The organism is Roseibium sp., assembly GCF_965229775.1.
Classification (GTDB): Bacteria; Pseudomonadota; Alphaproteobacteria; order Rhizobiales; family Stappiaceae; genus Roseibium.
In genome coordinates, this window is sequence record NZ_OZ245929.1 from 2,209,055 (window position 1) to 2,266,725 (window position 57,671).

Annotated in this window: 50 protein-coding genes and 2 tRNA genes (2 of these 52 running past the window's edge); 33 read left to right on the plus strand and 19 right to left on the minus strand. The window is 55.3% G+C overall.

Annotated elements, in window-relative coordinates; all coding sequences use genetic code 11:
- The 3 genes from ACO07N_RS10080 to ACO07N_RS10090 form a co-directional block, all read left to right on the plus strand.
- Positions 1-615 carry the 3' portion of an NAD(P)H-dependent flavin oxidoreductase gene (locus ACO07N_RS10080; RefSeq protein ID WP_421980891.1) on the plus strand. It extends 369 nt beyond the left edge of the window, so the window shows 615 of its 984 coding nt (coding positions 370-984); its start codon lies beyond the left edge, outside the window; its stop codon occupies positions 613-615.
- Positions 616-624: 9 nt separating this feature from the next.
- The gene (locus ACO07N_RS10085; protein WP_421980892.1) at positions 625-1,860 is read left to right on the plus strand and encodes an acyl-CoA dehydrogenase family protein; all 1,236 of its coding nucleotides are present in this window, start codon (positions 625-627) and stop codon (positions 1,858-1,860) included.
- Between the two features lie 239 nt (positions 1,861-2,099).
- Positions 2,100-3,128: a phosphotransferase family protein gene (locus ACO07N_RS10090; protein ID WP_421980893.1), complete on the plus strand. Its 1,029-nt coding sequence runs from the start codon at positions 2,100-2,102 to the stop codon at positions 3,126-3,128.
- A gap of 650 nt (positions 3,129-3,778) precedes the next feature.
- Here ACO07N_RS10090 and ACO07N_RS10095 read toward each other — a convergent pair.
- The 5 genes from ACO07N_RS10095 to ACO07N_RS10115 all read right to left on the minus strand — a co-directional run bounded on the left by ACO07N_RS10095 (position 3,779) and on the right by ACO07N_RS10115 (position 9,405).
- Positions 3,779-5,341 (minus strand): hypothetical protein, encoded by a 1,563-nt coding sequence (locus ACO07N_RS10095; protein ID WP_421980894.1) that lies wholly within the window; start codon positions 5,339-5,341, stop codon positions 3,779-3,781.
- A 92-nt stretch (positions 5,342-5,433) separates the two neighbouring features.
- Positions 5,434-7,545, minus strand: coding sequence for a 3-hydroxyacyl-CoA dehydrogenase NAD-binding domain-containing protein (locus ACO07N_RS10100; RefSeq protein WP_421980895.1), 2,112 nt, complete (start codon positions 7,543-7,545; stop codon positions 5,434-5,436).
- Between the two features lie 125 nt (positions 7,546-7,670).
- A complete protein-coding gene (gene tsaA, locus ACO07N_RS10105) occupies positions 7,671-8,135 on the minus strand; it encodes a tRNA (N6-threonylcarbamoyladenosine(37)-N6)-methyltransferase TrmO (protein ID WP_421980896.1) in 465 nt (154 codons plus the stop codon).
- Between the two features lie 22 nt (positions 8,136-8,157).
- Positions 8,158-9,036, minus strand: a complete 879-nt coding sequence (locus ACO07N_RS10110) for a substrate-binding domain-containing protein (RefSeq protein WP_421980897.1) — start codon at positions 9,034-9,036, stop codon at positions 8,158-8,160.
- A 48-nt stretch (positions 9,037-9,084) separates the two neighbouring features.
- Positions 9,085-9,405 carry a hypothetical protein gene (locus ACO07N_RS10115; protein WP_421980898.1) on the minus strand — a complete coding sequence of 107 codons (321 nt, stop codon included), beginning with the start codon at positions 9,403-9,405 and terminating at the stop codon, positions 9,085-9,087.
- A 122-nt stretch (positions 9,406-9,527) separates the two neighbouring features.
- Here ACO07N_RS10115 and ACO07N_RS10120 point away from each other — a divergent pair, with 122 nt between their 5' ends.
- From ACO07N_RS10120 to ACO07N_RS10145, 6 genes are all read left to right on the plus strand, one after another.
- Entirely contained in the window at positions 9,528-10,622 is a 1,095-nt protein-coding gene (locus ACO07N_RS10120; RefSeq protein ID WP_421980899.1) for an ABC transporter ATP-binding protein, read from the plus strand.
- 80 nt (positions 10,623-10,702) lie between these two features.
- A complete protein-coding gene (locus ACO07N_RS10125; protein WP_421980900.1) occupies positions 10,703-11,803 on the plus strand; it encodes an extracellular solute-binding protein in 1,101 nt (366 codons plus the stop codon).
- 69 nt (positions 11,804-11,872) lie between these two features.
- Positions 11,873-13,138, plus strand: a complete 1,266-nt coding sequence (locus ACO07N_RS10130; protein ID WP_421980901.1) for an ABC transporter permease — start codon at positions 11,873-11,875, stop codon at positions 13,136-13,138.
- Positions 13,139-13,147: 9 nt separating this feature from the next.
- Positions 13,148-14,002, plus strand: a complete 855-nt coding sequence (locus tag ACO07N_RS10135) for an ABC transporter permease (protein WP_421980902.1) — start codon at positions 13,148-13,150, stop codon at positions 14,000-14,002.
- A gap of 199 nt (positions 14,003-14,201) precedes the next feature.
- Positions 14,202-15,431 (plus strand): M24 family metallopeptidase, encoded by a 1,230-nt coding sequence (locus ACO07N_RS10140; protein WP_421980903.1) that lies wholly within the window; start codon positions 14,202-14,204, stop codon positions 15,429-15,431.
- A gap of 573 nt (positions 15,432-16,004) precedes the next feature.
- Complete coding sequence (locus ACO07N_RS10145; protein WP_421980904.1) at positions 16,005-16,493, plus strand: universal stress protein; 489 nt, start codon at positions 16,005-16,007, stop codon at positions 16,491-16,493.
- 72 nt (positions 16,494-16,565) lie between these two features.
- On the opposite strand, the gene ACO07N_RS10150 is transcribed toward ACO07N_RS10145, so the two are convergent.
- Positions 16,566-18,494, minus strand: a complete 1,929-nt coding sequence (locus ACO07N_RS10150; protein ID WP_421980905.1) for an acyltransferase family protein — start codon at positions 18,492-18,494, stop codon at positions 16,566-16,568.
- Positions 18,495-18,682: 188 nt separating this feature from the next.
- On the opposite strand from ACO07N_RS10150, the gene ACO07N_RS10155 reads away from it, so the two are divergent.
- Together ACO07N_RS10155 and ACO07N_RS10160 are read left to right on the plus strand one after the other, a co-directional pair.
- A complete protein-coding gene (locus ACO07N_RS10155) occupies positions 18,683-19,384 on the plus strand; it encodes an SDR family NAD(P)-dependent oxidoreductase (RefSeq protein WP_421980906.1) in 702 nt (233 codons plus the stop codon).
- A gap of 35 nt (positions 19,385-19,419) precedes the next feature.
- On the plus strand, positions 19,420-19,947 hold the full coding sequence (locus ACO07N_RS10160) for a 2,4'-dihydroxyacetophenone dioxygenase family protein (RefSeq protein ID WP_421980907.1): 528 nt from the start codon (positions 19,420-19,422) through the stop codon (positions 19,945-19,947).
- Between the two features lie 69 nt (positions 19,948-20,016).
- On the opposite strand, the gene ACO07N_RS10165 is transcribed toward ACO07N_RS10160, so the two are convergent.
- Positions 20,017-20,129: transfer RNA gene (locus tag ACO07N_RS10165), tRNA-Arg, on the minus strand.
- A 111-nt stretch (positions 20,130-20,240) separates the two neighbouring features.
- On the opposite strand from ACO07N_RS10165, the gene ACO07N_RS10170 reads away from it, so the two are divergent.
- Together ACO07N_RS10170 and ACO07N_RS10175 are read left to right on the plus strand one after the other, a co-directional pair.
- A protein-coding gene (locus ACO07N_RS10170) for an IS3 family transposase (protein WP_421980908.1) occupies positions 20,241-21,367 on the plus strand; the annotation gives its coding sequence in 2 pieces (ribosomal slippage) (positions 20,241-20,505 and positions 20,505-21,367; 1,128 coding nt in all).
- Between the two features lie 534 nt (positions 21,368-21,901).
- Positions 21,902-24,439, plus strand: a complete 2,538-nt coding sequence (locus tag ACO07N_RS10175; protein ID WP_421980909.1) for a CHAT domain-containing protein — start codon at positions 21,902-21,904, stop codon at positions 24,437-24,439.
- Here ACO07N_RS10175 and ACO07N_RS10180 read toward each other — a convergent pair whose 3' ends face one another.
- Complete coding sequence (locus ACO07N_RS10180) at positions 24,440-25,087, minus strand: hypothetical protein (protein ID WP_421980910.1); 648 nt, start codon at positions 25,085-25,087, stop codon at positions 24,440-24,442. It abuts the gene before it with no gap.
- A 498-nt stretch (positions 25,088-25,585) separates the two neighbouring features.
- A protein-coding gene (locus tag ACO07N_RS10185) for an IS3 family transposase (protein ID WP_421980911.1) occupies positions 25,586-26,739 on the minus strand; the annotation gives its coding sequence in 2 pieces (ribosomal slippage) (positions 25,586-26,448 and positions 26,448-26,739; 1,155 coding nt in all).
- 618 nt (positions 26,740-27,357) lie between these two features.
- On the opposite strand from ACO07N_RS10185, the gene ACO07N_RS10190 reads away from it, so the two are divergent.
- Entirely contained in the window at positions 27,358-28,128 is a 771-nt protein-coding gene (locus tag ACO07N_RS10190) for a hypothetical protein (protein ID WP_421980912.1), read from the plus strand.
- Positions 28,129-28,439: 311 nt separating this feature from the next.
- Here the strand turns inward: ACO07N_RS10190 and ACO07N_RS10195 are convergent, their stop codons facing one another.
- Positions 28,440-28,958 (minus strand): type II toxin-antitoxin system Phd/YefM family antitoxin, encoded by a 519-nt coding sequence (locus ACO07N_RS10195; RefSeq protein ID WP_421980913.1) that lies wholly within the window; start codon positions 28,956-28,958, stop codon positions 28,440-28,442.
- Positions 28,959-29,335: 377 nt separating this feature from the next.
- On the opposite strand from ACO07N_RS10195, the gene ACO07N_RS10200 reads away from it, so the two are divergent.
- On the plus strand, positions 29,336-30,244 hold the full coding sequence (locus ACO07N_RS10200; protein WP_421980914.1) for a hypothetical protein: 909 nt from the start codon (positions 29,336-29,338) through the stop codon (positions 30,242-30,244).
- Between the two features lie 246 nt (positions 30,245-30,490).
- Here the strand turns inward: ACO07N_RS10200 and ACO07N_RS10205 are convergent, their stop codons facing one another.
- On the minus strand, positions 30,491-30,922 hold the full coding sequence (locus tag ACO07N_RS10205; protein ID WP_421980915.1) for a helix-turn-helix domain-containing protein: 432 nt from the start codon (positions 30,920-30,922) through the stop codon (positions 30,491-30,493).
- A gap of 117 nt (positions 30,923-31,039) precedes the next feature.
- Here ACO07N_RS10205 and ACO07N_RS10210 point away from each other — a divergent pair, with 117 nt between their 5' ends.
- The 4 genes from ACO07N_RS10210 to ACO07N_RS10225 all read left to right on the plus strand — a co-directional run bounded on the left by ACO07N_RS10210 (position 31,040) and on the right by ACO07N_RS10225 (position 34,650).
- Entirely contained in the window at positions 31,040-31,255 is a 216-nt protein-coding gene (locus tag ACO07N_RS10210; RefSeq protein WP_421980916.1) for a helix-turn-helix domain-containing protein, read from the plus strand.
- Positions 31,256-31,347: 92 nt separating this feature from the next.
- The gene (locus ACO07N_RS10215; RefSeq protein ID WP_421980917.1) at positions 31,348-32,280 is read left to right on the plus strand and encodes a hypothetical protein; all 933 of its coding nucleotides are present in this window, start codon (positions 31,348-31,350) and stop codon (positions 32,278-32,280) included.
- Positions 32,281-33,138: 858 nt separating this feature from the next.
- Positions 33,139-34,017 (plus strand): hypothetical protein, encoded by an 879-nt coding sequence (locus ACO07N_RS10220; RefSeq protein WP_421980918.1) that lies wholly within the window; start codon positions 33,139-33,141, stop codon positions 34,015-34,017.
- A 9-nt stretch (positions 34,018-34,026) separates the two neighbouring features.
- Positions 34,027-34,650, plus strand: coding sequence for a hypothetical protein (locus ACO07N_RS10225; protein WP_421980919.1), 624 nt, complete (start codon positions 34,027-34,029; stop codon positions 34,648-34,650).
- A gap of 869 nt (positions 34,651-35,519) precedes the next feature.
- Here ACO07N_RS10225 and ACO07N_RS10230 read toward each other — a convergent pair.
- The 3 genes from ACO07N_RS10230 to ACO07N_RS10240 all read right to left on the minus strand — a co-directional run bounded on the left by ACO07N_RS10230 (position 35,520) and on the right by ACO07N_RS10240 (position 38,538).
- Entirely contained in the window at positions 35,520-37,199 is a 1,680-nt protein-coding gene (locus ACO07N_RS10230) for a primase-helicase family protein (protein WP_421980920.1), read from the minus strand.
- A 10-nt stretch (positions 37,200-37,209) separates the two neighbouring features.
- Positions 37,210-38,124 (minus strand): hypothetical protein, encoded by a 915-nt coding sequence (locus ACO07N_RS10235; RefSeq protein ID WP_421980921.1) that lies wholly within the window; start codon positions 38,122-38,124, stop codon positions 37,210-37,212.
- Between the two features lie 228 nt (positions 38,125-38,352).
- The gene (locus ACO07N_RS10240) at positions 38,353-38,538 is read right to left on the minus strand and encodes a hypothetical protein (protein ID WP_421980922.1); all 186 of its coding nucleotides are present in this window, start codon (positions 38,536-38,538) and stop codon (positions 38,353-38,355) included.
- Positions 38,539-38,877: 339 nt separating this feature from the next.
- On the opposite strand from ACO07N_RS10240, the gene ACO07N_RS10245 reads away from it, so the two are divergent.
- Both ACO07N_RS10245 and ACO07N_RS10250 read left to right on the plus strand, forming a co-directional pair.
- A complete protein-coding gene (locus ACO07N_RS10245; protein WP_421980923.1) occupies positions 38,878-39,387 on the plus strand; it encodes a hypothetical protein in 510 nt (169 codons plus the stop codon).
- Between the two features lie 266 nt (positions 39,388-39,653).
- Positions 39,654-40,286 carry a recombinase family protein gene (locus ACO07N_RS10250; protein WP_421984410.1) on the plus strand — a complete coding sequence of 211 codons (633 nt, stop codon included), beginning with the start codon at positions 39,654-39,656 and terminating at the stop codon, positions 40,284-40,286.
- A 61-nt stretch (positions 40,287-40,347) separates the two neighbouring features.
- Here the strand turns inward: ACO07N_RS10250 and ACO07N_RS10255 are convergent, their stop codons facing one another.
- Genes ACO07N_RS10255 through ACO07N_RS10265 form a run of 3 tightly spaced genes read right to left on the minus strand, consistent with a single transcriptional unit; the run spans position 40,348 to position 43,098 of the window.
- Entirely contained in the window at positions 40,348-41,409 is a 1,062-nt protein-coding gene (locus tag ACO07N_RS10255) for a CBASS cGAMP-activated phospholipase (RefSeq protein WP_421980924.1), read from the minus strand.
- Positions 41,375-41,851, minus strand: coding sequence for a hypothetical protein (locus ACO07N_RS10260; protein WP_421980925.1), 477 nt, complete (start codon positions 41,849-41,851; stop codon positions 41,375-41,377). Before ACO07N_RS10260 ends, ACO07N_RS10255 begins: the two co-directional genes overlap by 35 nt.
- Entirely contained in the window at positions 41,848-43,098 is a 1,251-nt protein-coding gene (locus tag ACO07N_RS10265; RefSeq protein ID WP_421980926.1) for a nucleotidyltransferase domain-containing protein, read from the minus strand. The genes ACO07N_RS10260 and ACO07N_RS10265 overlap by 4 nt, the downstream gene beginning before the upstream one ends.
- A gap of 192 nt (positions 43,099-43,290) precedes the next feature.
- On the opposite strand from ACO07N_RS10265, the gene ACO07N_RS10270 reads away from it, so the two are divergent.
- The 4 genes from ACO07N_RS10270 to ACO07N_RS10285 all read left to right on the plus strand — a co-directional run bounded on the left by ACO07N_RS10270 (position 43,291) and on the right by ACO07N_RS10285 (position 46,408).
- Positions 43,291-43,614 carry a helix-turn-helix domain-containing protein gene (locus ACO07N_RS10270; RefSeq protein WP_421980927.1) on the plus strand — a complete coding sequence of 108 codons (324 nt, stop codon included), beginning with the start codon at positions 43,291-43,293 and terminating at the stop codon, positions 43,612-43,614.
- Positions 43,611-44,510 carry an ImmA/IrrE family metallo-endopeptidase gene (locus ACO07N_RS10275; RefSeq protein WP_421980928.1) on the plus strand — a complete coding sequence of 300 codons (900 nt, stop codon included), beginning with the start codon at positions 43,611-43,613 and terminating at the stop codon, positions 44,508-44,510. The genes ACO07N_RS10270 and ACO07N_RS10275 overlap by 4 nt, the downstream gene beginning before the upstream one ends.
- A 561-nt stretch (positions 44,511-45,071) precedes the next feature.
- Complete coding sequence (locus ACO07N_RS10280) at positions 45,072-45,503, plus strand: helix-turn-helix domain-containing protein (RefSeq protein ID WP_421980929.1); 432 nt, start codon at positions 45,072-45,074, stop codon at positions 45,501-45,503.
- Positions 45,500-46,408: a site-specific integrase gene (locus ACO07N_RS10285; protein WP_421980930.1), complete on the plus strand. Its 909-nt coding sequence runs from the start codon at positions 45,500-45,502 to the stop codon at positions 46,406-46,408. The genes ACO07N_RS10280 and ACO07N_RS10285 overlap by 4 nt, the downstream gene beginning before the upstream one ends.
- Positions 46,409-46,452: 44 nt before the next feature.
- Here the strand turns inward: ACO07N_RS10285 and ACO07N_RS10290 are convergent.
- Positions 46,453-46,529 (minus strand) — tRNA-Arg (locus tag ACO07N_RS10290).
- A gap of 379 nt (positions 46,530-46,908) precedes the next feature.
- Between ACO07N_RS10290 and ACO07N_RS10295 the strand changes: the two genes are divergently transcribed.
- Positions 46,909-48,465, plus strand: coding sequence for a cryptochrome/photolyase family protein (locus tag ACO07N_RS10295; RefSeq protein ID WP_421980931.1), 1,557 nt, complete (start codon positions 46,909-46,911; stop codon positions 48,463-48,465).
- Positions 48,466-48,824: 359 nt separating this feature from the next.
- Here the strand turns inward: ACO07N_RS10295 and ACO07N_RS10300 are convergent, their stop codons facing one another.
- Positions 48,825-49,181 (minus strand): septal ring lytic transglycosylase RlpA family protein, encoded by a 357-nt coding sequence (locus ACO07N_RS10300; RefSeq protein ID WP_421984411.1) that lies wholly within the window; start codon positions 49,179-49,181, stop codon positions 48,825-48,827.
- Positions 49,182-49,633: 452 nt separating this feature from the next.
- Between ACO07N_RS10300 and ACO07N_RS10305 the strand changes: the two genes are divergently transcribed.
- From ACO07N_RS10305 to ACO07N_RS10335, 7 genes are all read left to right on the plus strand, one after another.
- Positions 49,634-51,682 carry an EAL domain-containing protein gene (locus ACO07N_RS10305; RefSeq protein WP_421980932.1) on the plus strand — a complete coding sequence of 683 codons (2,049 nt, stop codon included), beginning with the start codon at positions 49,634-49,636 and terminating at the stop codon, positions 51,680-51,682.
- Positions 51,683-51,918: 236 nt separating this feature from the next.
- Positions 51,919-52,713 carry an autoinducer binding domain-containing protein gene (locus ACO07N_RS10310; protein WP_421980933.1) on the plus strand — a complete coding sequence of 265 codons (795 nt, stop codon included), beginning with the start codon at positions 51,919-51,921 and terminating at the stop codon, positions 52,711-52,713.
- Positions 52,714-53,047: 334 nt separating this feature from the next.
- A complete protein-coding gene (locus tag ACO07N_RS10315; protein WP_421980934.1) occupies positions 53,048-53,776 on the plus strand; it encodes a FadR/GntR family transcriptional regulator in 729 nt (242 codons plus the stop codon).
- Positions 53,769-54,938 carry an aminotransferase class I/II-fold pyridoxal phosphate-dependent enzyme gene (locus ACO07N_RS10320; protein ID WP_421980935.1) on the plus strand — a complete coding sequence of 390 codons (1,170 nt, stop codon included), beginning with the start codon at positions 53,769-53,771 and terminating at the stop codon, positions 54,936-54,938. The genes ACO07N_RS10315 and ACO07N_RS10320 overlap by 8 nt, the downstream gene beginning before the upstream one ends.
- Positions 54,939-54,975: 37 nt before the next feature.
- A complete protein-coding gene (locus tag ACO07N_RS10325; protein WP_421980936.1) occupies positions 54,976-56,232 on the plus strand; it encodes an ABC transporter substrate-binding protein in 1,257 nt (418 codons plus the stop codon).
- Positions 56,229-57,158 carry a carbohydrate ABC transporter permease gene (locus ACO07N_RS10330; RefSeq protein ID WP_421980937.1) on the plus strand — a complete coding sequence of 310 codons (930 nt, stop codon included), beginning with the start codon at positions 56,229-56,231 and terminating at the stop codon, positions 57,156-57,158. Before ACO07N_RS10325 ends, ACO07N_RS10330 begins: the two co-directional genes overlap by 4 nt.
- A gap of 8 nt (positions 57,159-57,166) precedes the next feature.
- Positions 57,167-57,671: the 5' portion of a carbohydrate ABC transporter permease gene (locus ACO07N_RS10335; RefSeq protein WP_319385305.1), read on the plus strand. Its footprint extends 338 nt past the window's final position; 505 of the gene's 843 nt are visible here — the first part of the coding sequence; the start codon lies at positions 57,167-57,169; its stop codon lies beyond the right edge, outside the window.

The following is a 57,671-nucleotide window of genomic DNA, read 5'->3' on the forward strand; positions in this document are numbered from 1 at the left end:
AACGAGGCGGCGCATTCCTGCGGCGGCATCGCGCTGCACGACGTCATCAACAACACCTACGCGAAAAAGGCGGTCGAAAAGGGCGCTGACGGACTGATCGCCGTTGCGGCCGGGGCCGGCGGCCATGGTGGTCCGCAATCGCCCTTTGCGCTCGTTCGCGAGATCCGCGAATGGTTCGACGGTCCGTTGCTGCTGGCCGGAGCCGTGTCGACCGGAGAGGCGCTGCTCGCCGCCCGCGTGCTTGGTGCCGATTTCGGCTATGTCGGCTCGCCCTTCGTGGCGACGGACGAAGCCAATGCGGAGCGGGTCTACAAGGACATGATGGTGGCCGGTGCGGCGGAGGATGTCGTGACCTCGTCGCTCTTCACCGGGCATCCAGCTAACTACCTGAAAGGCTCCCTGACGCGCGCCGGGCTCGATCCGGATAATCTGCCGGAGGAATGGGACGTCAGCGTCATGCCGGACGACAGCCCGCTGCCAAAGGCCTGGCGGGAACTCTGGGGTGCGGGGCAGGGCATTGGTGCGATCACGTCGGTCGGGCCTGCGTCGGCGGTGGTCGATCGCCTGGAACGGGAATTTCTGGCCGCGTGCGAAAACGCTAAACACATCATTTAGGGAGACGTCATGGATCTGGGCATAACGGAGCGGGTGCGGCCGCTGATCGAGCAGGTCCGGCTGATGGTCGAAACCGAGATCGCGCCGCTGGACACCGAGTTTCATCATGAAGTCGGCAGGCATCCTTCCGGTGACCGCTTTCAGCACACGCCGCGCCAGCTCGAAATTCTCGAAGGCCTGAAAGCAAAGGCGAAGGAACGCGGCCTCTGGAATTTCTGGCTGACGGACAGCGAAAGGGGCTTCGGCCTCACCACGGTCGAATATGCCTATCTCGCCGAGGAAATGGGCAAGGTCGGCATCGCGGCCGAGGTGTTCAACTGCAATGCGCCCGATACCGGCAACATGGAAGTGCTGGAGCGTTACGGCACCCCTGCTCACAAGGAGCGCTGGCTGCAACCGCTCCTCGAGGGAACGATCCGCTCCGCCTATCTCATGAGCGAACCGGATGTCGCCTCGTCCGATGCCACCAATATTTCGCTGAATGCCGTCAGGGACGGCGACGCGTGGGTGCTCAACGGCGAAAAGTGGTGGGCGACCGGTGCGGGCGATCCGCGCTGCCGGCTTTACATCGTCATGGCCTGCTCTGATCCGTCGGCGCACAGGCACAGCCGCCATTCCATGTTTCTGATCCCGAGCGATGCCGACGGCATTGAAGTGCTGCGGCCGATGCAGGTTTTCGGCGCCGATGACGCCCCGCACGGGCACATGCATATCCGCTTCACCAATGTCCGGGTGCCTTCGGAAGATCTCGTGCTCGGCGAGGGCCGCGGCTTCGCAGTGGCGCAAGGGCGTCTCGGTCCGGGACGGATTCACCATTGCATGCGGGCGATCGGCCAGGCGGAAATGGCCCTGGAATTCCTGTGCAAGCGGGCGATGCAGCGCGAGGCCTTCGGCAAGAAGCTCACGGATCTCGGCGCCAACTACGACATCATCGCGGATGCCCGCATGGAAATCGAGATGGCGCGTCTGCTGTGCCTCAAAGCGGCCTGGATGATGGACACGCAGGGAACGCGCGCGGCCCAGCCCTGGATCAGCAAGATCAAGGTGGTGGCACCGCTGACGGCGCTGAAGGTGGTCGACGAGGCCATGCAGGTTCACGGGGCGGCGGGCATCAGCCAGGACTTCCCGCTTGCCGCCATGTGGACGCATCTGAGGACGCTCCGCTTTGCCGATGGCCCGGACGCCGTCCACCGCCGCCAGGTCGCCCGAACGGAGCTCAGGAAATACACCAACGACAAGGTCTGACGATGACCGGTTTGAATTGCGTGTTTCAAAACTGGAAGGAAAACCTTAGCCGCATCCACACCAACCTCATCCTGAGGAAGCGCACGGCGCTGTCTCGAAGGATGGGTGGCACACGCATGAGCGAGCGGCCCATCCTTCGAGACGCTCGCCTTTGGCAAGCTCCTCAGGATGAGGTCGTGGTTCGGGTTGGCGCTATTTCGAAAACACTGCTGAGGCGAAAGGGTCATGGGTGAGAACAGATGACCGGCACCGCTGACCTCGATCTGGAGCGCTTGGGTCGCTGGCTGGAGGGGAACCTCGCCGGGTTCGCCGGTCCGGTCCGGGCGGAAAAGTTCAATCGCGGTCAGTCCAACCCGACCTTCCGTTTGCGCGCCACCTCCGGAGACTACGTCCTGCGCCGCAAGCCGCCCGGTGTCCTGTTGAAATCCGCGCATGCGGTCGACCGCGAGTTCCGTGTCCAGAAAGCACTGGCCGGATCGGACGTACCCGTCGCGAAGATGCATGTCATGTGCGAGGACGAAGACGTCATCGGGTCCGCCTTCTATGTCATGGAATTGGTGCGCGGCCGGAATTTCGACGATCCGCGATTGCCGGGTCTCGACAAGGGTCTGCGCACCGGGATCTACGACCGGATGAACCGGGTTCTCGCGGCGATCCACGCGATCGATCTGGACGCGCGCGGCCTGTCGGATTTCGGGCCGGAGGGCAATTACTACAGGCGTCAGATCGACCGGTGGACCAAGCAGTACCGGGCGAGCGAAACCGAACAAATCACGGCGATGGACGAACTGATCGGCTGGCTCGACCGGAACGTGCCGGAGGACGATGGCCGCCGTACGCTGGTTCACGGCGACTACCGTATCGACAACATGCTGTTTGCCGAAGACGGTCCGGACTGTGTGGCGGTGCTGGACTGGGAGCTCTCGACAATCGGCCATCCCTTCGCCGATCTCGCCGCGCTCGTCATGCAATGGCAGCGCCCCCCGGGGGCGGAAGGCAGGGGCCTCGCCGGGGTCGATCGGGCTCCGCTCGGAATCCCCGGGGACCAGGCATTTATCGACGCCTATTGCGGCCGCGCAGGACTGCCCGGAATTCCGGCTTTCGGCTTCTACCTCGCCTTTGCCTTCTTCCGCATGGGCGCCATCCTGCAGGGCGTCAAGAAACGCGCCCTCGACGGCAATGCGTCCAATCCGGAACTGGGCTTGAAGCTTGGCGCAAGTGTGCCCGAATATGCGGCAGGCGGATTGAAGGCGGTGAATTCGGTGTGAAGCGCTTGGTTGCTGGCAGCTGACAGCAAATCCATCCGGGTCATTGCCAGACTTGATCTGGCAATCCATGCCGTGCCGTTTCACCTTGGGGTCCCTCAAATGCCGATAAACGGAGACGCAATTCCCTTGCGTTTGCGCATCAACAGACACGTCATTCCGGACAAGCGAGGCAGCGCCTAACGCTGATCCGGAATCCAGATATCAGCGTGAGCGCAACGCACCCGGAGCATGTTGTTACTGTCGAACGCCAAGATTCATGTCTCCGCTGCCAAGTCAGGATGCGAAGCTGGTTCCCGAATTTGTCATCCCGGTTTGCTGCGCAAGCGGCAAGACCGGGAACCAGTACCCCTTATTGCCCGAGCTTGAGAAGACCAAGAGGCTTTTGCCTGGGGTCGAGGGGGTCAATTGGTAGCCGGACATCGGTTACCTCTCCCATGGGGAGAGGTCGGCGCGACTGCGCCGGGTGAGGGGACAAACCACGGCGAGATAGGCAGCCCTCTGATCCCTCACCCTAACCCTCTCCCAGCGGGAGAGGGGACTTTGGCTTTGGTCCGTGTTCAATTGCTCTCCACGATACCTCAGGACTTGGCCTTTGCCTTTCGCCCAATTCCCCAAAAGCCAAGGCATGACGGGGACCGCGACACAAATCGCTAACGCCCTCCGTCGACATATTCGCCGTCATATCGGAACACCGCGTGCCCGCTGTTGCTGTGCTGCGGCGGAACGCCGACACGCATTTGCAGGAACAGGGCCCCGTTCGGATCCTTGTAGAACGGCGCGCCGTTCCACAGCTTGATCATGAACACTTCGGCATTCTCGACCTTGAAGGCCTTGATCAGCATCTCGGGAACATCCGTGACCAGCTGCGGGTGAAATCCGGCGGCTTGCGTGAAGGTGATCAGGTCCGCGTCGTTTTCCATGATCCGCGGCCGCGAAAAACCGCGCGACACACCGCTGCTGCCGAGCGTGTATTCGACCACGTTGCCGCTGGCCTCGGGATCGGGCAGCACGATGCTGGCCCGATCCTCCCGGAACGTCATTTCAAAGAATTTGACGTCCGTGCCGAGAGTCCCCTGAAACTGCACGAAGGCCTCCGACATGCCCTTGATCGAGAGATAGCTGTCAAATGCGCGCAGGCTTTCCGGAAGCGCGACCGAATAGATGCTGGCATCGGGGCGCACGCGCACCACGACCTCTTCGCGCCCGCCGGATGCATTCTGGAAACTGATTTCCCAGAGGACGCCCGCTTCCTTGCCTGCCGGGGGCGGCCGGGTTGCCACGACGTCATCGATATGGCTCCAGCCTGCCGGCGCTTCCGCGCGCGCGGCGTCCAGGATCTGTGGCAGGCGGGCCAGGCCGCTCTTCGTGATGGAAAATGGCTGACTGCGGCCCGTCAGCGTGTACATCGAAACCGGTCTGCCGCCGATGCCCCGCCGGTAGCTGCCGCCGTTCCAGCGATAGTCCTGGATCGCTCCCGGATCGGCCGGCGACACGGCATCGATTTCGACACCATGGGTCAGAACCTTGATTTCATAGACGTGTTCACCGGTGCCGATGACGTCGGCGAAGCGGTTTTCAGCCTCATCGAAAGGCCAGTCGGACTGGGTCCGAAGGTTCATTGAGCGGCCGCGCTCTGTGTGACTGATATCGGCCCCGTCGAATCGGCCATCGGCCAGCGCATAGACCTGGCCGTGCTCGCGCTCGCTTCGGACCGAGATGTTCCACTTCAAAGACCAGTGTGCCTGGCCGAGAACCCGGCCGAGCGAGGCCGCTGCAGCGGTCACCGTTCCCGGTTTTTTGGTCGGCAGGTTGTCCGGTGCGTCGCTCAAGATCGACCACACCTTCGAAATCTGCAGCTCCGCCTGGCTGAAACGCTCCGGCGACACGATGAATTTCGGACCATCGGCCATATGCATCGGACCGTGGAGTTCATCCACGGAGCCTGGATCGCCCAGGTTGCGTCTCACGGACCAGAGGTTGAATTCTTCGCCGTCCCACCCTGTCGCGGCAATCACCGAGAAACTGTCAGGCTCGATCCTCAGCCACAGAAGATCGCTGTCGCCGATCTCTTTGGTCAGAGTCGTCCATGCGATGTCGAACGATTTCTTGTCGTTGAGGTAAGTGGATTGTGCCCAGGCGGGCAACGAAAGCGCAAAAGTAACGAACAAAACAAGCGGCGCGACGCCGCTGCGCAGACGCAGGTATTTGGCCATGATGCACCTCGAAATTCTGTGAATAGGTCCATCATGCCTGCAAAACGCTGCGTAAGCAAAGCCCGGTTGCAAGCAGAACCAGGCTCGGGAGCTCAGCTCTCGTTCATCGCCGCAAACGTACCGCCGCTTTCGGTGAGCGTCCGGAGCAACGCCGGAACCTGCCAGTAATAGTTGTCTTCCTGCCCGTAGGCTTCGATACGGCGCACCAGTTCCGCTGGACCGATCTGGTCGGCCGTGTGCATCGGTCCGCCGCGGAAGCGCGGGAAGCCGTAGCCGAACAGGAACACCGCGTCGATATCGACGGGCCGCAGCGCGATGCCTTCTTCCAGGACGCGCGTGGCTTCCAGGATCATCGCCGTCACGAAGCGGCTGACGATCTCATCTTCGGAAAACGCGCGCGGTGTGACACCCGCCTTGGCGCGTTCCGCGTCGATGATTGCAAGCGCCTCCGGGTTGGGACGCGTTCCGTCTGCATCATAGATATAGAACCCTTGTCCGGTCTTGCGGCCGAACCAGCCCTTTTCGCAGATCTCGTCCGCGATCGGAATATAGCGTTCCTCTGCGGGGCGCGTTGCCGCGCGGCGCTTGTTCGCTGCCCAGCTGATGTCGAGACCGGCAAGGTCCGCAACCTGGTAGGGACCCATGGCGAAACCGAACCCGGTGATCGCCTTGTCGATCTCTTCCGGGGATGCGCCGTCCATCATCATGTAGTCGGCCGCCTTCTTGTAGAAGGTCATGATGCGGTTGCCGATGAAACCGTCGCAGACGCCGGAGCGCACCGCGATCTTCTTCAGCTTCCTGGCAAGCGCAAATCCGGTGGCAACGGCGTCCGCTCCTGTCTTGTCCGCGACGACGACTTCCATGAGCCGCATGATGTGCGCCGGCGAGAAGAAGTGCAGCCCGACGACGTCGTGGGGCCGGCTGGTAGCCGCGGCAATCTCGTTCACGTCGAGATAGGACGTATTGGACGCAAGCACGGCTCCGGGTTTTGCCACCTTGTCCAGTGTTTCGAAGATCTCGCTTTTGACACCCATGTCCTCGAACACCGCCTCGATGATGAGGTCGGCATCGCCAAGGGCGTCGAGTTCCGTCGCCGTCGAAAGATTCTGCGACAGGATTGTCTCGCGTGCTTCGGACGTCAGCTTGCCGCGCTTCACCGCACCGTCGAGATTGGACGTGATCGTCGCTTTCCCCCGGTCGAGACCGGCCTGATCCCTCTCCGTCATCGTGACGTCGAAGCCGGCCAGAAGCGCAGCGGTCGCGATGCCCGAGCCCATCGTTCCACCGCCGATGACACCGATCTTCCGGACGTCCCGCGGCGTGGCGGCGGCTTCGGGGATTTTGGCGACCGCGCGCTCGGCGAAGAACGCATGGATCAGACCGGCCCGCTGCGGGCTGTCCATGCATTCGTTGAAGAGGCGGCGCTCTTCCTTCAGGCCTTCGTCCCGCGGCAACCGGCTCGCCTCGACGGCATCGACGCATTTATGCGGCGAGAAAAGAAGCGGCTGGGATTTGGCGAGGGTCGCGCGCATGGCCGAAATGGCGTCCGCGTCGTCTTCAACAGGCAGATCGCATGTGCGCCTGGCCACCAGTTTGCCTTCCAGAAAGTCTCTGGCAGCTGCGATGGCGACGTCGCGCGGGTCTCCAGCATCGATCCGGTCGATCAGACCCTGGTCAAGCGCCGTCTCGGCCGGGATCGGTTTGCCGCTCGTGATGAGGTCGAGGGAAGCCTGAATGCCGGCAAGACGCGGTGCGCGCTGCGTGCCGCCCGCGCCCGGCAGGATGCCAAGCGTCACCTCTGGCAGGCCGACCCTTGTGCCGGAAAGCGCAACACGAACGTGGCTGGCGAGCGCAACTTCCAGACCGCCGCCGAGCGTCGTTCCGTGAAGGACACAGACAACCGGTGTCTCGCTGTCTTCGATGAGGTTGCACAGATCCGGCAGCCAAGGATCTTTCGGCGGTTTGCCGAACTCGCGGATATCCGCGCCTGCGATGAACGTCCGGCCTTCGCCATAAAGGGCGATGACCTTGACGTCCGCATCGTCCTGCAGGGTTTCGATGGCTTTCCAGATACCCGACCGCACCGCATGGGACGCCGCGTTCACCGGCGGGTTGTTCAGGGCGACAAGCGCGATCGGACCTTGCCGTTCAATCGACACGACGTCGTTGATACCGGTCATTCCGGTTTGAGATCCTGCTTGCATGGGTTCCTCCAGAAAGCCGCCCGGGGCGGGCGGAACTGCGCTGGAATGTTCAATTCCGGGAGGGGCTTGTCAAGCCGACGAAACAGAATGGGAAGGTGCCGGAATGGAATGGTTAGGTGCACGTTCTAATTCTTCGGAGCTGCCTTGGGCGAGAATGCGCAGCGGTCGGGTTTCAGGTCGACCAGCGGCGTTCCGCTCAGGCAGTCGAGCCCGCGAACGATCAGGTTCGGCCCGTCGACACGGATCAGTTTCGCGCCGACCGTTCCGATCGGATTTGGGCGAACCGGCGAGCGCAGCGCGAACGTGCCGAAGGTCCGGTCGCTGTGTCCCGGGTTCTGTACCACGAGGTCGCGCCTGGACTTGTCGAGCCAGTACAGCACTTCGATCTGGTCGTAGTCCTCAATGCCCTTCAGCGCCGGCACCCAGGGTTCGAACACCTCGATCCGGCATTCCGGTCCGTCCTGCTTGCCCTGGCGCGGACAGTCCTTTCTGTCCGTCCAGGGTGTGTGGATGCGCCCGATGAAATGGAGCCGCGCGTCGTCGGGCTCGGATGTCGGCACCATGATTTCGTGGGGGCGAATGTCGCTCATCGATTAGTCCCTTTGAGGAGGTTCAGTCGGACAGCCAGCGGACCGATCCGAAGTCCGCCAGATCGTAACCGCCGAGCGCGGCCGCTTTTTCGTGAAACTCGGGTGTCCGGGCGAAGGAGAGCAACTGCTGCACCGGCGCCGTGAAATAGCATCTCCGGTCGATCAGGAGATCGAAATTCTCGTCTGCAAGCGGCAGGAACGACAGCTTGAACCGTCTGGCCATTGCCTCGATTCCGAGCGCGGCATCCGCCTCTCCCGTGGCAACAGCGGCGGCCGCGTCACTTTCCGTGTGAGCCCGGTCCTTGCACAGGGTCAGGTCGTCTTCGCCGAGACCAGCTTCTGTCAGCAGCCTTTCAAACAGCAGGGCAGCGCCTGCACCCGGCTGACGCTGCGCAACGCGCCTGCCTTTGAGGTCCGGGACCGTCTTAACCGAAGAAGCAGCCTCCGGAGACAGAAGCAGGCCGCGCTTGCGCACCGCCCAGTTGATCAGAACACAATTGGAGCTGCCGCTGTCAGACACGGTGGAAACGTTCCAGCCGTCTTCGCCGGGCAGGTGCAGACCGGCGGCAAGCGCGCTGCCGGCATTGAATTGTTCCAGGCCGTCCCGGCTGCCATTGCACAGCGTCGCAAGGCCGCATCCGGAGGCCCGGATGGCCCAGTCCAGAAGCGGATCATGGGACCCTGCCAGAACATTGGGCCGGTCCGGGGCGACCACCCCGTTCTCGCCGTCGATCCAGCTGCGCAAGGCCTGCGCGGGGAAAAGAAGTTTGCCTGTGATCCGGCGGTGTGGAATCTCGTTGGCCGCGGCCAGGTCGTATACCTTGCGCTCCTTCACGCGAAGAAGATCGGCAACCTCCTTCGTGGTCAGGAAAAGCGGATCGTTTTTCTCGGCTTCGGACACGGCAAATCCTGCATTTTCGGAAAGCGTAAACGAGAGGCATCAATCCGTTCAAGAGATCCGGACGATGGCAATCTCCGGGTTATACGGTGTTCCGGCGCGCGTCAAAGAGACAATTGGCGGGCTGACCGGTCGTTTCAGTGGCATTCTGCGACGTTTGTAGGGTTTCGCCGCTTGAAGATAAAGACGATAGTCCGGTAACGGCGGCAAGCCAGCAGGCCGCCGCAATGCGTCGAAACAGGCCGGAAGGAAGATTTTCTTTCCGCTGACCCCGGTGTTTTGAGTGGAATTTCCCGCATCTTTCCAGCTTGCAAAATATTCAGCCGGATACTGAATAAAAAATATCCATTTTTTTTCACAAGCCCCTTTCAAAGAAGCTTCTTTTTTGTTTTTCTAGCGCCGATGGTTTGGCGAATTCCTGAACGGTAACGATCGTTACCACAAGACTTTGCCCGACGATCCACAATAACGATAGAACCGGATTTGGGGACAATATGGCGAATGCAAGGGGCGCTGCTGTTAAGTATGACAGCGTTCAGAAGAGCTATGACGGGGAATCCCTGGTCGTAAAAAACCTCAATCTCGATATTCCGCCCGGCGAGTTTCTGACAATGCTCGGGCCTTCCGGTTCGGGCAAGACCACCTGTCTGATGATGTTGGCCGGCTTCGAACCTGCCACGCACGGTGAAATCTATCTGAATGACCGGCCGATCAACAATGTGCCGCCGCACAAGCGGGGCATCGGCATGGTGTTTCAGAACTACGCCCTGTTTCCGCACATGTCGGTGGCCGAGAACCTCGCGTTTCCGCTCCAGGTCAGGAACGTGCCGAAGTCCGAACAGGAACAGAAGGTGCAACGTGCGCTCGACATGGTCGAGCTTGGCGCCTTTGGAAACCGCCGTCCGGCGCAACTGTCCGGCGGCCAGCAGCAGCGCGTTGCCGTTGCCCGCGCCCTTGTGTTCGATCCCGAACTCGTCCTGATGGACGAGCCGCTCGGCGCGCTCGACAAGCAGCTGCGCGAGCAGATGCAGTATGAAATCAAGCACATTCACGAAAACCTGGGCGTGACGGTCGTGTACGTGACCCACGACCAGACCGAGGCGCTGACCATGTCCGACCGGGTCGCGGTGTTCAATGACGGTGTCATCCAGCAGCTTTCGACCCCCGACGATCTGTACGAGGATCCCCAGAATTCGTTCGTGGCGCAGTTCATCGGCGAGAACAACAAGCTGAGCGGCAAGGTTGTCGGCATCAACGGCGAGGAATGCCTTGTCGAACTCGACGACGGCACGCAGCTGAAGGCCGACAAGGTCAACGTGTCCGCGGTAGGCGACAGGACGACCCTGTCGCTTCGCCCGGAACGCGTCGAATTCGACACCAACGACTCCATGGACAATCTGGTCGATGGCCGGATCGAGGAACTGATCTATTTGGGAGACCATATCCGCGTTCGCATGAACGTGGTTGGCAATGACGAGTTCATCGTCAAAGTTCGCAACCGGGGAGAGCGGCGCACGCTGCATGTCGGTGAAACCGTCCAGGTCGGATGGGCACTTAACGACTGCAAGGCGCTCGACGCGGTTGCCTAAATTCGCGAGGCGGATGCTGCAGTCCGCCCGCGACAACGACGGAAAAATCCGTTCAATCCTAAAAGAGGGAGCTAGCTCAAATGAAGCTCAAGACTGTAATTCTGGCGGGAACCGCACTGGCATTTGCCGGCAGCTCGGCGCTTGCCACGGATCTCACGCTCGTCTCCTGGGGCGGCGCGTACCAGGCGTCCCAGAAGAACGCTTACACCGATCCCTACACGGCCGAAAACCCGGACATCACCGTGATCTGGGACGAATCCTCCGCTGAAGCCGTGGCCAAGCTGCGGGCCATGAATGAAGCAGGCAACGTCACGTGGGATCTCGTGGACGTGGTTGCGTCCGACGCAATCCGTCTCTGCGACGAAGGTCTGGCGATGGAAATCGACCCGGACGTCGATCTTGCGGCCGCACCTGACGGAACCCCTGCTTCCGAAGACTTCGGCGACCTCCTGGTTTCCGAGTGCTTCATCCCGCAGATCGTTTATTCCACCACCTTCGGCTTCCGTTCCGACGTCGACGAGTGGGGCGGCAAGGAGCCGACCGAAATCTGCGACGTGTTCGATCTGGAAACGTTCCCGGGCAAGCGGTCCCTGGAAAAGCGTCCGATCAACAACATGGAATGGGCTCTTCTGTGTGACGGCGTTCCGAAGGAAGAAGTCTACAACGTGCTGGAGACCGAAGAAGGTCAGAACCAGGCATTCGCCAAGCTCGACACCATCAAGGACAACGTTGTCTGGTGGTCTGCCGGTGCTGAAACACCGCAGCTTCTCGCCGACAAGGAAGTCGTGATCGGCTCCACCTACAACGGCCGCCTGTTTGCCCTGATCGAAGAGCAGAAGCAGCCGGTCAAGATGCTTTGGGACGCACAGGTCTTCGACCTTGACGGCTGGATCATTCCGACCGGTCTGCCCGAGGACCGCCTCGCCGAGGTGAAGAAACTCGTCAAATACGCGACAGACACGCAGCGTCTCGCCGACCAGGCGAAGTTCATCTCCTACGGCCCTGCGCGCAAGTCCTCTGCACCGCTCGTCGGTCAGCACGCTTCGCTCGGTATCGACATGGCTCCGCACATGCCGACCGATCCGAACAACGCGAAGAACACCTTCCTCTATAACTACGAGTGGTGGGCGGACTATCGCGACGACATCGACGCCAAGTTCCAGGCCTGGCTCGCACAGTAGGCCATTCGGCTCCGGCCCGGGCGGATCTTCCGCCCGGGCCATCCCTGACATTTCCCGGAAGACTGTTTCATGAGCGATACCACCGACGGTCAGGTTCTGACGACACAGGACGGAAAGCCGCTGAAAGCAGCGCTCAGGCGCGCCTTGCGCCGCGAAAAGCTGCGCGCCTTCCTGCTGATCGCACCCCTGCTGATTTTCGTGCTGATCACCTTTGTCGCCCCGATCGTCGATATGCTGTTCCGCTCCGTCGAGAACGGCATCGTTGCGGACACGCTTCCCAAGACGGTTATCGAACTCAGCAAGTGGGACCCGGCCTCCGGCGAAGCCCCGGACGAAGAGGTTTTCGCGGCGCTCTACGATGACATGGTCATCGCCGTGGACCAGAAGACGCACACCCGTCTCGGCTCCCGCCTGAACTACGAGCAGAGCGGTATATCCAGCCTGTTCCGCAAGACCGGCCGCCGCATCAAGCGCATGGACGAGGACGGACCCTTCAAGGACCAGTTCATCGGCGCGGACAAGAAGTGGGGCGAGGTCCCGACCTGGCAGGTTCTCAAGCAGTTTTCGCCGCGTTACACCGACGGCTATTTCCTGAATGCCTTTGACGCCAAGCGCGGTCCGGAAGGCATCGAAATGAAGCCGGAAGATCAGCAGATCTACATGTTCCTGTTCGGCCGGACGCTGTTCCTGTCGATCGTGATCACCCTGTCGTGCCTGCTTCTGGGATATCCGATCGCCTTCCTGCTTGCGTCCCTGCCGCTGCGAACGTCCAACCTTTTGATGATCCTCGTTCTGCTGCCGTTCTGGACCAGTCTGCTCGTGCGGACATCGGCCTGGAAGGTGCTGCTGCAGCAACAGGGTGTCATCAATGACTTCCTTGTCTGGACCAGGCTGATCGACGATGCGGGCCGTCTCGTGATGATCAACAACCAGACAGGCACGATCATCGCCATGACGCACATTCTGCTGCCCTTCATGATCCTGCCGCTCTATTCGGTGATGAAGACGATTTCGCCGAGCTATGTGCGCGCGGCCAAGAGCCTCGGCGCGAATGACTGGACAGCCTTCTGGCGGGTCTATTTCCCGCAGTCCGTGCCGGGGATCGGCGCCGGTGCCATTCTCGTCTTCATCCTGTCGATCGGCTACTACATCACGCCGGAGCTTGTCGGCGGCACGTCGGGGATCTTCATCTCCAACCGGATCGCCTATCACATCTCGTCGTCGCTCAACTGGGGCCTGGCGGCATCGCTCGGAACGCTTCTGCTGGTCGCGGTGCTCATTCTCTTCGTCGTCTACGACAAGATCGTCGGCATCGACAACGTGAAGCTCGGATAGGAGGACGACATGAGCGCACTACCACCCTATGCGTCCCCCTTGCAGAGAACGTGGTTCTACACGTTCCGGATTCTTTGCGGGCTGATCTTCTTCTTCCTGATCTTCCCGATCCTGGTGATCCTGCCGCTGAGCTTCAACGCGCAGGACTTCTTCACCTTCACCAAGGAAATGCTGTCCTTCGATCCGGCGGGCTATTCGTTCAAGCACTACAACGACTTCTTCACCAACCCGGACTGGCAGCAGGCGCTCGTTAACTCGGTGCTGATCGCGCCGGTCGCAACGCTGCTGGCAACGGCGTTCGGAACCATTGCCGCGGTCGGCCTGTCCCAGTCGCATGTGCCCTACAAGCCCGCGATCATGGCGATCCTGATCTCGCCGATGATCGTGCCGCTGATCATTTCCGCGGCGGGCATGTATTTCTTCTATTCCCGTATCGGCCTGCAGGGCACCTACTGGGGCGTCGTTCTGGCCCATGCCGCGCTCGGCACGCCCTTCGTGATCATCACGGTGACGGCGACCCTGGTCGGTTTCGACCGCTCTCTCGTGCGGGCGTCTGCAAGCCTGGGTGCCAACCCGGTCACCACCTTCTTCAAGGTGCAGATGCCGCTGATCATTCCGGGTGTCGTCTCCGGTGCCCTGTTCGCCTTCATCACCTCCTTCGATGAAGTCGTCGTCGTCCTGTTCCTCGGCTCCGCCGGGCAGAAGACGCTGCCCTGGCAGATGTTCACTGGCCTGCGCGAACAGATCTCGCCGACCATCCTGGCGGTCGCCTCGCTGATGGTCGCGATCTCGATCGCACTGCTCACCGTGCTTGAACTGTTGCGCCGCCGTTCGGAAAGGCTTAGAGGTTTGACACCGGGCTAGGAAAAGCCCCGCAGCTCACCATACGTGCCGGTGGCGGAACGCCAGCCACCGGGTGGAGACGAAAGTTTCCCGGTTGCAAGACAATTTGGATTTGGGCCTGGCGGGCCGGCTTCTTCTCAGAAGCCGGCCCGTTTTGCGTTTCAGGCCCCGGAAATGAACAGAACACGGAACCGGCTCACTTCGGGAAAGGAGATCTTCCATGAGCAACGACATGATCCGCATTTACGAAATGAACAATGGCGAGAAGAGCTTTTCGCCTTTTTCGGCCGGAGAGATGGACCGGCGGCAGGCCAGTCTGCGCAAGCTGATGGCGGATCGCGGCGTCGATGCCGTCATCATGACCTCCTATCACAACATCTGCTACTACTCCGGCTTTCTCTACTGCCAGTTCGGCCGCAAATACGGTCTTGTCGTCACCCAGGACAAGTCGACGACGGTTGCCGCTGGCATCGATGGCGGCCAGCCCTGGCGCCGGACCCACGGCGACACGCTGATCTACACGGACTGGCGCCGCGACAACTATCTCCACGCCCTGCAATCGCTGATCGGCTGGCCGAACGGGTCTGTCCGGCGCATCGGCATCGAGTTCGACCATGTCCCGCTTGATTTTCTGAAAGCCCTGGAAGCCGCGTTCCCGGGCGTGGATTTCGTCGATGTCGCCGCCGATGCCATGAGCCAGCGCACGATTAAGAGCACGGAAGAACACGTCCTCATTCGCGAGGGCGCGCGCATTTGCGACATAGGCGGTGCTGCTGTCGCCAGCGCCGTTCAGGCAGGCGTCAGCGAGCACGAGGTGGCGATCGCCTCGACCAATGCCATGATCCGGGAAATCGGCAAGTCGTTCCCCTTTGTCGAACTGATGGACACCTGGACCTGGTTTCAGTCCGGCATCAACACCGACGGTGCCCACAACCCGGTGACCAACAAGGCGGTCGAGGCCGGCGATATTCTCAGCCTCAACTGTTTCCCGATGATCTTCGGCTACTACACCGCGCTGGAACGAACGCTTTTTTGCGAACACGCCTCCGACGAGCACCTGCGGCTCTGGGAAATCAACTGCCATGTCCACCGGGAAGGCCTGAAACTGATCCGTCCGGGCGCACGCTGCTGCGACATCGCCGCCGCGCTCAACGACATCTACCGCAGCCATGATCTCCTGAAATACCGCAGTTTCGGCTATGGCCATTCCTTCGGCGTGCTCAGCCACTATTACGGCCGCGAGGCGTCGGTGGAACTGCGCGAGGATGTCGAAACGGTGCTGGAGCCGGGCATGGTGGTCTCCATGGAACCGATGATCATGATCCCGGAAGGCCTCCCCGGCGCCGGCGGCTACCGCGAGCACGATATTCTTATCATCGGCGAAGACGGCGCCGACAACATCACCGGCTTCCCCTTCGGCCCGGAGCACAACATCATCCCGGCGCGTTGAGGTGGGGTGAGGGCAGAGGGGTGGTGACCGCCAGGCCACCTGACCTCATCCTGAGGAGCGCAGACGCGCGTCTCGAAGGATGGGCTATTCACGCCTGCGCCTGCCGCCCATCCTTCGAGACGGACCCTTGGTCCTCCTCAGGATGAGGGGGCTGTGAAAGCCCGATCCCGGTCCAGTCGCCTGTCACCGGCCATCTGGCTATTGTTCAGCCAGATGGCCGCCGTCATCAGTACAACAACAACCCGAAACAATCCTGGTTTGCTGCGCAGCGGCAGGACTGGGATCTTGTACACCCTGTCGTAGATGTTTGAAGAATAACGGAGAATCAAGGGGTCACGGGGTTCTGGCCTTCTGCTGCGCTTCAGCCGGAATGACAAGTTCATAGAAAGCGGATCACCCAACGAGATCCAATCCACGTCAAACCGGACTCTGCACATGAGAACCGGCTACGCAAGCGCTTCGGTCCATTCGTCCGTGGTCAATGCCATCTCCCCAAACTCCGTTCTTAAGCCAGCACTTCATATCTCTCCCTGATTTGCCTAAGCTTTGGGTGATGGTGGAGGTGGAGATGACATGCACAAGATCCTGATCCCGGTGGACGGGTCCGTCCACTCGATAAAGGCGCTGAGAATTGCCTCGGATCTGGCGGCGAAATATCAGGGGCGGCTGCTGATTTGCCACGTTCTGCTCAGGGGCAAGGATGCCAGCGATCTGATGGCGCTGGATATCTCCGGCCAGTTCGATGCGCCGCTGCACAAGATCCTGAACAAGGCGGTCTCGGCCAATCTCGGCCCGGCGCCCGACAAGATCCTCCACAAGATCGGCCAGATCATCCTGGATCACGCCGCCGACAAGGCCCGGAGCCACGGGGTTGGCTTTGAAACCCTGCCGATCCTGACGGGCAAGCCGGCGGACGCGATCGTCAGTGTGCAGAAGGAGCTTGAGGCCGCCACGATCGTCATAGGCGCCCGCGGCGTCACGCCGTCGGACAGCTCCACCTTCGGCAGCGTCTCCCAGGAAGTCTTCAGCCGCGCAAGCTGTACCTGCATCTCGGTGAAATAGGCCATTGGCGAGGCGCGCTCGCCGGCAATTCCGAAATCCGGATCCAATGGCCCCGGATCGGTCAAAAAGACCCTAGAACAGCGGCGCGAATTCATCGATCAACTTGTTGGCGCCATAGACGGACAGATGATCGTCATCGTAGTAGAACGCGCCATTCGCATCATAGACTTGGCATGTGCCATCGGAGCAGAAGACCTGATGCGGGTAGATGACGGTCGCGCTGCTCCTCTCTTCAACCGTTCTCAGAACAGCCAGCATGTTCGCGTTGTAAGACAGGTAGCGGTCCTCTGTCGGGCCGAAGCTGCCCAGTTCGTCGGAGCCCCACATTTCCATGCGGGCAATGATGGACGGCACGTTCTGCAGCCTGGTTTCGATCAACGGGACCTGCGCCAGCACGATCACCTCGCGCCCGGCATCGGTCAGCTGCTCCACGTAATCCAGCAGGGTTTCCAGGCGAAGTGTCCAGATATCACCGGCCGCCACGCCGGATTTCGTGTGCCAGCCCGTAGTGCGCGCCTGCCAGCGCTGCGCGATCACGATGGTCTTGAGCTCGGGACGCTCAAGAATGTAGCGAAGCTGCGCCCGCGTGGCATCGACACAATCGCTCAGCTCCCTGTCGGTTTTCAGTTCCTCGAAAGTGGCGAAACAGGAATTGCCAAGCCGTATGACGCTCCGGTTCTTCGTCTCTGCGGCAGCGGCGACCGCCCGGTGAACGGCTTCCGCATGCGAGTCGCCGACCAGCAGCACGGACGGGCTGCCGGTATCACCGGACCCGTCAAGCGTGATCACGCTCTGCCCGGCCTCGTCGGTGACCGTCTTGAAATTCTGCAGCCGTTCGGCGACGGCCAGCGTGGCAATATTCTCCGGCATCCATGGCAGGACGCCGTTCGTCCGCAGGATCGACACGCTGCAGATCACTAGGAGCAGCGGCAGCGCGCAGGCCCCGGCGGCGCTCCATCTCAGCAGTCTTCTGGACTGCGAGCGCCGGAACGGCTCCTCGATGTATTTCCAGGAAAGCGCCGACAGCAGCAGCGACAGCAGGATCAGCCCGACCCTGACAGGGTCCGACAGCCTGCCGAAGCCGTAATAGGCAGCGAAGACGAAAATCGGCCAGTGCCACAGGTAGAGCGAATAGGAAATCTTGCCAATGAAGGTCACATACCTGAGACTCAGAACCCGGCTGAGGAGCGGTTTGTGCGCCTGCGCGCCGAGAGCGATGATGAGCCCGGCACCAAGAACCGTCGGTAGTGTCTGGAAGACGTAAGGCACCTCTTCCGGATAGCGCGGCAGGAACCCCGCGAGGATCAGCAGGACCGCCAGGACGCCAAGCCCTTCGCTCAATCTGCGCCTTTCCGGCAGTTTCGGGAAAAGGCCGAGCGCGAGCGCGGAGCCGGCAAGGAGCTCCCAGGCGCGCACCGGAAACATGAAGAAGGCGAAACTGGTATCGGAGAAAACGCCCGGAAAAAGCAGGTTCCACGCGAGCGACATCAGGAAAAGCAGCGCGATGATGGCCTTGGCCGGGGCGGGCCCGCGTCTGAGGGCAAAGAGGAGCAGTAAAGGGAAGACGATGTAGAACTGTTCTTCGACCGAAAGGGACCACGTGTGCAGGAGCGGTTTCAGCTCCGCGTCCGCATCGAAATACCCCGATTCACTGTAGAACAGGATATTCGACACGAAGAACAGCGTCGCGATCACACTTTTTGCATAGAGCTTCAGCTCGCTCGGCAGAAACAGGAGCAGCGCGGCCACGGTGGACACGGTCAGGACAACCAGCAGAATGGGGATGATCCGCCGGATGCGGCGCATGTAGAACCCGCCGAACGTGAAGGTGCCCTCGGCGACTTCCTGCTTGATGATCGCGGTGATCAGGTATCCGGAAATGACGAAGAAGATATCGACGCCGAGATAGCCATTGAAGCCGACGCTGTTGCCGAGGTGGTAAACCACAACGCTCAGCACTGCGACGGCGCGGAGCCCGTCAATATCCGCACGATAGTTCAAGATCTGATCCGGCCACCGGGTTTGTCGTTCCAAGAGCCTCTAGCTTCGTTGAAACATGCCGTCAAGCGATGGATGGCCGTGTGCGGGAATGCCTATGGAGGGCGGTACGGCAGCCGTGCAATCACGGACTTTCATCTTGAACCCGGCTGTGAGATCGTGGCGCGTTTGATGAGGGAGGCAAAGGCGGCATGAAACATGCCCTGGTGACAGGCGGGACCCGCGGCATCGGTTTCGGGGTGGCGCAGACCCTGCTGGAAGACGGCTGGTCCGTGACCGCAACCGGCGTGTCGGACGCGGAAGTCGCCGCGTGCCCGCGCCTTGAAAATCTCGCCGCCGTTACCCTCGATGTCACGGATGACGGCAAAATCGGCGAGCTTGTCGGCACGTGCGACCGGCTGGACGGCCTGGTCAATTGCGCCGGCATCCTGATGCGCGAGGCGGAATACGAGATCGAGATCTTCTCAAAGGTGATAGACGTCAACCTGACCGGCACGATGCGCATGTGTCTGGCCGCAAGGCCGCTGCTGGAACGCTCGGGCGGCGCCATCGTCAACACGGCCTCGATGCTTAGCTATTTCGGCGGCCCGCTGGTGCCTGCCTACTCCGCCTCCAAGGGCGGCGTTGCCCAGCTGACCAAGGCGCTCGCCGCGAAATGGGCGCAAGACGGGATCAGGGTCAACGCCGTTGCACCCGGATGGATCGAGACGGAAATGACCGCCGGGCTGCGGGAGCAGACGGAGCGCGAGCGCACCATCCTCGGCCGCACGCCAATGGGCCGCTGGGGTCAGCCGCGGGAAGTGGGTGCGCTGGCCGCGTGGCTGCTCAGTGACAGGGCAGAATTCGTGACGGGTGCGGTCTACCCGGTGGATGGCGGCTATTCCGCCGTCTGACAGGACCGGAACAGGGAAAGAGGAGAGGAACCTAAATGCCCCTAGACGCGAAAGACGAGAACCCGCGGATCCCGTACCAGCTGCCGTTTCCGAAGGACGCCCAGGCGGAGATCGTGGTGCCCTCTGCGATCCCGGAGGACGAGCGCGTCTGGGTGCCCCAGACGGACAATGTCTGGTTCCGCCCGCTCTGCCTCAACAGGAGCCAGGGCTACTGGGTCAATCTCTTGCGGGTGCGCAAGTCCGGCGTCCTCTCGCGCCACCGCCACCCCAACCCCGTGCATGGCTATGTCATCAAGGGCCGCTGGCACTATCTGGAGCATGACTGGGTCGCGGAGGCCGGCGGCTATGTCTACGAGCCTCCGGGTGAAACCCACACGCTTGTCGTGCCGGACGACGTCGAGGAGATGATCACCCTCTTCCAGGTCAACGGCATCATGTATTACGTCGACCCCTACGGCAAACCACTCGGCTATGAAGACGTCTTCACCAAGATCGACATGTGCCGCCAGCACTACACCGACGTCGGCCTCGGAGAGGATTACGTGGAGCAGTTTCTGCGGTGAGGGGGTGGCTTCGTGTTCGGGAAGCCGCATGCCGAATGGTCGTGTACGGGGTTCTGTCGAAGAGAAGTCTGGCGCACCCGAGAGGATTCGAACCTCTGGCCTCTGCCTTCGGAGGGCATGTATGATGCGTTAGGTGTCAGTAATTTATATAAGAATTGTAGTGGCTTGTCATGATAGGGTGCGGTCAAACGGGGTGTTTCATTGCGGTTTCGTTGCGGATTTTGACTGCAAAGATTTTGATCCACCCCCTTTGAAGTGGTCCATCGTTATGTTTAGAAAAACGGAGGATCAAAATGGCTACGAAACGTCACAAGCCAGAAGAAATTGTCTCGAAGTTGCGGCAGGTTGAAGTCCTTGTCGGCCAAGGCATGCCGCGTATTGATGCCATTCGGCAGGTTCGTATCACCGAACAGACGTATTACCGGTGGCGAAAGCAGTATGGTGGGATGGGGATCGACCAACTGAAAGAACTCAAACGCCTTCAGAAAGAGAACGAGCGGCTGCGCAAGGCAGTGTCTGACCTGACCCTGGACAAGTTGATCTTGTCGGAGGCCGCCAAGGGAAACTTCTGAGCCCCGCCCGTCGTCGCGCCTGCATCAATCACATTCGTCAACATCTCGGCGTGTCAGAGCGCCGAACCTGTCATGTTCTGGGTCAGCACCGGTCCACGCAGAGGAAACGTCCAGCAGGGCGTGCTGACGAAGAACGTCTTGTGGCGGATATGATCGCACTCGCCCGTGAGTATGGCCGTTACGGTTACAGGCGGATCGCGGCTTTGCTCAGAGATGCCGGTTGGCATGTGAACGATAAGCGCATCGAGCGACTGTGGCGACGAGAGGGGCTGAAAGTGCCAATGAAACAACCAAAGAGAGGGCGGCTCTGGCTGAACGACGGATCATGTGTCCGGCTGCGACCGGAGTATCCCAATCATGTCTGGAGTTATGATTTCGTGCATTGTCGAACTAATGATGGAAAGGCGTTCCGGACCTTGAACATCCTGGATGAACATACCCGCGAGTGCCTGGCGATCCGGGTGAAGCGAAAGCTGAACTCCACCGACGTGATTGATGCGCTGACGGACCTCTTCATCCTTCGGGGTGTTCCAGCCTACATCAGATCGGACAACGGGCCGGAATTCATTGCTCAGGCAGTCAGGGACTGGATCAACGCTGTGGATGCAAAGACCGCATACATCGAACCAGGCTCGCCTTGGGAAAATGGATACTGCGAGAGCTTCAACGCCCGGTTCCGGGATGAACTGCTCAATGGTGAAATCTTCTATAGCCTCAAGGAGGCGCAAATCTTGGTTGAACAATGGAGGAAACACTACAACACGAAACGCCCAGACAGTGCACTGGGCTACCGCCCACCGGCACCAGAAACCATCATTCCAATGGACCAGCAGCCGAGCATGCACTAACAATCAAATCGGACCACTCAGGTGGGGCTGATCAATTGGAAACCGAAGAAAAAAACAAATCCTCGGTACTCTCACGGTCCTATTATCAATCACGACGGTGTCGTATAAGTACTGTTGGCAACTGTTTGGTGTCGTGAGGGTACCCATCATGTGCGAAGTGCGACCGCTTATCAGTACTTTTACGGCACACTAATACTGGCCATGGGCTGGCAAAAAAACTGACAGTGGGGTTTTTGTTCCGGTAACTCTGTGGAGTAAACGCACACACATCGTTCGCCGAGGATGTGCTAAACTTGAATTAGACTCAATACAGCAGCATTACACGCCGCCGGCAGGCTCAGTGCACCTCCATTAATCCATACAAAAGAGCTCGATATCTAAACGACCGTCTCGTTGCCAAGTCGTGAGTAGCAACATGGATTCAGCCATTGATCGTAGCGGCAAAGCTAGAGTGAATAATCAAAACTAGCTTCTTTTTAGTTTACTATTTATTGTAGTATAAATAACAGATTGACAACCGAACGGCTGAATTCAATGCGCTCTCTGATTTTGTTTTTTTTTCTAATGACGATTTCGACCTTCACTCCAGCTCAAAGTGACGAGTTGGAGATTTCTGAGGCCAACTTAGAAGTCATGAGTTTGTACAAAAGTGGTCAAATTGGAGAGGCGTTGGATCTGGCGGAGAAAACATTTAAGGATGCAAAGATATTACTTGGAATTGAGCATCCAGAAACACTTTATATTATGAATAATCTGGCGGTTGTTTATGAGAGTACGGGGCAATATGGAAAAGCCGAGCCGCTACACATAAAAGGTATTGAGATCTCAACCAAGATACTTGGAATTAATCACCAAGAAACACTAAGAAGTATCAACAATCTTGCGGTGTTGTATAGCCGTATGCAGCGATTTGATGAGTCAATTCAACTACACAAGCTCGTACTTGAGAAGCGAGAAAGTTTACTTGGTTTGGAGCATCCAGATACAGTTTCTAGTTTACAGAATTTAGCGTCTGCTTATGCAGTTACAAAGCAAATAACGGCAGCAAAACCACTGTTTAGGCGCGTGGTTGAAGCTCGCGAAACGCAAATGGGTCCCGACCATCCACTGACTCTAGAAACCGTAGCGAACCTAGCGGTACTACTTGACAATGCAAACCTCAACGAATTAGCGGAGCCGCTCTACATTCGCGCCTTCAATGCAAGGGAAAGAGTGCTTGGTCCACTTCATCCAGATACCATAGTAAGTGCCAATAACCTCGCCTATTTCTTTATGAAATTAGAGCGATTTCAAGAAGCTAAGCCGCTATTTAAGAGCGCGATCAATGCATCTGTGCAATTGCATGGTCCAGAGCATCCAAGCACAATAGGGGCGAAAGCTAATTTATCGGCACTGTTAGTCAAAAGCGGGGAATTTGAGGAAGCTCTAGGATCTTTCCAACAGATGGATGCAAGCCTGGATCATTGGCTTCGTTTGGAAGCTCGCTCAACGCAGGCCGCAGAGATGCGCAGGCAACTGATGGCCGCAAATTCAGTTTTTCAAGATGCGATCTACAGCTTTTCACTACAGTACCCTTCTACCGAAACTGCGAGATTTGCGGCTAACGCAACGCTTAAGTGGAAAGGCCGCCTCGCTCAAGACAATACGATTCTGAGAAGAATTGCATCTGAAACAGATAGTAATTCTGTAGTTAAAGTGATCGAAGAAATCCGAGAAATAGAGCGAAAGCTTTCAAGTATTGCATTTAATTCAAACATCAATTTCGAAGAAAAGTTCGCACTGATACAGCGGCTGAACTCGGCAGAAATTGAACTTAGGTCAGTATCCGAGGAATTTCGCCAATTTCAGTCAATCAAAAATGCAACCATTGATGATGTGTCGAGTGCCCTTCCGGGAAACGCGCTTCTAGTTGAATTTAGGATTTACTCACCATTTGATTTTCAAGACGACTATTATGATGAGCCTAGTTTAGTTGCGGTCTTAATTCGGAAGGATGTTGACCCAGTTTTGGTTGATTTGGGTTATGCCCACACATTTTTCGCCTTGCAAGCCCTAACGGTAGACAAGGAAATTCGCGAAATCGAAGGCATACCTTTTCGACACCTAATGCACTATGGTTTCGATCTGTTAATTGATCCACTATCTGAATACCTCGATGAAATTGAAACAATTTACATTGCACCAGATGGTCCATTGCAAGCTCTCCCATTTGACGCCTTCCTCAACGAAGATAAAAGGAGGTTGATCGAACTTTATAATGTTCGGACAATCCAGACTGGGCGAATGCTAGTAGCAGAAAACAAAAGGCCCGATGGCAAAGGACTGGTTGCGATCGGTGGTATTGACTTTGGTAGTGTTACAAAAAGCAGTGAAAACTCCGAAACGCAGCCAGAAACTCACGCTTTAGAAGTGATGAAAGCGAATGATATAACTCGCCAACAAATTACTAGATTTCAACAGCTTCCTCATAGCGAAAATGAAGTTAGAGAGATTGGAAAAATTTACGCCAAGTACGAGCCTGATGAACCAACTCCCATTGTACTAACCGGAATGGACGGAACTGAAACAGCTGTCAAAACCTTGGCCACCCCACCACGCGTTCTACATTTCGCGACGCATGGATACTACTTGGAAACGGGTAGTTTGGAGGAGCAGCCGCTGTTGCAATCCGGGATAACGCTGGCAGGAGCAAACAGAGCCCTTTCAGGTGCTCTAGATTCCCATAGTGAAAATGGCATACTTCATGCCTTGGAGGCGCAATCGCTAAATCTTCGCGGCACTGAGCTGGTGGTGCTTTCAGCGTGCAACACAGGTCAGGGGGTTCATGACTACTCTGAAGGTCTTGAAGGGCTTCCGCGCGCGTTACAAATTGCTGGCGCAAAGTACATCTTAGTAGCTCTTTGGCCAGTAGGAGATCAAGCAGCAAGCGAATTCATGAAGCGATTTTACAGAAACTGGTTATCGCAGAGCACTAGTGACCCGGCCCTAGCGTTGAGAAAAACCAAACTATGGTATGTAGGCCGTTCCTTGCCGGCTAAAGACTGGGCGCCATTCGTGCTGATCGAAGGGTAATTAGAGTTCACACAAATCTCGAATTGCAAGCGTTTCAATCAACGCAATCTCAGACAGTGGAATGACCAGAATATTTTGCTGTGGGCCACGCTCGCTCTCGTAACCTGCATAGGCGTAAAGATGGCGTTTATCCATGTAGATTTTTCGAAGGCATCCGCTTTCTGACAGGCCGGGTCGCTTTGATAGGTATTCAGCAAGCGTAGAGTTCTTATTCGCAAGTATTCTAACTCGAACTGTATTATGAGTATCTTCTGTAAATAGATTTTTTACTTGCGATTTTGCGCGATCAGCACCCAGGTGAGCGGCTCCAAAGAGACTTATTGTTGCTATCAAAGCAATTAGGGCACCCATCCACGTGTCATGGATGGGTCCAACTTTGGTGCGGAATAGGGAAAAAGCCAGGAAAACCCCAGCCAAGACAACAACGAAAGTAAGAACGGCATCGCGAAGTATCCATAGAGCATAGACAGAGAAACTTGCGGCGTCTAAACCGTCAATTGCAGAAATGTTTAGGCCAAGTTCCGCGAAGTAGCGGTCTGCATAAGACCAGCCAGAAATGAATACAAGAGACCCAATGTATAGGGTCACGAATCCTGCATCAACCAGCATCTTGACAAGCGGTGAAAATGCAGAAGGTTGTTTACTCATTCGGCGTTAGCTCGCTTTGGTCACTGTCAGGAACACGCAGACTGTCATTAGTATCAGGCGCAGGTGCCGCCCAGCAGGGATTACAGTCTTGTTTGCCTGAACCTACCCTACTAAATTTTGACGCATCAGAAATAGTGACTGTGCCGAGGTAGTCTTGAGTTTGACAGACCACATCCTCTAAGGGCCCAACAAGTTGATTGGATTTGTCAGGAATAATAAACGTCTCGCATCCCCTATGAACAATTCTTGAGGTATCTGGATTTTGCAAACAAAAGCATGCTTCATTTGCCGAAACGTACTGTGGTAGACATGTGGCGAGTAAAAAAAGAAAACTGATAATACGTAAATTCATGATCATGCCATAAAAAATTCCAACGAAAACACTTACAGTATAGCTATATGGAACATTTTTTCCAGCGTTCGAATTGGCATTTTATGCTACCAGTATTTTGAGCCCAATGAGCTACTCCCCATCCGTTGGACATTTTCCGGCGTAATTTAAGCTATTCCCTGCACCTGCTGATCGGGTTGGTGTTGTTCAATGCGCTGCCAATAGACCACGGCAGGCGGTTTGCCGCCAAGGGCTGAATGCGGGCGCTTCCGGTTATAGAAATCCACCCACTTTCGGACACCGGCCCTGGCCTGCGATCCGGTTTCCCAGGCGTGCAGGTAGACGCACTCATATTTGAGCGTACGCCACAGCCGCTCGACGAAGATATTGTCGAGGAACCGTCCCTTGCCATCCATCGAGATGCGCACGCCCATCCGCCGTAGCCGGTCTGTCCAGACGAAGGACGTGAACTGTGATCCCTGGTCCGTATTCATGATTTCCGGCGCACCGAATTTGTGGATCGCTTCATTCAACGCCTCGACGCAGAAGTCGGCGTCCAGCGTATTGGAGATGCGCCAAGCTAGGACCTTGCGGGTGAACCAGTCCATGATCGCGACCAGGTAGAGGAACCCGCGGCGCATCGGCAAATACGTGATGTCGGACGCCCAGACCTGGTTCGGCCGTTCCACCCTCAATCCCTTGAGCAGATATGGCCAGATCTTGTGTCCCTTGGCCGGCCTGCTTGTATTGGGCTTCTGGTAGATCGGCATCAGACCCATGAGCCGCATCAGCCGCCGGATCCGCTTCTCGTTCACCGGATGACCTTCGTTCTTCAAGTGCCAGGTCATCTGCCGGACGCCGAAGAACGGCGTCTCCAGGAACTGTTCGTCGATCTGGCGCATCAGGGCGAGGTTCATTTCGCTCTCGCCCTTCGGCGTGTAATAGAAAGACGAGCGCGAAATCGACAGCAGAAAACACTGCTTGCCGACCGACAGGTCGGGATGTCCCGGCTCGATCATGCCGCGTCTCACTTCACGCCCCAAGGCTTGAGCTTTCTGGACAAAAAATCATTGGCGACCGCCAACTCCCCGATCTTGGCGTGGAGCTCTTTCACTTGGTCCTCGTCAATCTCCGGCTTTCGTTTGCCACCACGTTCAAATACGTCCGAGGCCCCTTCAAGAAGAGCCCGTTTCCATTGATGGATCATCGTCGGGTGAACACCGAACCGGCTCGCCAGTTCCGATACCGTTTTCTCGCCCTTCAACGCTTCCAGGGCGACTTTCGCCTTGAATTCCGGTGAGTGCTGCTTGCGTTTCGACATCTCTGATCTCCTTATTCTCGAAGACCAGCAGACAACAAATCGTAGCTTACGTCAGTGTCCGAATTTCGGGAGGTAGCTCAGTTCTACCGGTTATAGTCTAATATAAATGACTTAATTGGTGTTGATGCTTGAGATTTGAAAGCAGACTATATCAAGAACCTTCGAAAAACGTATGCAGATCGATTTCTGCTACTTTGGCGTGCTTCAAGCGTTCAGCAGCGCGATTGTTTTATTTCGTCCATAACTCTGCACCTGTTTGGAATGTCTTGGAACGCGATCTGAATTGACCCGCGTTTCTTAGCTGTCCTCGGTTTTCATTTTGTGCTGCCGTTCGAACTGTAAGGGTGTCAGCAGCCCTTTTTCTGACTTGTATGCGCTTTGGGTTCAAGTACCTCTCGATATAGTCGAAAACATCCTGGCTTGTGACACCAAAAATATGTGAAACTCAGTTCTTTTCCGAAGATGCCACTAATGATATACAAATAATACACCTTCAACCTAATTCTAATTCATGGTATTGTTATGTATCTATCATGGTTTTTTCAAGTTTTAATTCAATGGACTATCATATCGTTCCTAGTTTGTGTTCCATTAATTTTCCCAGAAGCTAGCTATACTGTGGTTATTTTTTCATATATCATTGCGTTTGGACTTTTTTTCTACGGACTACTTCATCCTGCATTTGCTATAAGGCGCGCTTTGATTGCGGGTGCTATGGTTTGCTTCACTGCATTCTCGATCAATCAGTTTAGAACTTCGTTTGATCAAAACGACTTAATTGATTTAGGTCTCACCGAGAAAACGGCTAAGTTTGTGCTAGCGATCTTACAATTCATAGGAAACCATGATGAACTACCATTTTGGGTGATCATAAGTTGCATGGCGATTTTGGCCTTCGTTGAAGTGTGTCGTATGGCGCATCCTCATATTTTGAAATTGATTGATAAGAAGTCTTTGGATTTGAACCACGCTAAGAAAGTAGGCATTATCGTAAAACATGAAGATTCAAGACTAGAAGCGCAGCATTGGGTATCAATTTCGAATAATACTAACAGTAATGTATCAGTTACTGGGGCTGGTATGAGAGTTTTCTGGTTGAAGTCCTTTCCAGTCAAATTATTCTATAAAGAAGACGGTTCTGCGTTCTCAAATGAAATAGGCGTCAGTGATCCTTTAATAATTCCAAGCAATGAAAATAAACAGGCTCAAATCACTTTCGATGAATTTTCGAAAGCATTTAGATTCTTTGTCGAAATATTAAGAGTATCCAGGTTAAAAATTTTGTTAGACTTAGTCTTTGTAGTTTACACGCAAACGAGTAAAGGAGAAATGAGTTTGGTGGTCCCATTTAGATTGCAAGAAACCGCATCTATTAGGGGGAAGCCTTAGCGCCGACAAGGAACAACTCGAACGTCCGATATCTGACCTCATAGGCGATTTGAACGCCATGTATAGTGACTACGAAGGTATTTTCTCTGCCTTCATAAGGTTTACAGTCGAATTCTTTTAGAAGTTCGTCTCTCGATTCAACTTCGTGTGAATAGATATATTGTAAATCTTTCGAAATGACCTCCAATAAGTCCATTTCAGACAAATTGGAGGCCCTTGCTGGTTTGTGAAGCTGCCGAATTATCAGGGCTTTCGCCTTCGATGTAACTTTAACGGCATAATCAAATTCGGCAATCATAACCCAGCCAATATTATGGTCCTACTTGAGTGCAAACGTCTCGTTCAGATTTAGACGATGGTTGCGCTTTATTTTGGTATTGTCTCTTTTCAGCGTTCGTGTCATCGTCAGGTGTTACGCGAGAATTACCTGAATCTAAGACTTTAGATTCCTCGATCATGGTAACTATTTTCTCTAAGGTTTCAATAGCATTTTCCTCAACTCCTAGCTTATTTCGCGTAATAGGTCTATCGTTCTCAAGGTGTGGCACAACAGTTTCAATTTCATCACCAGGTTCAACCTCTGAAATCATCAATTCATCTCGCGCCTTTTCGTCTATTTTTAACAGACGCACAAGATCGTAGATTGGGATGATGGCCGCTGCCGGTTTATTGAACCTAGTAACGATTGATCGCTTACCGTGTTCCGCAGCCTCTGTCACAAGAGATGGAAAGTTAGCTCTAGCTTCACTTAGAGGCACATGTCGGTCAACAATGCCATCACCAATCTCGATTGACTTATAGGCTGTTTTAAAAGCTTCGTCTTTTTCCATCACCCTCTCTCCTTCAACTAATTACTGGGCCTCTTGGCTACTTTGTACAAACTTATGTACAGAGTGAGAGCGTAGAGTCAATAGTACGGACTTTATTTTTGTACAAAAAAAATGATTCGTCCGCTGAAAAACGAATATTCTTAAAATAAGATGAATTACGAGCGGTGTTCTTACATCGACAACGTACTCGAAATTAAGGATAAAAAAATAGAAAAAATATAAAAATCAATAAATTACGGATATTGCTCTCGTGAGGAAACGATGGGGCGGTTCCAGTGGCATCAAAAAAAACTTGTACAAACTTTTTAGTAACCCATATTTGGAGATAGGGTCATTAGGAAACGTTTCAGGGCGCTTCCCAAAAAAAGGATGGGACGATGCGATACATCCAGTTCGGGGAATTGATGGGAGAACGTAAGCTACCGCTTATGTACCACCTCTTTCCTGGTGTATATGTAAGGGCTGACGTTTGGGACAGGTTGGTTCTTTGCAATACCTCGGTTGCAAAGGCGACGTCAGCGATTAGGCTGCTTCACCTACAGTTTGGTGAGAGCTTCGTGAATTTCGAAAAGGGCGACGGCGGTTGCCTGATTGATGTTATATCGGGAGGCGTTCGGGTCTGCGCTTATGTGCAGGCCCGATTTTTCGTTGTTATGAAGGTTTCCTTGGTGCCTGATGATGGCCCAGGCGTACAAATAAAGTCCATCAAGTTTATTAGAGGTGGAGAAAATGCGCCTTGCGTCTTCGAGGGTAAGCTGGGCAGCTACCCTCAGGCCCATTTACAAGGAAAGTTTATTTCCTGCGAAGGTAACCTCCATGAAGGATCACGGGTTAATCCGTATGCACTAGTAATGCTGTGCAGCATATACATCGCGATCTGGGAAAACTTCAAAATACGATCTTCGCAAGCTTGCGAAACTAACAGGTCCAGTCGAGAGCCACAATTATCGTATGATTGGGAAGCGCCACGAAATACTATGAAAATAAGCAGATACTATTTGCAAGAACGATCAAGAGGAAAATTCTCTTTAGCTAAAAGAGGAGCAGATAACATGCCCTTTCAAGTTCTGAATCTTTTCGAACAAACTCATTTCAAGCGAGCACACTCTACGTGCTTTGAAGGTCATAGTTGTCAGGAACACACGAATGCATGTGAAACAATAAAAGCAGGAAATAAGCGTAAACAAAGTCGAGACGAAATTCTTGTCGGACTAGATGAGATTTTTACAGATCGAGGAATGAGATTTTATCCTCAGTCAAGTGCATATGAATATGTAAAAGATTGAAGTGATCGACTTTTAAGGTAATCACTAGGGCTGCGGCAACATTGACGCAGCCCTAGTTTGTGGAACTCGACGTTAAATCAGAGTTTAAAAGGTGTCATCAAATGTCTGGAACAAGCACGAAGACTGCACAGAGGGCAGCTTCTCGGTAACCAAAAATGGATATGTTTACACATTCCTCGAAATGGCCCTGTGAGAATTGATGGAGCGAAGAAGAGGGTTTGAATATTTGGCTATCGTTTCCGATTACTATTGCTCCCGTTTGGCTTCGAACTCGTTCTCAATGAAAACAGTAAACTCCTCAGGGTTAAATCTTAGGTCCGGATTATCCGCCCAGCGTTTCTGTTGCGTCTTTATCACCGCGATTGCTGCTGATCTTAGTGCCGCTGGGCTCGGTCTTTCAGCCATCCTGGATGCAACGGCCTCTACGGCTTCGAATGCCATACCGATGATCTGATAAGATACCTCGGGCTCCGAAACTTCCACCTTGTCGTCGAAGAACGATTGGATTGGTCGCCCGTATAGATCGGCCAGCTTCTTGAGCCGTTCCACGGATATGAAATCCGCATTCTTTTCCATTCGCCATATCTGAATTCGGGATACGCCCAGGTCCTCGGCGACCTGATTTACACTCTTCCCAGAATTTTTTCTCGCCTCTCGAAGACGATCATGAAGCTCCATGCGATCAACCCGAATGCAACAGATGTGTTTCACATCGTGCAACAGTTTTCTGAGCTTCGCAAACATTGATATTTTTCTCATTGTGAAATGTTTATGTTTCGTGATATGTAACATTTTATGAAGCTCAATGACTACCTCTCGTTGCATGACCTCAGCCTCCGGGACTTCGCCAAGAAAGCCGGAGTAAGCGCGGCAACCGTGCTGCGTGCCAGGGACGGAAAGGTCATCGCCTCCAGGAAAACGCTTCAATCAATCGTGGACGCCACGAGCGGTCAGGTCGGTGTCGCCGACCTCATTCGGCTTGAAGGGGATGAGGGAAAATCGGGCGGCTGAATATACGCAGCGATTATCGACAGGACGGTCTTCAAAACATGTGGGGAAAGGGACCGGGAAGTCGCGGTCAACCAACAAACACAGGAAGGATCATGAAGATGAAGACAGTTTCTTTTCCCACACTCAGCATCATGAAGATGATGATAACTCCGGTGCTGTTGCTTTTTGCGGGTTCGGCATATGCAGATGAACTGTCAGAGGATCAGCTAGCGGAAATGCGCCAGCAGATGATCGTCTGCAATGCTGATCCGATACCCATGCGGGACCGCTGTCTTGAGATACATGAACGATTGAAGGAGCATTATGGTGGATACGCCGGTTATCGAGCAGCCTTCAGTTGCTCAACCGGTCCAAATTGCAGCCGTTACGGCGTCAGGCGCTCGGCATCAGCAGAACCGGTTGATCCTCGTATGAAACTCGAAGACGAACGTCGTGGTTCTGATCAACTGACCGCTGAGGCGGTTATCGCGGCCAAGGACGCTCAAGCCGGATTTGCCGGGGAAGTTGACGGGGCCACCGGATATGTCGTGGACCGCTATCTGACGTGCGGCGGTGAGGAAAAGACCGGTCCTCAATGCACGGCGATCAAGATCGAGGCATATGCGTATTTTGCCGGGGTAACGCTTCAGGAATATCAGGATGGTAGTGCTGCCGAACAGCAGGTGATGCGCGAACTGGGCAAAAAACGCCTTAATGAATATCTCGGCAAAAGAGGCAATGCACATAACCGAGAAGGGACCCGTGTCGTTTATGGGCGACAACATCCTGGCGTCGATCTTCTGGCCGTAAGACTACACGTCATCGGCAGGCACCTGGATTGCCTGGAGAATGATCCGCAGAAGAAGCCGTCCAGTTCACACGCATTAACCTGTACGCGGATTTATTTGGACGCAAAGCTCCACTTCGTCGGGGTCGCATATGAGGAATATGTCCTCCTGCCGCTGGAACAACGCAATGAACTGGATGAACGCGGGCGGCTGTTGCTCGAACAGTGGATCACCGTTCAAACGGATGATTTGTCCTGATGGACGAGATGCACCTGAAGAATACGATCTCCATTGATAAAATCTTTGGTTGCAATTACGCTATGGCCGATTTCGTTGGTGGGGGTGAGTGTTCAAGCAAGCTAAGTGGATAGCTCTTGAAGAATCTTATCGTTTTCGCAGTCGCGATGCTGGTCACTACCAGTGCCGGTGCCACGAACAGTTTCGACGGTCTGTATTACCCGGAAGGAACTGATCCACCCGCTTCTTGTGAGCGGATTGCCCAGGAACTCCATCCTGGTGGGATCATAATTGAAGAGGGTACGGTTTACCGAACTGAAACCTCTTGCAGGCTTATCGAACCGAGACAATCCGCAAAAGGCACAGAATTCGTCGCAGACTGTCAGGCGGAGGGCGAACCCTACCGGGACTTGGTGACGGTCGAGAGAACACCCACGGGTCTGAGATATTCAACCCGTGACCATGTGTCGAATTGGATCGAATGCCCTTCCCGGTATTTTAGGAAGCAACCCGAAATCTCGCAGGGTGTCTGATTTCCCTTTAAAGATGAGACGAACAGCCGCTTAACAATCAAGCAGTTCGACCAAGAAAGCATTCAGCTACTTTAAAAATAGTGTATACACCACACACTTGCGAATGAATAAAAAATCTGTTCAAAAAAATAACTGTATAGTAGTAGAAGGAGATTAAAAAACAAAAAGCAAAATAAATCTTTCAAAAAAAGAATTTAAGTTATTTAAAAATTCCTTTATTTTGACTGAATTAAATTTATAAAATCCGTAAACTCCGCATAAATACGATTAATTATTTGGATTGCATGAACCAGTTACTCACCTTACAATTGCCAGTGTCAAATTTGCATTTAAGAGAAATAATTCAATGTACGAAGAATTGAAGTCGAAATTTATTTCGCAGTTTCTTCTTTCCATAGCTGTGTGTATTTTAAGTTCACCAAGCATTTATGCAACTGAGTGTCGCGGCTTCAACTGCTTAAAGCAAGTCCCGGTTGATTCACTTGATAATAAATTTCAAAAAAATACAAATAAAAGATTAGACGTTTGCGGAGAGCCACAGTGGGTATTCAGGCAAGATAGGTCGATAAAATACAACGACAGTAGCATTTCCTACTACTCAATTGTAGTTAAGCCTATTGTTTTAGAAAGCGACAATGGATTTGTATTTAGAGTTAGCATGATATTTGCAATGCAAGGGATTACTAAACTTGCCAACACTGCACTTTCAAATTTTGAAAAGCAAGGTTGTGATAGATTAAAGTATAACAATGATGCAAAGTTAGAAACAAATAAAGATAGATGGACCTTAAACGCGCATTTCACACACGAAGAACGGATATGTTCAAAAATAAATCCTTTTTCGAAGTCGCAAAGTTCAGTAACTATTGGTAAGCACGTAATTGGTGTGCAAGCATATGCAAAACCGATCTTGAAAAAAACAAATAACGAAATCTTTGTTGGACTAGATGCTCGTTACCGTGCACGCGTATTACCGTTGTACGGCAATATCTCGGGACCTCTCTGGGATACAAAAAAGTCTTTGCTCGTTGAACTAACTCCGGAAATCAGCGCGTCGATAAGTCCAATCGAGAGCACACTGTCCAGTAATGATAATGGTGACATCTCCGCGATATTAACTCTTAGCACTATACCGGTAAAAAGGTCACTTGCCTGTACCGCTAAAAAATTGTTTTTGAACGAGGCTAAATCACATGAAAGCTTCATTGGTTTTTTGAGAGATTAGAAATTTTGCATGAAAAAATTGATCTTGTTTCCAGTCCTCGTTCTAGTCGTTAGCTGTGGTGATTTATTCGAAAAACCAGGAACGACTAGAAACTATCCAAATCCACCCAACGACATTGTTCTGGACTGTGAAGCGGAATGCAGTCCTGGCGAACAAACCGAAAATTGTTTGTTTGTTAGCAATTCAGTTTCGAGACCTGAGTATAAAGACCGGCTAATTGAATTTAAAAATATTGTTTCGCGCAACCCAGGCTCCACCATTCCAAAAGTAGAAATACTTGAGCTCTTTGATTCTCCGAACGATCCGTGCAAACGAGGAGATTTAATTGTGTCTCCAGAACTGAGGTTCACCAATTTAAGCAGCGAACAATGCCGCCTTTCGTATATCTCACGTCCACTTGAAAGCGTAATTGGCAGCATCGACGTGGTTATTCCTAAGCAAATATCTGGAAGACTAAACCTATCTCAGGATGGCTATGATTTATATTTTGAAAATCACTCCAGCGCCTTACAAATTCTAATGCCAACACAGGCCCTGAATGATGACTATGGAGGGTTTGTCACTGAAATAAATGTACTTGGAAACTTGGTGTTAGTTCAGACACAAACTGCATGTTTTGCAGCGCCAATATAGAGAGTTTTTGCTGCGGCGTTATTGGCAAAATAATGCGTCATCGATTTGACTAACGTTCAAGTGCACTCCAATTGAGGCGGCCGCGGTATCCATTGCTATTAGCCCATATGACGTAAACTTTTTTAATGTTCTGGACCTACAAGTTGACCTCACACTTGTCGCATTAGTTTGCGTCGAGTTCCTCGCCTTCGCATCCGTAAAACCCTAAAAATTTTGATTGCAACCAAAGATTTTTTGCATCCCGTACCGATACCCTGTTTAAACAGCGGCTAGATTCACGAATTGCAATAATAAATCTAACGCATCTCTTTCAACATCTTTTGCGAGCAGATTTATTTTTGATACGATTCTCGAAGGGGTGATAGATGTTTAGTGCTTCAATAGGTTCTCAGGCAGTAACGTGCTTCAAAAGCCGGGATAATTACATCGAGAAACATACAGCTGGGGGGCCGGGCATGTTTGTGTATCTAATCCTGAATGATGACCGGAAGACCGCACAGGCTTATTGGAATGGCGGCGATGGTTCCGCCCAAGCTCATGACGATCTAAGTCCAATGAGACGCATCGGCAAATGCTGGATGGGTGATCATTCGAGTGTTTGTTTCCTTGAATAAACAATCTCACGATATCAGACCAAGACCACCAGCCGCGGATCACCCCAAAACACGAGAAAATAATTGTTTTTGGCAGTTATTTTCCCTTTCTTTCGATCCAATTGAGTCAGGTGGTCATGGTCTGAATTAAAGATCAAAAACCATAACCGTATGAGCTATTTGATGTTTTCGGGATGTGTCCGCAGACCGGCTCGGACCACCAAACAATGGAGCATACTTAGAGATGGTGGTCCGAAGTGGTCTAGAAAAATGCTTTCACCGACCCCGCCCAGTTTTGGATTTGATCCTATCACGCAGGTCTATCAATTTGCCTGACTTTTGATATGCGTTGATAAAATCGACATCGGCCACTTTGATGTTCGAACAAGGCATCTCGGGATCGTACCGGATGAAACCACGATATTTCGCATCTCCATGGTGGGTTTTCCGCTCAGGTCGTGACACCAACCCCAAATCATTCAATTCGCCCATCTGTCGAAAGAAGTATTTGCGGTTGATGCAGCCCGTGAAACCATCATTCTTCCGCATCCAATCAGCATACTCTCTATAAAGCCACTCCGAGGGTGCAAACGTGAGTACAGGCCAGACCTGCAAGGTTTCTTCCGCCATCAGCCATTCTTCGACCGGATTGATGTTGGTCTCAATCATCCGTTCCTTGATATCGGTTGGGAACGCTGTGCTGATCAACACATCGTCGATTTCGATATTCGCCAGGAGTTCCGCCATTCCCTCCCAGGCTTGCTTGTGGGCATTCTCCCCCAATAAGAAAAAGGCTCGTGCTCTTGCCTTGGCTTCAACTGTGTTCTTGGTGCCGAATACGGTGTTCCGTCGGTCTCCCTGATCCATAGCGATTGGAGTGGGATTGTTCGTCGTGAACACGAAATTCGCAACTGACGGTAAGACGATATCCCCGTGGTTACGTTTTCGGGCAGCGGTCATTTCATTGCCGATCAAACGTTTGATCTTGTCGTAGGCTTCTCTGCGGGAGCTGAAGTCGATTTCGTCAAGTTCGATCAATGATGCTCCGATTAGGAAGTCGGTCCATCCGCCACCGAATTCTTCTGGGCTAACCTTTTTGGCGTTGGACCGCCCGATGAGCAGCGCCAACCCGGATGTGAACAATCCCTTGCCGACACCCTGACCGCGCCCCACGAGCCATAAAGCTGTCGGTAAAGCTTTTCCTGGGCGCTGGTACTGGGACGCCAGCCAGTGAATCAACCATTTCAGATCGGTGTCTTCTTCACCGAAGATTTCCTCTATCCACTCATCGCACGATCCGTGATCCCGGCCCATTAGATTAAAGACTACCATTTCCAAAAGAGCGGAAAAGGCATCAGATTCCGTTGCTCCGTCCCGGTAGGGCATTGGCCGTTCGTGATAGAGGTTGAGGTATCTGCGCCCCCGGATCTCCACAAAATCGCCAGCGCCCGGCAAATAAGCCGTTTCATCAAGGACCACGAACTCGTTGCCTTTCAGGAAATCCACGATGGTTTCCTTGCGAATATTAAATTTGGTTTTCTCTCGGCCCCAGTCCGCCATGAGAACGGATTTGACCTCCGTGGTCTTCTTCCGTTCCAGCCAGAGACCAGAATTCCGATCCTTGACCCAGAAGTTCCCGGCAACCATCACGACCTTTGAAGCCAGGAAACGATGCTTTCGTTTGGCCTCTGCCATGCCCTCAACCGGCATGGACCACAGGTGGTGGAGTTGCGCAATGCTCAGCGTGGTGGCCAACGACGATCCGGACCAAGTAGTCGCCTGTGGTCGAATGTAGCCTTCCGGCAATCGTTCGTAGTCAGGGGTCGGATCGTAGTCCACCGCAATAGCGCTGGTCCGTTTCTTGCGGCTTTTGGTTGGCTTGCATTCGATCTCGTCAAGATCAACTTCGTCTAGCTCGATGCCAATATCATAATTTTGGTTGTTCTTATCATGCATGTCTCTTTCCTCAGCCCGCTTGCGCAACGGCTTTCCTGGCATCGTTTGTGATTTCTTTCTGGTACCTCTCTGTCTGGTAATGACTGCCGTCGATGGCATCGACCTGGTTGAACAGATCCACGACATCGCTCTCCGTGATATCGATCCCAATGCGTCTGGCCCGACCCACCATGTGGAGCATCAGTCCGAACCGGGCGGTGTGCCAATCCCCGTACGCGGATTGATATTTGTTCAAGGCGGTTTCGGTTATCAGCCGGGTCTCGTAGATATCTAGATCATCCGCAGTAGCTGCACTGGCACCGGGAGTAGCGGACTGAGCGGGAACCGTGCATCGGATAGATCTTTCGACGGATGCCGGTTGCTCCGGAAGATCAGCGACATCGATCCAGTCGGCTGCCGAATAGACATCGCCATCTTGCTGTATGAACACTGTAGGAGCGCCCGGATAAGTTCCTGGTACATAGAACAAGGATTCACAGCCCGCCTTGGTGGCGTCAGACTGGTCTGATGCAAACACGTAATTCACGGCACGCCAGCAAAGAACCTGTTCGTCATACGCCACCGGCGCGATCAGTGGAACGCATATCCTGAATTTGTGATGTTCGTCGCGGTGTGAAGCGGTGGAGTAGATCAAAAACGCTAGGTTTAGGTGTCCGACAACATCCAGTGTTTGATCAATGGTTTGACCATCGTCGATGTCCAATACGATCAAACCGGAGGATGTCGCATTCTTCTTGGAACGCCGGTTCTGATTGAATACCGTTGACGAGAACAGCGGGGCTGCTTCCTTGGATGCGAATGGTTCTTCCGAAAAGCTCGACATGATTTCGGTGAATTCGTCGAAGACCAGTTCGCAGGTCTCTTCCGGAATCGGATTGCGAACACTCTCGAAAAATGAAAGCGGAAATTTATTGGTGTTTGGCATTATGGTAATTCCTCGGTTAGCCATCCCCTCCGCAAAACGCGAAGGGGTCGAAGCTATTTAGGGAACGACCGCAATTGTCCGCGCACCATTGACGAAAGACCCCCAAGAACCGGCGGCTCCAGGGGGTCTCATTGGCTAACAAAGGAACCCGATTTGGGTTGCTTGTATTTAGTATTCTGCTTGTTGCTTTGATTGATTGTTGTGGCGCTTCGATGCACACCCACCCAATCACGCAGCGTCCTCGTACGGACGCAGGATCGGAATCGGTTCATCCATGTCCAGTCCGTCGATCCATTCCCATAGTGCGGCTGTTACAAGCCTCCCGTACGGGATGCCGGTGTCGTGGTGAATGGTTTCCACGATCTGCCGTGCTTCATCCTCGATACCTCTTATCGTCCATTTTTCATCATACATTTTCCTGTCCTCAACTGATGGCACTCATCTGACTGGTGCCCACAGGTATTTATGCTGCGAGGTCAGTTTTCTTGCCTGTTGGTCGGGGGAGCGGCACGACTGGTTCATCGCGGGCTTGATCTTCTCGAATCATCCACCTACGTAAAAAAAATAAGCGGGCCGAATTCCTTGCCCGTGTTCCCGCTTTAGTGGGGATCTAACCAGATCTGCCGCTCGGGGTCGCACCCGGATAAAGCACCAAGCAATAGCTGGAAGCACGTCATGTGTGGATGGCCACCGCACAGGTGGGCCAAACCCTTTTGCTTGACCAAACAACACTGAACGCGAAAAGGAACAGCCATGTTCGCATATACTATGATACCCGACTATGAACTTCACTCGGCACTGAGAGAGGGCCTAAAACATACCTTCGAGCGCCGTATCTGGCTTGCACATAATGACAATATGTATATCCAGAACGATGCCGATAAAGAACTATTCAGCATCATGCATCCAGAAGAGAAACCGGCCATCGGAGGCAATGCAAATCTTGTATTTGCACATAGCGGCGCATATCGTTTAAAGGTACGGATTAGACATAATCAAGTCAAAAAACTGACTTTATGGCATCTAACCGATGAGAGTTCCTACGCTGAACTGGTTAGAGACTACTGCCAAAAAGAAGAGTTTGTTTCCTCGGAATGGTCAGTCGCTATCGAAGCAATCGGCCCAAACCAAGTTACAGGCGTGTACAAGTGGTCTGCACAATCTGCATCGTGGCAGCGGATTAAAACGTGTCGTCAAACCGTGCTACATGACGACGAGCGTGAACGACGTCATAAGGAACCGTTCAGCAGCGATGAATCGTAATTACACCAGTTCGCCGGATAGTAAAGAAAAGGCTACAGGCGAACTTCTCCGTGCATCAGGCATGTTTTGTTTATCAAGACCCTACTCGGCATGACCGGATTGGCCCCTTCTGCAAGCTGATGGGGTCCGGTTGTCCGTATGGGTATGCCGTAGCCGACAAGCAACACTCCCGGATAAATCGCCGAATCCAGTGTCATCAAGGGTAGTAATCGTTCAGCTGACACGATATTAAATTACAGTACCCTTAATGACATATGGAGTGACCTATAGCTACATTCTTCTACGCACGTGTATCCACCACCGAACAGGTCCTGGATCATCAAGTCGATCAGGCTCAAGCAGCCGGTTTCGTGTTCGACGAGATTATCGCCGATCACGGCGTGTCCGGCATCCAGCACAAACTCGAAGATCGACCGGAAGGACGCCGACTATTCGACAAGCTCCGTTATGGTGATCATTTGGTGGTTCGTTGGGTAGACCGCCTGGGACGGAATTATGAAGACGTGACGGATGTTATCCGGCACTTCATCCGATCCGGCGTGACCATCCACACCATCATCAACAACATGGAATTCGATGGGGCCACGGACGATCCGGTTCAGCAGGCGGTCCGGGATGCCTTGATAGGGTTTCTGGCCGCCACCGCAGAAGCTCAGGCAGAGGCCCAGAAGGTCGCTCAGAAGGCCGGTATCAAAGCCGCGAAGAATGATCCGCGAAAATATCCCGGACGAAAACCGACGTTCGATAGACAATCCGTCAGGACGGTCAACGATCTCCTCTCAACCGGCATAAACATAAGTGCGATTGCACGACAGGTTGGTTTATCCCGGCAAGCTGTTATGCGGATCAGGGATGATGCCGAGGGCGTGGAAGAAGCGTTGCAGCGATGGGGACTTTAGGGCTCCTAATATTTCACTGCGGTATGGTAGCGGGGATGCCTGTGATGTTAGGAGTTTGTAGTTATTCAGGCTCCGCATTCATGTCACTATGGTCGAAGAGCATTTCTGAAACCCGGTGTCCGGCCCCTTCCACCAAGGATCTGGCAACCGGCGGCATTTCGACCAGTGCTCGGCCAACGTCATCCATACCGATCCGACTTACAACTTCGGCGGCATCGAGCCGGACCATGTTGGACCGTCCGATCAACAGACCCGCTTGACCTAGGGCATTGTGGGATTGGGCCCGCATTGCTGATGACGCGAATAGACGTGCCCAGACCAGCCGTCCGCCGATGCGGTGCCACCACCGCATACGAAAGCTCTCCTGACCGCAACCAAGGCTCAGGAGCCTGATCTGGCTGCGATCAATGTCGTAGCAGGTCATCGCATCCACAATGCCGATCATCGCGGGATTGTTGGCCCAGATGCCGCCGTCGGCGAACACATAGCCGTTTCTCTTAACCGCAGCAAAGATCGTAGGCGCTGCCGCTGTAGAAAGCCCTACGTCAACGATTCGCTCATACTGGTCTTTTTTGTAATCCGGGTGATGCGGCGTCTTGAAGACATATGGTTCGCCGTAACGGCCTTCGAATGACGGAATGCAGGTAGGGATGGTTGATGACCCGAAGAGCCCATCACTGAATTCCCGTCGAAGCTCTTTCTCTAGGTTGCCTCGGTCATATGGTGTGAACGCCAAACCCGCCCAACCACGGAGCCATCTTGTTAGGCGATTACCCGGGAAGATGAACCGGCCACGCTCGGTGTAGAGCTTGGAGATTTCCCGGGCCGACTTACCCTGGCCCAAGCCTAGCGCGATGATCCCACCCGTTGAAGTACCAACGATCATGTCGAAGTGCTTGCCGATGGAGTCATCGTCCAGGAAACGTTTCTCGATCTCACTCAAGATCATGCAGGGAAGAATGCCTAGGATGCCCCCCCCATCGATAGACAGTATCTTAAAAGGCTTACCTGACGGCCATGGCTGTACCGGTCTGAGAGTCTGCCTCGTCCCGTCGGAACGGCGTGGCACAGTGTGGTCATATTCGCTGCTACGCGGCATGGTCTTCACCTTTCGCGGCTCCATACTCGTCGTGGCGCCCGCCGCCTATCCACCGACCGGTCATTTCCCAGAACTCGTAGGCTGCAAGCCACCGAACCGTCCAGCCGACAGTGGTACGGCTGATGAGCATGGACGAGTCCCACTCGTCGGCCTTGGGGTCGAATAGGCACAAAGGCGAAAGTCTGGGGTCCGGCGATTCGAAATAGACATGTGGGAGCGGTGCTTCCTCTTCCGCATTATAGTTCAGGATCAGCGAGGGTCGTAGGACACGGACCACTGGCATGAGGCGATAAGTGTCGTTTCGTCCGGATACGGGCAAGCCGTATTCAATACTGACATGAAACTGCCGCTCCAGCCCCTTCAGATCGCCGAACCAGATCACGGATTGCGGCCCAAGCCCTAAAGATGCTTGGAACTGTGGCCAATCCCGATGCATGGCGTTGAACTGCGCCAGAAGGGATTTCATGGATGCCTCCATTTGGTGCCATAGAAGGTCGAACGCTTCACAGCCGGTTTGGCCTTGGCGGTGGTTGGGCTCATGGTGAGGCCGCCGAGAGCGCCGAAGCCGTGCCGACCAGTGCGGATGGCCTCGCCGATATCCCGCTCCAGGTCATCGACAACCGACTGGCCGACATCTTCCCCAAACATCGCCTTAAGGACATCGCGCCGGTCACGCAGGGATCGCCTATCATCCAGCAGCACGGCGAGTTGATTCATGAACAGCCGCATGTCTGCAATCATCAAATCCTGGGCAGAATGGTTCTCGGGCCAACGGTCCGTGAATACATCCCCGGGGCAACGTGGGTTCTCAACATGGATTAGTTTTCCGTCGCCCTTGGCCAGCAGCAGCCGATCAAGAATATGCCGAGCAATTATCCTCAGGTTCTGGCCAATCGTGCGTCCAGATTTAGCAACCTCCAAGCTCAGGCAGGCAATAATTGCCGAAGCTGGCGTACGCCCCTTCCGCTTGGCCCACCGGATGTTTCGATTTCTCTTGATCAGCATTTGAGCCACTGTGACGGCCGATTTTCCTCCGACGACGGTGGAGTGTTCGGGGACAGGAAGCGAGTCGGCATCCTTTCGCATGGCGATTAGGCCACGGTCGGCAGTGAGGGCTCGACGCGCGTACTCCTGCTGGAACGACAGATCAACTGGGCAAGTCGTGTTATATTCTTCGGCGAACCCGAAACTATTCATGAGCACCTTTTGATCTCTGCTGCGGGGCTCCTCGGGTTTCGAATGAAAAATGAAGCTCCGACGTGGATCGAATTCGTTGATCAGTTCGGCGGGTGACAGATCAAGGTGCATCCCGTCAGCGTAGTGAACCGTCACGCACCGCGTCTGACGCTCAGTCATATCATGGTATCTTGAACCCGGCTCTCCGCGCATTGCCTGATAGAGAAGCTCTAGAGCCTGCCAGGGCGTTAGGCCCGGGGTGATCAGTTCGACGATGATGTCGATGTCAAACCCCTCGAACCGAAACTTTGCCCGAATAGTCGCCCCGATGGCAACCGACCCCTGCTGGTAGAATAGACGAACCTTATCCTTCAGAGGGCTCCCGTCGCGCTCCAGGTGTTTTTCGATGGCTGCTTTCCGTTCCGCCAGCAAAGCATGCATGCTGGGCGGAAGCTCAACTCTGATGGCCACTGCGGCCAACATCTGTTCCGATATACTGTCCCACGGAGCGGGTGGCGCTCCCAAGTGCTTATTCATTGCTGACCCCTTTCTAAGGTCATAGAGCCACGCCTACATATGAACGCGGCGATCACACAAATCCGGATATGTCGAGGATCGTATAGAATCGATTCATTCAATATATCGCTAGTCTGAACAATTAGTGCGACTCGCCACCGCGTTGTCAAGAACGAAAAATATGTCTATTCTGAACAAATTTGGGGGACCACTATGACGACACCAATGGGAGAAAGAATCCGGGATCGTAGGAAGCAGAAACAATTCACACTGGATCAACTCGCGGCCAAGGCCGGATGCACCAAGGGCTACATCTGGGAACTCGAAAACAAGAACCCTCCACGGCCCTCAGCTGAGAAGCTGGCAGCTATTGCATCAGCCTTGGACACTACCGTGGATGTCCTGATCGGCACCCCGATCAATACGGAAGATGAGTTATCCCAAGCCGATAAGATATTCTTCCGGAAGTTCGTGAGACTGCCCGAGCACAGGCAAGATGATATCCGCAAGATGCTCGATTTATGGGATGATGAATGAACCTGGATAAGGGACCGGAACGCTGGGCGAATGACCTGTCAATCCTGCTGACACAGGCTTATGGACCAAACCGTTTCCCTGTGGATGTATCCAAACTAGCCGGAGACTACAGCAAGCAGGTTTTTCCGGACGAGCCGATTACACGGGTTCGCGCAAGAGGGTTCGAGGGATTCGAGGGTGCATTGACGCCAAAGCCCAACGGGTCGGGCGAGTGGGGGATTGGATACTCTAGTTCCCTCCGGTCCCGGGGCCGAGTGAATTTTACAATCGCCCATGAACTGGGCCATTATCTGTTGCACCGGAAGAAATATCCACAAGGGTTCCAATGCCGTCCTGAGGACATGGTTCGTTGGGATAGCGAATACAACCGTGTCGAAGCCGAGGCCAACCGATTCGCTGCTGGGTTACTCATGCCATTGGATGATTTTCGAGCGCAGCTTCCGGCAAACCAGAAAACGGATCTGGATATGCTGTGTGGCTGCGCCGATCGATATGAGGTCTCTCTGACCGCAGCAATCCTAAGGTGGCTGACCTACACGCAGAAGCGGGCGATCCTCGTGGTCAGTAGGGAAGGTTTCATCCTGTGGGCACGTTCCAGTGAACCAGCATTCAAATCGGGCGCATTCATCAAAGTGGCCGGACTGCCTCCTCAAGAAGTACCTGACGCTTCGCCGGTGGCCAAAAGCAATGGAGCCATCGGGATCGTGGAGCCCAAGGAACTCCGCAAAGGAACCTGGCTAAATGAGCCCGTGGTTGAACACTCACTAATCTCGGAGCGTTATGACCTGTCGATCTCCCTGCTCATTCTCCAAGCGTCTGCCCCATCCATAGGTATAGCGGAGGAGGTGACCGAAGACATGGTGGATATCCTGTCCCGCCCGTTCAACCATCGTTAAGCATCTGCGAGCATATGTGAATTCGCTGACTATCTCGTTTTGTCGATGACGCTGAAGGACACATTGAAATAGGAATTGTGATCGCACTCGGAAAACAACTTACTCCAAATTTTTTCGCATGTTTTTGTGGCGCCCCGCATCTTTCTTCTCGGACTTACCCAAAGATCAGAATACGGCTCCACGCGAAAGCGTTTAGCCTACGTACGCCGCCCTTCTGACCTCGGCATGAGCACTCTTCCATCAGCTAGGGGCTCCCGATTATCATGCCTTCTATCAATTGCAATCATCATGATGGCCAAACCATCCAAAACTCGTTCTGGATCGAATTAGAACGAATTCGGGATCAAAGGCAACATAAGTAGCGCGAACAGCGATTTGAATAATTCACTCAATTCGTACTCATAGATTGAGTCGGATTCGACAAAACTAAAAAAATCAATCGTTGTATTGAATTCAAATCAAGATCAGCCTAGCTACAGAAACACAAAACTTTCTCTCGAAGACTTAGGCCATTCTGAAGGCGGGTAATAATTACCGCCAAAGCCTAAAAGGATTTTGCGGATGACGATTACGACCGATCCAGAATTCTTTTGCAAGCAACTACTAGAAGCTGAAGATGGATTCACTCAGCTTAGGTCTCGAAGAAATCCAATCCAAAGTCGGCATTCGCAATTTGTCGGAAACGCGCTGGAGATCAAGGTTTACACCGTTAAAGAAGCTGCGGCTGCCTTGCATCCGAACGTTTCGAAGTCGGCGATCTATCGCGCTATCCAGAGTGGGGAATTGAGAGCACGTATGGTTGGAAAAAAATATCTGATCACAGAAAGGAACTTGAAGGATTTTTTGGAATGCCAAGAAGAAGAAAACCACCCCGCCTCTGGCCCCGCAAAGACGAAAACGTCTGGATCATCCTTGATGGAGGTGAACACATCAGGACGGGATGTCGCCTTGAGGAGCGCGAACAAGCTGAAAAAGCGCTCCGGGACTATTTGAACTCTAAGGTTGAAACATCCAAAAAACCGACTGACCCGTCGAAAATCACGATAGGTGAAATCCTGTCGCGCTATGCCGATGATTGCGGCCCTACTCAGAAGGATCCTGCTCGAACCGCTTATGCGATTGAAGCTTTGGCCCCTTGGTGGGGTGACTTGACTCCGGACGACATCACAATTGCTCGCATACACGAGTACCAGCAACTCCGGAAAAAAAGCAATGGAACCATACGTCGCGAGTTAGGAGTCCTGCGTGCAGCACTAAATCATGCAGAGATTGAATTGCGTTTACCAAATCCACCAAAGATCAAGTTGCCAAAAAAACCGCCACCGCGAAGTCGTTGGCTGACCGAGGATGAAGCTAATCGGCTCTGGCGACACGCTCCGCCGCATCTGCAAAGATTCATCTTGATTTCGCTCTATACCGGGCGTCGAAAAAGAGCCGTCCTCGACCTAAGATGGTCTCCATCGGCCAACCATGGCTGGATTGATCTTAATCGCTCAATTATTAGCTTTATTGGCATGGATGAAACCGAGTCTGGCAAGAAACGTGGATCGATCGCGATGCCTAAACCGCTATTGGATTCAGCCGCGCAATGGGAGCAGGACAGAGTACCTTCTGTGATTCATTACAAAGGTGATCCGGTCAAAGACATCAAATCAAGTTTCAAAATAGCTTGCAGGGATGCAGGGCTAAGTGATGTCACCCCCCATACCCTCAAGCACACCGCTGTGACCTGGGCCTTTCAAAAAGGTATGAGGCTCGAAGACGCGGCAGACTATTTCGCAACTTCCATTGAAACACTTATGGAAGTGTACCGGCAGCACTCACCGCATTACCAAGATCGTGCGATCAGTGTAATGAACCAAATCGGAAAGGATTTCATTGCGGATAACATTGCGTGATTTATCCTGACAATTCAGGAACTCAGATAAGCTATTGAAAATATTGGCGCACCCGAGAGGATTCGAACCTCTGGCCTCTGCCTTCGGAGGGCAGCGCTCTATCCAGCTGAGCTACGGGTGCGTGCCATGCGCGCGAGCGAGGCGCGCGGTGGATAGAGCGTTCTGATACAAGATCCGGTTCGTGCGGGCAACGGCTTTTTGGGGATTCCGACAAGTTATCATGCATCAAGCGTGGCCCGGGTGCGCAGGGGCATGCGGCGTTGCCCAGGTTTGCCGGGCTTTGCCCGGATTTACCCGGACCCGCCCCGATTGGTCCCGGCGCTCAGCTTTTCGAGGGTTTACCCGGATCTACGCAGGGTGGCCAGGACGTCCAGCGGCGTGCAGCTTTGCCGAATTTGCGCTCGCGCGCGCAGAAAATGCGTCCGGAGCAGGGTGCCAGGTGATAGGAACGGCGCGCCGGTGCGTATAGGGAGCATGACCGCTTCAGACACCGGATACCCATGACCCGAAAGACCGGCTGCCGACATCTCATTCTCATCCTTGGCGACCAGTTGACGCCCGCCATCTCGAGCCTCGGCGGCGCCGACACGGAACTGGATCGTATCCTGATGGTCGAGGTGCACGAAGAGACGACCTATGTGCGCCATCACAAGAAGAAGATTGCGTTTCTTCTGTCGGCCATGCGCCATTTCGCACAGGAGCTGCGCGAGGACGGCTGGCAGGTCGACTATGTGCAGCTGGACGATGGCGCCAACACGGGCAGTTTTCGCGGCGAGGTTGCGCAGGCCTGCGCCGCGTGGGCACCCGACACCCTTGTCGTCACCGAGCCGGGCGAGTGGCGGGTGCGCGCGGACATGGCGACCTGGCAGGCAATGACCGGTGTCCCTCTGGACTTGCGCGAGGACACGCGATTCCTCATATCCGAGGCCGGCTTCCGGGCCTGGGCGACCGGCCGCAAACAATTGCGCATGGAACATTTCTACCGGGAGATGCGCCAGAAGACCGGGCTCCTGATGGAGGACGGCAAGCCGGCCGGCGGCAAATGGAACTATGACGCCGACAACCGCAAACCCGCGCGCGGGGATCTCTTCATGCCGCAGCCGGCCCGCTTCGCACCGGACGACATTACGCGCGCGGTGCTTGAGCTGGTCGATGCGCGTTTCGGCGATCACATCGGCACGCTCGAACCGTTCTGGTTCGCGGTCACGCGGCGCGACGCGGAGGCGGCCTTCGATGCCTTCCTGGAGGGGGCGCTCGCCGGTTTCGGTACCTACCAGGACGCCATGCTGACCGGGGAGAAATTCCTTTATCACTCGGTCATCTCCGCCTATCTCAATGCCGGTCTGCTGGACCCGCTCGCGCTTTGCCGGAAGGTCGAGGCGGCGTGGCGGCAGGGCCGCGCACCGCTCAATGCGGCGGAAGGCTACATCCGCCAGATCCTCGGCTGGCGGGAATATGTGCGCGGCATCTACTGGCTGAAGATGCCGGACTATGCCGCCTCCAACGCCCTTGCCGCTTCCCGGCCGCTGCCCGGTTTCTACTGGACCGGCGACACCGGTATGCACTGCCTGTCGGAGGCGGTCAGGCAGACGATCGAAGAGGCCTATGCGCATCACATCCAGCGGCTGATGATCACGGGCAATTTCGCCCTGCTGGCCGGTGTGGATCCGCACCAGGTGCATGAATGGTATCTCGCCGTCTACGCCGATGCCTATGAATGGGTCGAACTTCCGAACACCATCGGCATGAGCCAGTTCGCCGATGGCGGCCTGCTTGCCTCCAAGCCCTATGCCTCCAGCGGCAACTACATCAACAAGATGTCGGATTACTGCGGCACCTGCTCTTACGATGTCCGCCTGAAGACGGGCGAGAAGGCGTGTCCGTTCAACGCGCTCTACTGGGCGTTTCTGGAACGGAACCGGGATGTTCTTTCGGGCAATCCGAGACTGGGGCAGCCCTATGCCACCTGGAACCGCATGGCACCCGACAAGCAACAGGCGTATCGGGAGAGCGCGGCAAGGTTCCTGGAAAAGCTCGACCGGCAGGAGCGCGTCTGAAGCTGCCCGTCATGGGCCTGTCCGGTCATGCGCCGGCAAGGAGGGAAAACGGCGGTTGACCGGCCGATATTAACGGCTGACAAAAAAAACGCGCAGCCAAGAGACTGCGCGAATAAAGTTACTGTGCACGTGGCCCCATCGACCACGGCGGCAACTCTAGCGATATCTCCATGTAATGTCATTACCGTAAAATATTTTATTTTTTGATTCACTCTAATGCGACTGATCGTTATTCATACTGAGTCACGCCGCGAGACGAGTGGTTCGGGAAAAACGCGCAGTTTTTCATGATCATAGCGGTATCCCGAAAGAAAATCCGCAGGCATCCGGGAGCGGTGGAGCCGGCAATTCTTCAAGATTTATTGGCATTTCTGCCTATGGTTTGCGCTACGTGGCGCGTCGGCATTGGTCACATGCACCTTCGTGATGCCCTTGTTGACGAACCCGAGCTGCCTGGCGGCTGCCAGCGTGACGTCGATCACGCGGCCTTTTGCAAACGGCCCCCGGTCGTTGATCCGGACCGTAACGGTCTTGCCGTTCGACAGGTTGGTCACGTCGACGAGGGTCCCGAACGGCAACGTCCTGTGCGCAGCGGTGAGGCCCTGAGGATTGGCCCGCTCGCCGCTGGCTGTGGTTCCGCCGAGCTTGTACCAGGACGCTTTCCCGCATTGCTGAAAGCCGCTTTCGGCCTGCGCAGTGGCCGGAACAAGAAGCATCGGAAGGCAGACGCTCAGCGCATAAACCGGGCGGAGCACCCGTGCAAAAATGGTTAACATGACAAACCTCATCCTGTGGCCGGCAATTTTTAAATCTATTGGTAAATCGGCGTTTCTGGCCGTTAGCCGGGTGCCCTTACGGCACAGGCATGATCAAAATAAGGCAAATTCAGCAATTTAGGATAATAAGAGTAGAGAGAAATATAAATTTGAAATAAATTTGAAAGTTATTGGTAAAATTAATATTAACCATAAAATTTTTAAGACCTGTGAGTTGTTTTGCTTGTCCGATTTTTACAGTTAAACTGTGGTAACAATTTTCAGGGGTGACGCATGAGTATTTCAAACGGCGTCAGTTAAGAAGACTTTGTCGAAAGGGTTGTCTGGTGCAAATCAGCCATCGGTTGGCGGCTGATCGGGGAGATCTCTCCGGTCTGACGCAGAGCAATATATTGTCTGCCTTTCACACTTCCCTTCTGGAAGTGCTGCCCTTCGCCGCTGCCTATGTTGCCAGGGACGGCGGCATTCTGGCCTGCAACAGGGTGTTTGAAAACGGTCTCCAATTGCGGGGTCTTGCGCGCGTTCCCGCCCGGTTTCAGGACGTCTTGTCCGGGGAAAGCTGGAAGCGGTTCGAGCGTGTTCTGTCGGCTGCCTTCGGTGGTGTTCCCGCGGAGGTAAGCGGCGAGATTCGGCTCTTGTCGGGCGACGCGTTTTGCCGCCACTTCATGTGCACCTCCCGCGTTCTGCTGCACAAAGGCTGCGAGGCGGTTCTCGTCCAGTTCGGCGCGGAAAACGGCGCACCGGAACAGCCAAACGCGGCCGAAGCGATGCAAAGCCGGGACGCCGCGGAACACGGGAACACGTTCGCGCAGCAGATCTCGGACAGCCGGGTTCTTGAACACTTCCCCGATGAAATACTCTATTTTGACGGTTCCGAGAGCCATGCGGACATGGCGCTGACGCTGCTTGAAAAGACAGGCGGTGTGCAAGACCTGGACGGACTGACGCGCACGCTTGAAGAGGCAAGGCAGTCCCTGCCGCAGACCTTGCACATTCCGGAAGACTGTGCCCCGGCACGCGAGCCCGGAAACGGCGGATCGCGTGTCAGCGAAGTCAGGCTGGTCGCGTTGCCGCGCGACCGCGAGGGAAGAGCAGACGGAAGTCCGTGCATGGCCATTGTCAGGCGGAACGTCGACAATCCGGCGGAGATTGCAGAGAACAAACGTCTTGCATACGAAGACCCCCTGACGGGGCTGGAAAACCGGCGGGCCTTCACGAGGGCCCTGAAGCGCGAATTGGAGCGCATGCCATCCGACCGGGAAACCGGGCTCGCGGTCTATTACATCGATCTCGACGAATTCAAGAAGGTCAATGATTTGGGGGGGCATGATGCCGGCGACGATATGCTGTTGCGCGTCGCCTCCTGTTTGAAACTGGCACTCGGCGAGTTCGGAACGGTCGCAAGGATCGGCGGCGACGAATTCGCAGCGATGCTTCCGGTCACAAGCCGGGAAACCGCGCATGAATATGCGGAGAAGATCCTCGAAGGCTTCGGCCGGATAAGGCTCGAAATCAAGGAGCGTGTTTTCACGATTTCCGGTTCCGTTGGCGTCGCCTATGCCGACGCGGCGACGCATCGCAGGAGCACCGATGCGAATGCCCTGCTGGGGCTCGCAGACACGGCCTGCCTGCGCGGCAAGCGGGGTGGCGGGAGATCGGTTCAGTTGCACGGGGTGGGCGCGGAAGACACACCGGCAAACCTAGAAGAGAACGACAACCTGCCCGAAGCGGAAAGTTTCTGCGGCAAGGAACTGACGCTCTATGCCATGCCGATCGTGTCGCTCAGGAACAATGAAACCTGTGGTCACGAGGTGCTGCTGCGGCTGCAGGGTGACCGCGCAAAGGGACTTTCCTCACGCGCCTGGATTTCGGCGGCTGAACGCTCGGGCTTCATTGCCCAGGTCGATGCCTGGACCCTCGACAGGGTGCTGGACGCGGCGGAGCGCAATGCCAACAGATCCCTGCTGACGATGAATGTGTCGGCGGAATCGGCGCGTGATCCCGGCTTCCGCGACGGCCTGCACAACCGCCTGTCCGTCAATCCGCTGCTGGCCTCGCGCCTGTGCCTCGAAATTGCGGAAAGGGATTTCCTGCGTGAACCCTCGACAGTCGAATCCTTCTTCGGTTTCGTCTCCGAGTTCGGGTGTCAGACGGCGATCGACGACTTTGCCGGTCACTGGCCGGTTCTGTCACGCCTGCCGGGCATGCGGGTGGAGTGGCTGAAGCTGGAGGCGGGCCTGACACGACAGGTGCTGCGGGAGCCTGCAAGGGCGGAAATCCTGCGCGGCCTGATCGGAGCGGCGCGCAATCTGGGGATGAAGGTCATCGCCAAACACATCGAAACGCCCGCCCAGGCCGATCTGCTTCGCACGCTGGATATCGAGGCGGCGCAGGGTTTCCACTTCGGGCGTCCCGCGCCCTGGATCGAGATGCGACCCTGACCCGCGATGTAACGACGCATACACAGTTCTTTTGCGGGCGGTCGAGTGGTCGTAAACAGGGTTTTTGGTCGAAATCCGGAAAATCAGCCGCTTTTCGAGATGCTTCTTCTCATTGAGTGAGGTGCGCGCCCATCGAATTGACCTGTCAAAAATACTGGCGGGAATTCTGCAGATTTATATTTTTGAGAAATAGGGATATCGGTTGCATCGGGGTTGTGTCGTGAGCAAGGGCAGGCATGCCGGAAAACCTGTGCAAACACGCGGAGTTCATCGTCTCCTGCTATGAGAGAGTGACCCGCCTGGAAACCCCGGGCGAGCTGTTTTCCCTGTTGAAGGAAACAGCGACTGCGCTCGGCTTCACCAACTACGGCGTGGTTTTTCTGCCGGATCGGCAGGACCGCCAGATCCGGTCCGCATTCGTTGCAACAAACGTGTCTTCCGACCTCGTTGCCGAGTATGACCGGCACAGGTTGCTGGAAAACAGTCCGGTCATGTCGGCTTTGCGCACGGACAGGAAGCCGGTCGAATATGACGTTGAGCATTTGCCGCTGCAGCGCTCGGAGGAACAGACAGCCGTCATCCGGGAACTCTTCGTCAGGCACAAGGTGCCGCGCGGAGTCTTCCTGCCGTGCTACGATCATGTCGGCAGGAAAGGGGCAATCGCCTTCATGGGCGAACGGCCGCTGCCGACAAGCGGGGAAACGGCGGTGTTGCATCTCCTGTGCCACTATGCATTCGGGCATCTCCACCTGCTTCTTTCGGCCTCACAGCGCACGAAGGAGCTGACACCCCGCGAAATCGAATGCGTCGAGCTTGCTGCTCTCGGCAAGACAAATCTTGAATGCGGGCTGATCCTAGGCGTCTCCGAAACCACGATCGCCGGGTATTTTTCGTCCATCTCCCGAAAGCTGAATGCCGCCAACAAGACCCACATCGTCGCGCTCGCCTATGAACGCGGGCTGATCGCGCCGAAGGGAAAGGAGGCGAAAGCCCGTCTCAAGGCGCACCTTCCAGAGGGCAACCTGACCTGATCGGCCACAGGTCTTCAGGTGGGGCCATCCAGATCGCAAACCGCGGCGCGGTGGATTGCAGGGCGCGATCGAGCCCTGGGACAGCGTATCGGCGAGCCATGCCCCGGAGCAGCGCCAATTGAGTGTTGCCCGCCCAACCGATCCTTATTCAGACAGGTATGTGAATCACTTAAACGCTGATTTGTTCGCGGAAAAAGCCTCGCGAATGTGCGCGCATATCTTTGCGCTCATGAGGGCTATCATTTCGGGTTCTCAACTTTGTCAGACATAATGTTTACAATGTCAGACAAAGTGATATGGTTCGGCCAGTCAAAGGAAAGGTCGACATCGGTCCATGGCGGAAAAAACTCCGGTCAAAAAACGCACTCCCGAAGAGCAGGCAGCTGAAGAGCCGCGTGACGTGCCCCACGCGCTCATCAGGCTGATCGAGGATGAGGGCCTCCAGGTTGGTGACCGGCTGCCACCCGAGCTGGAGCTGGTGCGGCGTCTCGGCTTTGGCAGGTCGACCATTCGCGAAACCCTGAAGACCTGGGAAAGCATGGGTGTCGTCAGCCGGAACAAGGGAGCCGGGACCAGGCTGATCGGCGAAATGTCGCGGAACACCCTGCGGGTGGCGCTGACGATCAAGCATGAGGCAGAGAGCCTGATCCGGATGCAGCAGGTGCGCCGTCCGCTCGAAATCGAGGCCGTTCGCCTGGCAACACGGCTGGCAACGCCGGATCAGCGCCGGGTCATCAATGCGCGCGCGGCCGAACTCATCGCCGTTTACGAGGCCGGTGAAGACTGGCGCCCCGCCGACCATCGCTTTCACAAGGCGATCCACGCCGCGACCGGAAACCCGCTCTTCGAACAGATCATCGACCAGATCCTGAAGTGCTTTCACGACATCTACGAAACACCCTTCGGAAAGCCGCATCTGGGCCAGGATTCCATCCCGCTGCACAGGCCCCTGGCCGACGCCGTCATTGCCGGTGATGAGGACAAGGCGGTCGAATTCACGGAGCGCATCATCGACATGGTGTGCGCTGAAACCCTGAAAATCGCCGAGGCATGCAATGACTGAACGGCGCCCCGGCGACTATTCGATCGAAACCCTGCTTGCGACCGTGGCCGAAGGCGCGGGCGGTGCGGTGGTTCCGCCAATCGTACAGACGTCGCTGTTCACGTTCGACAGCTACAGTGCCTTCGAGGACCGGATGGCCGGACGCTCTGATGATCCGCTCTACAGCCGGGTCCAGAACCCGACGGTCGCCGCGTTCGAGGGCCTGATCGCCGCCGCCGAGGAAGGCGAGGCGGCTGTCGGTTTCGCATCCGGGATGGCGGCGATTTCCTCCACCGTGCTGGCGCTGGTCAGGCCGGGCGACCGCATCGCCTGTGTCGAGCACGTCTATCCGGACGCCTACAGGTTCTTTGAGCGCCTGCTCAGACCCTTCGGGGTCGAGATTACCTATCATCCGGTCGCGGATTTCGAGACGGATCCGGATCTGCTGGCCGGGGTCAGGCTTGCCTATCTCGAAAGTCCGAACACGGTCGTGTTTGAGGCAATGGATCTGCCAAGGGTTGCAGCCCACGCGAGGCGGCATGGTGCGCTCACGGTGATTGACAATTCCTGGGCGACCCCTGTCTTTCAGCGTCCGCTGACGCTTGGCATCGATATCGTGCTTCACTCCGCGTCGAAGTATTTATCGGGCCATTCCGACACGGTGGCCGGGGTCGTCATTTCCAGCGCGGAACTCGTCGGACGGATCCGCGATCTGTCACTCTCGCTGCTCGGTGGCAAGCTCGCACCGTTCGAGGCTTTCCTGCTGACCCGGGGCCTCAGGACGCTTGGCGCCCGCATGCGGCAGCATCAGTCAACGGCGGACCGGTTTGTCGGCAGTCTTTCCGGGCATCCATTGGTCAAGGCGGTGCGGTCACCGGGTCCCAATCAGGTGCCGGGGCTGACCGGCCGGTCAGGCCTGCTCTCGGTGGAGCTCGATGACAGCGTCAGCATCCCGGACTTCGCCGACGCCTTGAAGCTGTTCCGGCTCGGGGTGAGCTGGGGCGGCTTCGAGAGCCTGCTTCTGCCGACCCAAATCGCACTGAACCAATCCGGGGAAGAGAACTCGCTGCAGCGGTTCGGCGTTTCGGGCCGGCTCGTCCGTCTGAGTCTCGGACTGGAAGATCCCATCGACCTTTGGGCTGACTTTGATGCGGCTCTCAACCTAAGCGCCAAACGAAAATAAGGCGTGCCAACCAACTGAACTCAAAAGAGGTGGAGATATGAATAGACTGTTCAGCGCACTCAGTGCGTTAGCTGTTCTGGCGGCAACGTCGGCTCAAGCGGAAACATTGAAGCTGGTGGAAGTGATCACCAGCCCGGAACGTACCGCAGTCCTGCAGGGACTGGTCGATGAATTCGAAGCGGCAAACCCCGGTACGGAAGTCGAAATCGTGTCGCTGCCCTGGGGCCAGGCTTTCGAGAAGTTCGCAACCATGGTTGCCGGCGGCGACATTCCCGATGTCGTTGAAATGCCGGATCGCTGGGCGGGCATCTACAAGGACAAGCTGGTCAATCTGAATGACAGGATCGCCGGTTGGGAGCACGGCAGCACGCTGACCCAGAAAACCATCGACATGGGCCGGCAGACCGACGGCAAGACGGTGCGGATGATCCCCTACGGCTTCTATCTGCGCGCGCTCTTCTACAACAAGAAGCTGCTTGAGGAAGCGGGTGTCGCGGGGCCACCGAAAACCATGGAAGAATTCATGGCGGCGTCCAAGGCAGTCTCCGAGCTCGACGGCAAATACGGCTATTGCCTGCGCGGCGGTCCGGGTGGCCTGAACGGCTGGATCATGATGGCGGCGACCATGAATGGCGACAACACCTTCTTCGACGAGGAAGGCAAGAGCACGCTCAACCAGCCGGGGTCTGTCGAGGGCATCCAGTTCCTGATTGACCTCTACCAGAACGGCTACGCGCCGAAGGACGCAGTGAGCTGGGGCTTCAACGAGATCGTGGCGGGCTTCTACTCCGGCACCTGTGCGTTCCTCGATCAGGATCCCGACGCGCTGATCGCCGTGGCCGAACGCATGGATGCGGAAGATTTCGCGGTCGTTCCGATGCCCGTCGGTCCCGGCGGCAAGGCCTTCCCGACAATCGGCTTTGCCGGATGGGCAATGTTCGACACCACAAGCGATGAAGATCTTTCCTGGAAACTGATTGCGCACCTGTCCGATCCGGAAGCCAACAAGACCTGGGCGAAGCGCGTCGGCGTCATTCCGATCCACGAGGGCGCGGAACAGGACCCGCACTTCAAGACGGAGCAGTTCGCCGGCTGGTTCGAAACGCTCAATGGCGAGCAGTACATTCCGACTGTCATGCCGACCTATCTGGAACAGTTCGGCTATTTCGCGGACTCCATCGCGCTGGAAACCAGCCAGGAAGCCCTGCTTGGCCAGCTCAGCGCACAGGAGGTTGCCGATCAGTGGGCTGAATTCCTGACGGAGGAATACGGCCGCTGGAAAGCAGCTCAATGACAGCTCAGGCTGACAACGCGCCCGGGAAAGACCGGGCGCGCGGTTCCTTTTACCTCCGCTACATGGTGGAGCCCTATCTCTATCTGTCGCCGGCGGTCATCGTGATTGCACTCGTGATGCTGGTTCCCCTTGTCATCGGCATCTCCTACGCCTTTCAGGCGGTCAACCTGCTCCGGCCGTTTCAGACCGGTTGGGTCGGGTTCGAGAATTTCCAGGCGCTGTGGAGCGACAGGAAGTTCTGGCTCGCCCTGACGAACACATTCTGGTGGACGCTCGGGTCGATCACCTTCCAGTTCTTCCTGGGGCTCGGGCTGGCGCTCTTGCTGAACACCCGGTTCCACGGCAAGCGGCTTGTCCAGGCGCTGGTGTTCCTGCCCTGGGCCGTGCCGACATTCCTGTCCGCCCTGACCTGGGCGTGGCTGTTCAACCCGACGATCGGTCCCCTGCCGCACTGGCTTTCGGCGCTCGGCATCCTGTCCGAACCCTACAACATTCTCGGTGACCCCAATCTGGCCATGTGGGGTCCGATTACCGCCAACGTCTGGTTCGGCATTCCGTTCTTTGCCATCACGCTTCTGGCGGCGCTGCAGTCAATACCCGGCGAACTTTACGAAGCGGCCGAGATCGACGGTGCGTCTTCCTGGCAGATGTTCACCAAGATCACACTGCCGTTTCTTGCACCGATGATTGCGATCACCGTGATGCTGCGCACGATCTGGATTGCGAATTTCGCGGATCTGATCTTCGTCATGACGGGCGGCGGCCCCGCCAACTCGACGCAGATCCTGTCCACATACATCTTCACGACCGCGTTCAGGAAACTCGATTTCGGCTACGCCTCCGCGATCGCCGTTGCGCTGCTCGGTCTGCTCCTGATCTACGCGGCCGTCCTGCTGGTTCTGCGCCGCAAACTCGTCAAGTTATGAGGGTCGCCATGACTGCCCTGCGTCAGACGCCGCCCTGGGCGGTTGCCGGAAAATACCTTGCCCTGGCGGGGTATGTGGCCTTCGCGCTGTTTCCGCTCTACTGGCTTGCCAAGATCGCGGTGACGCCGGACAAGCTGATCTTCAGCGAAGGCACGGCCCTTGTCCCGAGCCGGTTCACGTTTGAGAATTTTCAGACGGTTCTCTTGCAGACGGATTTTGTCGCCTATTTCCGCAACAGCCTGATCGTGTCACTGGGAACCGCCGCGATCACAACGATGATCGCGGCCGCCGCCGGCTATGCCTTTTCCAGGTTCGACTTCCGCGGCAAGCGGCTGATCATCGCGCTCATGCTGATCACGCAGATGTTCCCCCTCCTGATGATCATCGCTCCGATCTACAAGATCGTCGCAACGCTCGGCCTGCTCAATTCCCTGACCAGCCTGATCATCGTCTACACCGCATTCAACATCCCGTTTGCCACATTCCTGATGCAGTCCTTCTTTGACGGCATTC

Excerpts from the sequence above, each read along its gene's own strand:
- ACO07N_RS10085 (WP_421980892.1), top strand. The coding sequence starts at position 625 with ATGGATCTGGGCATAACGGAGCGGGTGCGGCCGCTGATCGAGCAGGTC.
- ACO07N_RS10090 (WP_421980893.1), top strand. The coding sequence starts at position 2,100 with ATGACCGGCACCGCTGACCTCGATCTGGAGCGCTTGGGTCGCTGGCTG.
- ACO07N_RS10095 (WP_421980894.1), bottom strand. The coding sequence starts at position 5,341 with ATGGCCAAATACCTGCGTCTGCGCAGCGGCGTCGCGCCGCTTGTTTTG.
- ACO07N_RS10100 (WP_421980895.1), bottom strand. The coding sequence starts at position 7,545 with ATGCAAGCAGGATCTCAAACCGGAATGACCGGTATCAACGACGTCGTG.
- tsaA (WP_421980896.1), bottom strand. The coding sequence starts at position 8,135 with ATGAGCGACATTCGCCCCCACGAAATCATGGTGCCGACATCCGAGCCC.
- ACO07N_RS10120 (WP_421980899.1), top strand. The coding sequence starts at position 9,528 with ATGGCGAATGCAAGGGGCGCTGCTGTTAAGTATGACAGCGTTCAGAAG.
- ACO07N_RS10125 (WP_421980900.1), top strand. The coding sequence starts at position 10,703 with ATGAAGCTCAAGACTGTAATTCTGGCGGGAACCGCACTGGCATTTGCC.
- ACO07N_RS10130 (WP_421980901.1), top strand. The coding sequence starts at position 11,873 with ATGAGCGATACCACCGACGGTCAGGTTCTGACGACACAGGACGGAAAG.
- ACO07N_RS10135 (WP_421980902.1), top strand. The coding sequence starts at position 13,148 with ATGAGCGCACTACCACCCTATGCGTCCCCCTTGCAGAGAACGTGGTTC.
- ACO07N_RS10140 (WP_421980903.1), top strand. The coding sequence starts at position 14,202 with ATGAGCAACGACATGATCCGCATTTACGAAATGAACAATGGCGAGAAG.
- ACO07N_RS10145 (WP_421980904.1), top strand. The coding sequence starts at position 16,005 with ATGCACAAGATCCTGATCCCGGTGGACGGGTCCGTCCACTCGATAAAG.
- ACO07N_RS10155 (WP_421980906.1), top strand. The coding sequence starts at position 18,683 with ATGAAACATGCCCTGGTGACAGGCGGGACCCGCGGCATCGGTTTCGGG.
- ACO07N_RS10160 (WP_421980907.1), top strand. The coding sequence starts at position 19,420 with ATGCCCCTAGACGCGAAAGACGAGAACCCGCGGATCCCGTACCAGCTG.
- ACO07N_RS10175 (WP_421980909.1), top strand. The coding sequence starts at position 21,902 with ATGCGCTCTCTGATTTTGTTTTTTTTTCTAATGACGATTTCGACCTTC.
- ACO07N_RS10180 (WP_421980910.1), bottom strand. The coding sequence starts at position 25,087 with ATGAGTAAACAACCTTCTGCATTTTCACCGCTTGTCAAGATGCTGGTT.
- ACO07N_RS10195 (WP_421980913.1), bottom strand. The coding sequence starts at position 28,958 with ATGGAAAAAGACGAAGCTTTTAAAACAGCCTATAAGTCAATCGAGATT.
- ACO07N_RS10200 (WP_421980914.1), top strand. The coding sequence starts at position 29,336 with ATGCGATACATCCAGTTCGGGGAATTGATGGGAGAACGTAAGCTACCG.
- ACO07N_RS10205 (WP_421980915.1), bottom strand. The coding sequence starts at position 30,922 with ATGGAGCTTCATGATCGTCTTCGAGAGGCGAGAAAAAATTCTGGGAAG.
- ACO07N_RS10210 (WP_421980916.1), top strand. The coding sequence starts at position 31,040 with ATGAAGCTCAATGACTACCTCTCGTTGCATGACCTCAGCCTCCGGGAC.
- ACO07N_RS10215 (WP_421980917.1), top strand. The coding sequence starts at position 31,348 with ATGAAGATGAAGACAGTTTCTTTTCCCACACTCAGCATCATGAAGATG.
- ACO07N_RS10220 (WP_421980918.1), top strand. The coding sequence starts at position 33,139 with ATGTACGAAGAATTGAAGTCGAAATTTATTTCGCAGTTTCTTCTTTCC.
- ACO07N_RS10225 (WP_421980919.1), top strand. The coding sequence starts at position 34,027 with ATGAAAAAATTGATCTTGTTTCCAGTCCTCGTTCTAGTCGTTAGCTGT.
- ACO07N_RS10230 (WP_421980920.1), bottom strand. The coding sequence starts at position 37,199 with ATGCATGATAAGAACAACCAAAATTATGATATTGGCATCGAGCTAGAC.
- ACO07N_RS10235 (WP_421980921.1), bottom strand. The coding sequence starts at position 38,124 with ATGCCAAACACCAATAAATTTCCGCTTTCATTTTTCGAGAGTGTTCGC.
- ACO07N_RS10240 (WP_421980922.1), bottom strand. The coding sequence starts at position 38,538 with ATGTATGATGAAAAATGGACGATAAGAGGTATCGAGGATGAAGCACGG.
- ACO07N_RS10245 (WP_421980923.1), top strand. The coding sequence starts at position 38,878 with ATGTTCGCATATACTATGATACCCGACTATGAACTTCACTCGGCACTG.
- ACO07N_RS10255 (WP_421980924.1), bottom strand. The coding sequence starts at position 41,409 with ATGGAGCCGCGAAAGGTGAAGACCATGCCGCGTAGCAGCGAATATGAC.
- ACO07N_RS10260 (WP_421980925.1), bottom strand. The coding sequence starts at position 41,851 with ATGAAATCCCTTCTGGCGCAGTTCAACGCCATGCATCGGGATTGGCCA.
- ACO07N_RS10265 (WP_421980926.1), bottom strand. The coding sequence starts at position 43,098 with ATGAATAAGCACTTGGGAGCGCCACCCGCTCCGTGGGACAGTATATCG.
- ACO07N_RS10270 (WP_421980927.1), top strand. The coding sequence starts at position 43,291 with ATGACGACACCAATGGGAGAAAGAATCCGGGATCGTAGGAAGCAGAAA.
- ACO07N_RS10275 (WP_421980928.1), top strand. The coding sequence starts at position 43,611 with ATGAACCTGGATAAGGGACCGGAACGCTGGGCGAATGACCTGTCAATC.
- ACO07N_RS10280 (WP_421980929.1), top strand. The coding sequence starts at position 45,072 with ATGACGATTACGACCGATCCAGAATTCTTTTGCAAGCAACTACTAGAA.
- ACO07N_RS10295 (WP_421980931.1), top strand. The coding sequence starts at position 46,909 with ATGACCCGAAAGACCGGCTGCCGACATCTCATTCTCATCCTTGGCGAC.
- ACO07N_RS10300 (WP_421984411.1), bottom strand. The coding sequence starts at position 49,181 with ATGCTTCTTGTTCCGGCCACTGCGCAGGCCGAAAGCGGCTTTCAGCAA.
- ACO07N_RS10310 (WP_421980933.1), top strand. The coding sequence starts at position 51,919 with ATGCCGGAAAACCTGTGCAAACACGCGGAGTTCATCGTCTCCTGCTAT.
- ACO07N_RS10315 (WP_421980934.1), top strand. The coding sequence starts at position 53,048 with ATGGCGGAAAAAACTCCGGTCAAAAAACGCACTCCCGAAGAGCAGGCA.
- ACO07N_RS10320 (WP_421980935.1), top strand. The coding sequence starts at position 53,769 with ATGACTGAACGGCGCCCCGGCGACTATTCGATCGAAACCCTGCTTGCG.
- ACO07N_RS10325 (WP_421980936.1), top strand. The coding sequence starts at position 54,976 with ATGAATAGACTGTTCAGCGCACTCAGTGCGTTAGCTGTTCTGGCGGCA.
- ACO07N_RS10330 (WP_421980937.1), top strand. The coding sequence starts at position 56,229 with ATGACAGCTCAGGCTGACAACGCGCCCGGGAAAGACCGGGCGCGCGGT.